The following is a 53,276-nucleotide window of genomic DNA, read 5'->3' as shown; positions in this document are numbered from 1 at the left end:
GGCAACCACGTCTCCCGCATCTTCCGCTGCGATAATGTCGTCAGCGTGCATAACAAACGTGTTTTCCGGGTTTTCCGACACGTTCCGGGCTTCCATGAAGCGATATTTCTCGCCAGTGGTACGCACCAGAAAGCCACACGCTTCGTTCGGGTAGCGTTTGATGGCTGTCAGATAGATTTGCTGCATAATGTCCGACCCAAGCTCAGGGAAAGCTCTATTACCCATAACGCGTTGCTCCAATGAACCCGCCAAAGTGGATTACGCCATTGGCAAAGTAGTTACGGCGTGCGTTGCATGAGTCGTAGCGTTTCGTGCAGTAATCCGCGCCTGACATGGTGGTTTGCTGGTTGTTTTTGTCGAAATATGGGCCTGTGTAGCCGCACTCTGGGCCGCGGTATTTCCACGGGCAGGTGTTTTTGATGATCTGGCGGTACGGCAGCTGCACGCCCATCAGATCGAACACACTCGACAGCTCAAACTCGACAACCTCATGGGTTTCAAGAGTCTTCTGCTCGACGAACCACATCTCATCCGGAAAATGCTGATTTGGATCTGCGGTTGGATTCCCGTCTTTGAAGTTGGCCGCATCGAGAAAACGCGCCAGCGTCATCTTGCGGATGATGCGACAACCAACCAGATCGTCGTTTGCCTGGACTTCAGCGGAGACAGTACCGGCAAAGTTGGAGACCTGGATTTTTGGACGCGGCAAAGTACCCTGACCAGTCTTATCAAAGCCTGACGCTTTGATTGGCCACGGTTCGTAGGACACACCTTGCCAAACGACTGGCTCCATCAGTTCGTTTGTACCAGCGTGGAAAAACAACTTGCCCCCAGAGGTGGTGTTCGACATATCAAGTTCGAACAGCTCAATGTGCGCCGAAGGCGACAAGCTCTGAATATCAGCTTTAATACCCATCGTTTCTTCCTTGAAATAAAGAGGCGCCAACATCCTGTCAGCGCCTACAAATAATAATAAATAAGTGATTACTTATCCAGTGGGTTAAATTATCCTTCATAAATTTGTCGGAAGGTCGCAGTGAGAACGAGATAGCCCTGGTAACGCTTCACAGTATGGCTGTCGCAGACCACAACCATCTTTTTGCCACGAGGGTTCGTCCAGTAGAACGACTCAACGGCCGCGCGTGCCGTCAGAAAGTCATCGACGGCATTAATAACGTCGTAAGAGCGCGTGAATGTCAGGCTCCACTCTTCTTTAATGCGATTGAGACCTTTGGCCTGGCGCTGTTCGTAATCGTCACCGAAATTCAGCACCGTCACGTTAGGCTTCACGGTCTTTTCCGACTCGTAGTCGGGATACCAGTTAAAAGTCAGTCTTTCCATCTCACATCCTTGTGAGACTGCCCCTTACGGGGCAGCCGTGGTTAGTTACGTTGAGAGTTAGGGTTGAGCGAACCGCCTGGCCGCTTCTCCTGAGCGATGGTTTCAAGCGCGATCGCCTTCATGCGCTGAGCTGCCTGACTCCATGCGCCTTCGGAATTGCTGTTCTCCGAGACACTGCCGTCGCTGTTGACGTTGATCTCAATGCTGACAGGTGAGAAAACGCCGCCACCGCCTTTAACACTCTCTGCGTTGAGCGTGACCGGGATGGAACGCCCATCCGGAAGCGGAACGTAGGCTTCGTTCATATCCCCTTCACCAAACAGCGCCAGCTGTGGAGAGTCAGCGATGCCACCTTTCTGGTACGCACGCAGCGGAACCACGCCGTCTTTCCCGAAAATGCCGCCTTTGGCGAACTTCGGAATTGCCGGGATGCCGCCAGTACCATTAGATGCCGATCCGGTGAGATTGTTGAACCCGGAGTTAGAGCCGGAGGAACCAGATCCGATGTTGTCGAAGCCACCACCAGCCCAGGCAGACACCAGCCCGGAGGCAATGGTTGCGCCGAAGCTCAACCACTTATTGCCAGAGCCGGACATGTTTGCGCCCAGCATGGCAAACGCGGCAGAAAGCGCACCAGTGACAGAGCTAAGGTTCTGCATAGAGAAGATGGATGTCTTCACCGCTTTGGTTTCCGCGTCTTTGGCTTCAGTACTGGTAAACAGTCCATTTACCCAGCTGCCGATCGCATTGGTTGCAGATCCAATCGCGCTGGTCGTCTGCTGAGTGGTCTGCCCCAGACCGGAGACTGAGCTGGAGGTCTCTTTCGTCGCCTCGCCCACGCTCTTATCGCCATTGATCGCATTCATCCGGACGCCCTGGTTGGCAACCGCTGACGCGACACCAGAAAGCAGATTACCGCTCTGAGAGCTGCCCGCTGCCGTCGTTCCCATCCCCAGCATGTTCATGAGTGGCAGGGTGATCTGCGTCTTCACAACCATGTTGGTGATATCGCGGAGAATGGATTCTGCCAGGCTGGAGAAGTCCAATTTACCTTTCATGACGAAGTCGGTCAGCGTATCCGTCATGTTGCTGAACAGGTTGCTCCAGCTGTTTTCCAACTGATCGGCCAGATTCTCGTACTCAAGCGCCAGCTTCTGTGTCGCCGTACCCGTCTCTTTGATGAGAGCGGTGTTGCCTGCCGCCACCAGTTGGTTAATCTGCTTGGTGTAGAGCGCCACGATTTTCGGATCAGAAGCCTGGTCACGCAGATCCATCAACGCTTTCAGGTTACGGTTGTAGGTGTCGTTGAAATCAGCCACCTTCTCTTCACGAGACGGCTTGTAACCCGCGCTGATGATGGAATCGGATTCCGGCGCCCAGGTGGAGATCATCTGCTCGACGTTGCGGCGATTGAACATCTCGCGATAGTCGTCGCTCGCGTTCGCCAGGTCAGCCAGGCGTGACTTGGCTTTGTCGATCATCTCCTGAGTGATGAACTCATTAGGTACGGCGTTGGCCAGTTCGGTCAGCGATTTGGTAGTATCGCGGAGAGACTGATCAAACGACACGGTCGCTTTTGAGCTTTCACCCATCTGCCCCATAAGCTGATCGGCTTTATCCAGAGCTTTCTGGTAGCCGGCCGCCAGCTTACGCTGCGCGTTTTCTTCCTTCCTCGCTGCACGTTGAGAGGCATTGGCGGTGCGCTTCCCGGCTTTTTCCGCTGCTGCGGCATCCTGCTCACGCGCTTTGGTCAGCGCGGCGATCGCGGCGGCACGCTCCTCGTCGCTCATTTTCTCCAGAGAGGTGGCGCTGGAGGCTTTCTGCAGGTTCAATTGGGTTTTGAGCTGTTTCGGCCCGATGATCGGCTTGCCTTCGAAGTCCATCATAGGCGTACCGTCTGGCAGTGTGCGCTGGTAGGTCGCGGAGTCCATCTGGTTCCGCATATACTGTGCCAGTGCTTTTTGAGCCGCCTTATCGGTCGTCCCTAACCCCAGAACAGTTCCCTGGTTGGACATTACGCCCTTACCGGTTTTCGCCGCGCTATCACGCTCGAACTCCGCCTGAGTCAGCTCCTGAGCAACAGCTTCAAGATGCTCCTGATACCCGCGAATGCTGCCTTGCAGCTTATGAACCTGCTCTGTGTTCCCCTCTTTCTTCGCTTTCTCCAGCAGGTCGCTGAAATGGGCAATTTGCTTCTCGGTGGCGTTTTTACGAGAAGACAGGTCGTCGACCAGCTTCTGTGCAGGTTCCAGATAAGACTTGTTCACCTTCTCGCGAAGCGGCGCGAGCAACTTGTTCTTCTCGTCGTCCGAAAGTGATTTGTCGTCGTTGATTTTCTGGATCTTGTCCAGAGCCTCCTGACGGGCTTTCACAAACGTCGCAGAGAAGACCTGGTTATCTGCCCGGATTTTCTCAATCTGGGATTCAGCAGCCTCTTTTGCCAGGCGCTTGGCTACCGCGCCATCACCCAACGCCATCGTGCCGGTTGTTCTTTCGTACTCTTCCTGATTTTTCTTCAGGCGAGCCTCAACAACCTCTTTGGACTCCTTCACGGCGACAGGGCCAGCCACTGTGGAGTAGTAGTTCACGCTTTCGCCAGTTTTAAGCGCCTGCTGGTCTCGCTGGATCTGCTTTTCAAGCTCGGCTGCACGCGCTGCCATCTGCGCACGCTTGGCCGCCGTCATCGCCTCCGGGATTTTGCGGATCTCGTCCACGACTTTGGACGTTTCGCTGCGGAGCATGGTCATATACGTGATAAGACCGGCTACAGCCACGGTAGCTACGGTGAACGCTGCACCAATGGGGTTTGCTGCAATGAATGCAGTTAGCCCAGCAAATGCGCCCTGAAGCCCCGTAATCGCGCCACGGATAGCGAAGATAAGCGATGGGATTGGAGCCAGCCCCATACGAGCCGCACGATTAAAGCGGGTGACAGCTGTCGCGCCCAGATTGAACGGAGCCTGGAGAACGGTCGACATCTTGGTAAATGTGTTAACCATTTGCCCGGCAGTGCCAATCACGCCTGCAATCCCGGCACGCATCAGCTTGAACGCCACCATTGCAGCAACGACTTTGCCCAGGCTGATAACCAGTTCCTGGTTTTTAGCCAGCCACTGCGCCAACTCGCGTAAGCCGTCGATCGCCGTGGAGAGTCCGGAACCCAGCGAGTTAGCGAACGAAATGCCCTCTGCGCTGTTCATGATGGAGGCCAGCTCTTTCATCCCCTTTGAGAGAGAATCCAGATAGCCCGCCTGACCGACACGATCGGCAAACAGCGTAAAGGAGGTTTGCAGTTGCGCCAGCGCACCAGTGTATGTTTGCATCATGTCTTTGGCGGCGTTTTCGTTCTCTGCACGCAGACCAACGAACATCAGCGATAGCGCCTGTTTCGCTTCCACAGTACCGGTGGAGACTGCTTTGGTCAGTTCCCCCATAGTGATACCGGCAGCGTCTGCCATCGCTTTCATCGCGTTAGGAACGGCTTCACCTAATTGCTGACGCAGTTCTTCCATCGACACGACGCCCTTACCGGACATCTGCTGGACAGCCACGGCAGCACGTTTAAGCAGCTCGCTATCGCCGCCGAAGCGTGCAACGGAGTCCACCAGTGCTTTCAGCGATCCGTCAGTAGGATCGAGACCTGCCGAGCGGAATTTAACGAAGGAATCGGTCAGCGCCTGCATCGCAAACGGGGCGTTTTGCGCCATATCCACGATGTACTGCATATCCTCTGCGGCTGCTTTGCCAGGGTTGGCCTTGTCCTTGTTCAGCCCGCGCAACATGACGCGCATACGCTCCATTTCGGAGGCAGCTTCGACGATTGGCTTCTGCCAGCCGAACAGGATGTCAGTTACCGTTCTTGCCGCATCTCCAATCTCGCCAAGCAGGAAAATGTTGCCGCGCAGACCAGAGAACACACCACTTTCAGCACCACGCCCGCCGTGGCCATAGGAACCGCTGTGTCGACCGCCATTACCACCGCCCTCACCGTAGCCGCTGGTGCGCACACGTACCGGCTTGCTGATCAGTTGCTGGCGACCAATCACGGCATCCATCTGATCGCGGACTTTCTTCAGCCCCTCGGCAGCCTGGCTAGTTGTGACACCCCAATTACTGAGACGCTTCGTCGTGGTGTTAAGGCGCGTATTCATGCCACTCACGGAGGCAGAGGCTTCTTTTACCTCCGTACCGAAGCGGCTGGCGCTCTTGCCAGCGAACGTTGCCCAATCGGAAAACTCATTGAGTTCAGACTGAACCTTGCGCAGCGATGTGGTGAGTTTATTAACGGATGAGGTGGTTGTGTCGACGCGCTCAATCAGGGTTTTGAGACCTGAGTTGAGGCTGGTAATGTTGCCTCGCGTCTTGCGCGAAGCATCGGACACAAGCTCGAAGCCGGCAGCTACATCCTGTAGTTTGTCTGCCGTGGCATCGAGTTTGGACTCCAGAACGCCGATGATGCGGGAGACCGAACCCAACGAGCGTTCCAGATTGTTAATTTTCTGAGCTGGCTTTGTGGCCTGCTCCCCGAATCTGGTAAGTAGCTTACCCGCCCGGTCGATTGACGCTGTAAACTGCTTGTCTTCCAGCGACAGGATAAACTCTACGTTTTGTGACATTCCCTTGTCATCCTCTGCCAAAAATTTGCATCAGTTGCTCTTTGGCGTCAGGGTCTGCCTTATCCTTGCGTGGATCGTAGACTTTATCGGTTACGACTGGTCTTCCAATCCTGAGTTGCAAACCCTCCATGAACGCCTTCACGCCCTCGCCATCTGCCTGGGCAGCGCGAGCGACTTGCAGGTTGCGGACATCCTCTTCCGCGCGCAGACGGTCGATGTTGCGACTGAGCATCCAGAACATCGTTAGAGGGACGCCCAGCAGCTCTAATGGCGACACGGCGTAGTGAGCAACTACACGACTGAAATAGAATCCGAGATCTATCGATACGGTCTTTACCCCGGATTCATCGCGGGAAATTACTTTGCCCCTTCACCAGCCGCTTTTTCGTTCTCTTCATCAATCACTTCCATAGCGAAGGTGAAGATCTGCTGGAGCTGCGGAACAGTCAGTTTTTCCAGTACAGCGTCCGGCACGGATGGGATGACCTTGCGAACCAGGTCGGCGTAAGCAGTTACCTGCTCAACAGGCGACATGTTCTGGAGGTCTTTGCCTTCCATCTGCTTGATGGAGACGAACAGGCCAACAGTCATTTCAACGATTGGGTATTCCTGACCGCCGAACTTGATGCTTTTCTTCGGAGGCAGAATGGAGTCGAGATCGAGTAATTTGGTCATTGGTTAAAGTCCTTTTAAAAGAGAGGCTCTTCCTGAGCCTCTGCTTAGTTAGATCGCGATTATTGGGCAGAATTAACCGTTACTGCTTTGGTCGCTTTCTTGCCGCCGCTATTGCTGGTAAAGGAGATATTTGCCGAACCTTCAGCTACTCCGCGAACCAGACCAGTCTGGTCAACGGTGGCTTTCTCCTGATTGTCTGATTCCCACACACCGGTTTTGTCGCCGGCATCTGCAGGGGTGATCTGGGCAGTCAGTTGCACGGTCTCACCGGCTTTAACTTCCGGAGATTCCGGAGAGATAGAGACGGTTTTAACCGGCTTTGGGCCGCTCATTTTCCCCAGCACGCCGTCGTCATCCGGGTAAGCGGTGAACTGAACGGAGAACACGCGAACATCATCAGACTGGTAGGTCATGGTGAAGTTACCTGCGGTCGCAGCTTTCGGGATAGTCAGAACGTAGTCGGTGGTATCCTGCGGGGTCAGAACCAGCTCTTTGGCTACGTCGATCAGGTTGACGCCCTGTGCGGAAGTGATGGTCACAGCGTTATCGTCTTCGCTCAGGGTAGAACCCGGCATCAGATCGACCATATTCTGCAACACAGACTCGGCCAGCGGCGCAGTGATAGTAATGTTACGACCCTGCACCAGCTCGGAGATGGTGGTCTGCCCCAGCTGGTCTACGGTGACTTTCAGAGTTTCGGTCGCAACTTCAACCTGAACACCGCCTTTGGTGTAACCCAGATCAACGCCACCAAACGACACTTTGCAGGCGCCAAGTTTGATGTTTTTTACATGGGTATTGGACATTGTTGGAAAACTCCTTTTTCCGTTAAATCAGCACCTTCATGGCGCTAATGGTAAGTATATACTTACTTATTTTATTAATTCAACAAATAGCCCGCAAATTCAATCGGGATACCCGCTTCAATCAACGAACCTTCGTTTTTGGGATAAGTAATCGGCATCGACATTGGCCGAACCAACCGGAAGTAAACGCCCTCTGACACGGTTTCTTCGACCGGGAACATGTCCATGATCTTATTGGCTTTCGCCACCGCCTTTGTGATCGTCGCATTACGCACGATGACGGTGAAAGAGTCGTGATAGAAGCCTTTTAACTCATGGTCAATGGTGATCCCCGTATTGGGAGTAACCAACAGAACACCGGACTTCACATTGGCTGGCATGTAGTGACAGAAAATGTCAGTGCCGACTGTACCGATCTTCGCCTTCTGCATCAGGCTCGCAAATGCTTCAATAAACACATCAACCTCTCGTAAAACCTGCTTTCCTTGCCGCTTCTGCTATCGTCTGAGTGAACTGCTTCTCACTGATCTGCACGGCTCTCTCAAGGAACAAAGGCCCAACTCGTGGCTTCACACCAGCGACTGGCGGGTTGGTGACGCTCTTCATGCGGGAGAGATAGCCGAGACGATACTTGCCCAACTCCATGTACTCCGCATAATCGCCAACCTCAACGCCCGGATGCCCTTCGCGTGGTTTGGCTCCAGATACCGATAACTCAATACGCAGCCCGGTATAGCCTTCTTTGACCACTCTCGCGAAGATCGCGCTTTCGAGTGAGCCAGTCTCCAGCGGGGCCATTGCCCGCGCCAGACGCTCAACCAGACGCGCCAGCTTCTCCATGTCACGGATGAGATAACGCTTAAAGGCTTTCTGGCTGTTATTGAGCCTGTCGCCAGCACGCTTAAACTGATGCGCGTCGTACTTCAGACCCATATGTTTGCCCCTACTTCCAGATGCCCAGGGCGCCCACGCAGTCCCCAGCGACGATGCACGCTGGATACCTTCAGCTTTTGCCCCTCCAGAATGAGAACGTCATCAAGCTGCACTGCGGCCTCAAGTGGGATCACCAGAACAGCATCGAACAATTCCAGATTCGCTTTACCGCGACTGCCGGAGCTGTCCGCACGTACCGATGACTTCTCGTTACTTTGCTCAAACTTAACGACGCCGACGTTCGTCTTCCTGACGAACTGCAATTGCGCTTCACCGTAGACATTCTTCGAACCCAGACGGTAAATCGCTATCTCGGCTTGCCATGAAATGTTCATGCACTCTCCCTGTGGTTGGCAGCCGCACTCATTACCAGGCGAAGGCGCGATTGCTCGTCTTGAGCCTTTCGACCAGAAGTAAACAATGCGACTGGCGTTACGCACGGCGAACAATCATGCGGTTATTGATGTAACTGACCAGCAGTCGCCAGGTACTGCGAGCCACATGCACATTTGCCGCTTTGCCGGTGCGGTACATATTGGTCGTTTCACCAATGGACTCAGACAGAATGCCGTCCTCGCGGGCTGCCGCTACGTCATTACCGTTAGCGATTTCGCAGGCTTCATTAACCACGGCCAGCATTAATGCCTGTTTGAAGTAGTCCGGGAACTCGTCGAATTTCTCCGGCGTCATCTGCTCCCAATCGATCAGATCGTGACGATATGCCCCGTCAGCGCCCCACGGAATGTCATAGACGTTCAGCATGTTTTGCGGGCGATCGTACCGGTCGAAGTCGATACGCAGGACTTTGCGGATTGAGAACGGCAACGTTTTGACGCGTCTGGTGGCCTCAATGAGACGTTTGCGCATCAGCCCTTCACCATCAGCTAACAGTGTGTCGCCGTTAAGCATATCGATAGCTTGCATCTGGGCGTCTGCGACCGTTGCGAATGACTGGCCTGGAATTGACAGCTCGAAGCTATTCAGCAGAACGTACATCTTGCGCTCTTCATGCGTCAGCCCGGATGCCACCGCTTTGACAATGACGTGTCGCAGATCGCGTTCTTTATCTGAAAGCAGGTTGTGTTCGGCCGACACGACAACCGGAATGGACATCTGCCCCTCAGTAATATCGAGAGGTTCGTTATCGACGATGATCGCACCAGCGCCATCTCTGACGGTATACGTGGCCGACTCAATATCCAGAACGTTAAATGCGAACGACAGGGAAACAGCTTCCCCGCTACGGTACGTGTCGATCTGCGCCATTACTCACCGCCCTGTGCTTTCAGGATGCCTTCGATCATTTCAACGATGCCTTTGGCTTTCACGCCAATCTGGTTGCCAATCTGACGCAGGCCCGCAATACCCTCACAGTCCGCAATCGACTCCAGTTCTTCACGAGTAAAGCGCTGTACCGGTTTGGCTTCCACTTCAGCCGTACCACGTTTCATTGGCACAATATCCGGGGCCGCCGTCTCGACAATGTCGTCCGCAGTCAAATCATTGCGGCTGCTGTACGCGGCAGAAGGAGATACATTTTTGCCCTCAACGGTAGTAGCACGCATGGAGGCACAAATCCGCTGCTGATCGATGAATGGCAGTTCGGCAACCGAGATGCCGTCGACAAACTGGATACCGCAGAGAATGCCCGTGTACCCCAAAAACTGAGGCTCCAATAAACGAATTTTTGCTGGTTTCATTCTTCTTCTCACTTAATGGGCGGCATAGCCGCCCATGTGTTGGTTACGCAGCCGGTGCTGCGGTCACTTCAACGGTCGCAGTCGCTTTGTGGCTACCGTCTTCTGTGGTGACTTCGATAGTGGCAGTGCCTGCAGCCACTCCGGTCACAAGTCCAGTTGCGCTATCAACCGTCGCGAACTCGGCATTTTTTGACGCCCAGGTTACGCGCTTATTGGTTGCGCCAGCCGGTTCGATGTTCGCGGTCAGCTGTACCGTTTTGTTGGCTTCAACGCTGGTGGTGCTCGGATCGACAGAGACGCCAGTAACAGCAACGACAGGCTCAGTGACTTCCACCGTGGCAGTAGCTTTATGGCTGCCATCCTGCGAAACCACTTCAATGGTTGCCGTACCAACGGCTACGCCAGCTACGTTACCGTTCTGGTCAACGGTCGCTTTGTCGCTATTTTTGGAAGTCCAGGTGACTCTTTTATTGGTTGCGTTTGACGGTTGTACATCAACGCGCAACTTGACGGATTTCCCTTTCTCAACGGAGGTAGAGTCTGGCGTTACCGTAACGGACTCCACGCTGACAGGCTTAACGGTCACTTCGACTGACGCAGAAAGCTGAGTCTGCTTATCGGTGGCGGTGATCTTCACTTTGCCCGGAGTCACGCCAGTAACCAGACCCGTACCGCTGACTGTGGCGACCTGGTCATTGGCCGACGTCCAGGTGAATGAATCTGCGCTTTTGCTCATAGTGATACCTGCACTAAGTTGAACGGTTTTGCCCACCAATACGGACGGCGCAGCCGGTGTAATGGTGACAGACTGAGTGAACGGAATTGCCCGGAAGCAAGCCGCAAGATGGTTCTGCTGGCGCTCGCTCAGAGGCTCGTTGGAGATGGAATTGGTGAATCCGGCACGGCACATATGCCCCGTGAAATCCGCAAACGCCTCTTCCGTGATCTTCATCTTTTGTTCTGGCATTTCTCGCTCCTACAAAAAGGGTGGGCGTATAGCCCACCCTTAAACGGTAGATAATTACTTACCTACTATACTGATCAAATTTTTACGTTGGTCAGCGCGGCGATAGCCTTGTCGTGCTTGTTCGCCAGAGAGCAGTACCACTTAACGCGGGTACGGGTTGCGTCTTTGTTCTGAACAGTACCGATGTTCTCAACAACGATACCGGCGTTTTCACCGCCATACAGACCAGTCACACCGTTCTCTTCGGACAGGTGCAGGCAGTAGATGCTTGCTTTGCCCGCGTCAGTCGGGATGAAGTCGTTCACGATGAACGGTACACCGTTGTGGCACAGCATCGGACGGCCGAAGTTTTCCATCATGATTTCGGACGGGCCGAGGCTAACGGTACGCAGCAGAGCGCGATAAGCACGCAGGTGCTCGGAACGCATCATGATGCAGTCTGCGCCCAGATCTTTCACCGCGTCGACCAGCTCGTCGAACATGGAGAAGGTCATGGAAGCGCCTTCGATGTCGATCTTCTGATCGTCGTGCATCAGCTTCGGAATACCGTCGAATGCTTTGGTGTTGGTGCTGGAGTCGCCCAGAATCAGGTTGCGGCGGAATGCGCGAGCCAGACCTTTCACCTTCTGACGAACCTGGATTGCCAGCTGGTTGTTGGTGTCGGACATAGTGGTCGCCAGGAATTTGTCGACGTCTACGTCGCCTGCCAGGATACGCAGCTTCGCAACGTGTTCGGTGAAGGTTGCAGCGCCTTCGGTGATGGTGTCGTTCACATCAATGAAGGTTGCTTCGCTCAGGGTAGCTTCGCGGTTGTAGAGGTATGCCTTAGAATTAATCTTCATGAAAGGCAGAACAGCGAACAGGTCATCGCGATCGATGATGGTCTCGATCACACCCTGCTCAAGTTCGTTGTTAGACAGCTTTTCAGCTTCATCACGCAGTAATGGCATCTTTCATTTCCCTATGATTTAAGATGTTACTTGAGTCCGATTTTCCCCAGACCGGAGGTCAACTTATCCATAGTCGACTTGCTCTTCGGCTGGTTTACTTTGTGGGTCGGTTTGCTATTGGAACCAGCACCCTGCTTGGCTTCGCTGCGCAACAGTGCGTCAGCTTCCGGATCTGCACGCAGAATGCGCTCAATCGCGGATTCGAACGGTAACGGTTTGCCTTCACCGTCAACCAGAACTGCACGTTCTTTCTGACCGGCTGGCTTATCAAAGCCCACAACACTACCGTCTTCACCCACTTCGAAATGAGAGCCGTAGATAACGCGAGCCTTAGCCGGAGTCATCAGAACTTTGTCACGCAAGAAGGCAGAGCCGCTGAAGGAAGCGCCAACAGTCATTTCGACCAGTTGAGCCTTCAGTGCGGCGTTCTCGCTCTCCAGAGCGGAGTAGCGTTCGTCGCGCTGTGCCAGTTCAGCCTGGTGCGCTTCGATCATCTGCTTTTTCACAGCATCGAACTCACCACGGCGTTCCAGTTCAGCCTGCTCCGCCTCCCGACGTGCGGTTTCTGCGGCTTGTTCAGCTTCGAGAAGCTGGCGAGCACGCGCCGGGTCAATATCACCGTACTGAGCCAACTGATCGGCCAATGTGCGCTCTTTCTCTTTGCGCTTCATGTTCTCTTTCAGCAAGTCAGCACCGGCTTTCTTGGACTTACGCAGTTCTGCCAGCAACTCTTCCTGAGTCATACCGGCATACTCGTCGTCGTCACCCTTCGGTTGCTCTTTTTGCTCGCCCTGTTTGCCTGGGTCTTGATTGCCCTGCTCGTTGTCTCCAGCAGGAGCACCGCCACCAGCGCCTCCGCGCTCATGCGCTTCAGCTGCATCCATCAGGCCACGACGGGCCATAAGCATTTGCCACAGATTCATAGAAATTCCTTTTCGTTACTTATCACTCGGTCTCTTGAGTAGATGAGTCCCCATTCCCTCGGGGTTGATCTTGCCCGCTTTCTTGGGCTGTATCTCGATCATAAGTAAGTGCTGACTTATTTTCAAGGGTGTTAAGATCATTTTTTGGAGGAAATTTCAAGAGATCTTTTTGAAATTCCTTTTGCATCGCCTCGGAAATGTTCGGGAAGACCTTCTCGATGAGCATTTCCATCTGATGACGACGAACAGAATCAGGCGCCTGGAGCAGAGACAGTTTCTCAGCAACGGCAAATTCGTCAGTCAGACCGCGAATGTCGAAACTTTCCGGGTACGCGATCAGAGAGTGGTCTTCATCCAGTTCGACACCCATCCATTTCGCTGCCAGCTGCATCATCTGGCGCTCTGCCCTTTCGAGGCGCTCTGCTTTTGTCACCAGCAGACTGTTAACGCGCTGGAAGTCGTACATCTTCGCTGCGCCCGAAGAGTTATCGATACCCTGTGCGTTATCCTGCTTGGTTCGCTCACCTGCCACACCAACGGAATGGTAGATCTCGTTAATCACCGTCTTAATCGTGGTGATGATCATCTGAGCCTGTTTCGGGTCTGGAGACAGGTAGAATGGCTGATTACCGCTCTCAGAGTCGAAGGTGAAGACGCGTTTAGTCCCCATTTCGAGCACTTTGGTGTGGTTTTCATCGCCCGGCAGCAATGACTGAACCGGGATCGCCAGCTGGCTGAATGTCTGATCCTGAATAATCGCGTCAAGGTTCGACAGGTAGTTGGCCACAGCGCGGTCAAGATAGGCGATGTCGTCAATCAACGACGGGCTGAAATACGGAGACTCGCTTTCACCAATGCAATCCACCGGGAACACCGGCACCACGCCAAGATTATGCTCGCCGCTATCCTCCAGAACGACTTTGGCCTGACGACGACCGCTATTTCCGGAACCTTTCTTCACTTCTTCACGGAACAGATACCACTCGTTTTGCGTCCACAGACGGTAACGCTGGTATTCCTGCCCGGTTGACTTGAACGGATCTTCGTCGTCGCGCGCGATTTCAACAATCAGCGCCCACAACATATTGCCGTCTTCATCCCAGGCAACATCAAGCAGCTGCTGTGGCGAAATCCAGTAAGCGTAGGCACGCGCATCATTTTTCTTCTCGTCTGCAACAGACTCAACATCGACGTTCATGGTGCTGTCCACGACAACCCAGATACGGCCATAAATGGATGATTGCAGATCGATAGCCGCCATAAACGCATCGATGGAGGCGTTCTGGCGCGTGGCTCGCTTCCAGAAATTGCGGATCTGCTCCGGCGCTTCATCAGTGTTGCGGTGAATGACCTCTTTGAAGAGGTATTTGTTGATGAGGTTTACCACTTCACGAGTGTGGTTGAAGCGATAAGCGCGTTCCAGGCGCTCTTTGAACTCCTGATCGCCCTCTTTGAAGTAACGGAAGATATTGTCGTTGAACCAGGCACGCCCGCCAGCGTAGGTGCTGGCGAGGAAGTCCCAATGTTCTTTTTTCTTCTCATATTCAGGGTGGCGTCGTGCCACAAGGTCTTTGATTTGCTTGTCAGTCAATTCCATTTGCTTTTCCTTTCCGTTTAGGTAGGTACTTACCTATCTAGATCCACCAAGAATAACACGATTTTTCACCGGATACCTACGATGAACCGGATAACCCAACGCATCCGCACTGTGTTCGATGCCGCCAGTCTTATCCATGTCGCGTGAGCCTGGCTTGTAGATCACCTTCTCCAGCGAGTCGATGAGGTGTTTGCACTTCGGATCGATGTACAACCGGGTTTCGCCCGAGGCACTCATCAACATGCGATTCACTGCGTTAACACGGTCTGCGATCGGCGGGTGCTTCTTCGGATAATCGACTCGAAGGAAACCTTTTTCCTTGAAGATATCGACGTCCGATTCACCGCGTGCGTGCTGGCGATACGCACCTGCCGGGTCAGGGAAGATAGTGACCTGAGACTTCCAGCGCCAGAAACGACGCTCCAGCTCATCACACACTTCAGCCGTGTTGGAAGAGAACAGAACAACCTCGTCCACGGCCCACAACTCACCATTTGGCTGCGGCTGCAGTATGACCGATGACATAGGGTCGATGTTGAAGTCCTGACCAACCCAGATCGGCAGTTTCGGATTGAACTGGAGTGGCTTCACATGCACATTGCGGTCGAACGGGTAGTAAACGCGTCCGGACATGTTTTCGAAGCTGGCCAGGTATTCTTGCGCGAACGATTTAGGGTCCATATCGTTCTTCGCCGCTTCGATTTCCGCGCTGGGAACGAACGGAGAATCAGCCGTAACGAACTGCCAGCTCTTCCACTGCCCTTTGCGTTGCAAATCTTTGTTCTGACCGATAGTCCACAGCTTGTGGAACTCGGAGAAGCCTTTTGGCGTACCGATGATCAGAGCACCACCACGGGTAGAGGACAGTGTCGGACGCAATACCTTGTACCAGGTGTCCGGCTTCATATCCTGAAATTCATCGAGCACCACAAAGTGCAGTGCCACACCACGAAGCGTATCGGGCTTATCCGCACCTTTCAGCGCGATTTCAGAGCCGTTCTTCAGCACGATGGTCATCGTGGTGTCGTTTTTCTTACGAACCCATTTGCGTGGCAGAACTTCCTGCAGGTCATCCCACAAGATCTGGCGAGCCATCTGGTAAGTCGGTGCGACGTACCAGACACGTTGCTTCTTCTCTTTGGCTGCCGCGCGGATGATGGTGGAGATCGACAACCGGGATTTACCCCAGCGTCGACCCGCACACACCACTTTGAAACGATGTGGCGACTGGAAGACTTGCATCTGCCCAGAATGCAGCTGTACGAGACTCAGAGACGACGGGATGGCCATAGTTAGACGCTCCCATCACTTTCATCACCAGACGCGTCAGAATCGCCCTCAGCTTCGCTCAGAGCTTCCTCTTCGAGTGACTCAAGCAGATCGTCATCAATCAGATCCGGCTCATCATCTTCCTTACGCAGCTGCGCCACCTGGGAAGGCGTAAGTTCGCCAAATACCAGGTTCGGGATTTCGTCGTCTTCGTTCTCTGCGCGATCCATACCGAGCGCTTTCGAGGATATTTCGAAGCACTTAGCGAGTGTGCCGCTGGCACGCTGGAGACTCTTCAGGTCATCTTCGATGGTTGCGAGTGGCTTGCCGTCCTTCTTGGCTGTGGCCACCTCATGCATCACCATACGACCGAGTGCGAACGCCCAATCGTCGTAACGAGTCCGGCGCTCTTCGATTTTCTCTGCACGCGCCTTCGCACGCAGCTCTGCGTCGGATTTGAGCGACTCGCGCACCATCTTCCCAACGGAGTCCGCGCCTTTCTCTAATCCACGCTTTTTGAAATGTCTGGAGAGCGTTTCACGACGAATGCCGTACTCTTCCTCCAGCTTGGAGAGTGTGTATTCGCCGGAAGTCCACTTTGCTTCGGCTTCTGCCCACTCAGCTGGCGTCAGGCGAGTTTTGCTCTCGTCTTTTTCTACAGTCATAGATCCCTCTAAAACACTCAGAGCGCATCCTTGCGCTCCTAAACAACTTGTTTAATTCTGTGCCTAACCAATTTGTTTTCTGGGTGTTTAAAACCGGGCTGGGGAGTATTCAGAACCTGCTTCCGTATATATTTAATAAGTCACTTAGTATTTATATATACGGAAGCAGGCTCTCAAACTGGCTCCCAGACCGACTTACATCACCAGTAATTTGGCTCTGGCACGACCTAACGTGGTCAGTCCCAGCGTGCGACGGTGGTAGCCGGAATCACCGCGCTGGCGGCACATTCCTTTCTCCACCAGCCCCTTTTTCACCAGTGCTCGGATAGAGAACTGCATACTCTGTTTGGTCGTTTTGTACGGCAGCACTTCAAGCAGCTCGTCCAGATCGAGCAGATGCCCACGCTCATGGCCTAAATTGATGGTTTTGATGATGTCTTTTTGTTTGTCGGTCAACGTCATGGCAAATCCTTATGCCGGTAATGCAATTTCAAGAGGTTTATTCAAAGGCTGTTTGTCGAATGCCAGCAGTGGCAGCGTGTCAGGCAGCTGACGGCCAAAGTCCGGGTTTCGGTACACGCCATACAGCGGAGACGTGAAGCTCAGGTTGTGAATGTCCTTGAGCAGCTTCACGATGCTGGCCTCGTCCACCAGACTGTCGGCAATGTCCTGAATCGTCGTGCCACGATTACGCCCGGCTTTGGCCAGGGAACTGTTCTTGTGGTAGTCAGCGACCAGATCACGCAGCGCACGACGACGGCGAGACTCACTCATGGCGAACAGCTCTTTGACGATCGCTTCGTTGTCGCCAGGGTCGGAACGGAAATGACGCTGGAAGACGCGCAACGCACTCTCATAGCTCTTCGGACGCTCCGGACGGATGAACTGGAACCCTGCTTTCATGGCGAACGGGTTGTATTTGCTCATCGACGACTGGATCTCGATGATTGGCCGGTCGTGCATCCTGCTAACCAGATTAATCATTCGATAGGAGACGCCGACGCCGCGGTACTGAGTGTCCACAACGGAACGGCTGATCACCGCAAAGTTGTTGTTCACGTACCGGCCCCAATACTGGTTGGCCACTGTGGTATTGGTGGTTGGCTTCAGCTTAGGAAACATGCGATGGCGAGGCGCCAGCAGCAGTTTCGGGTAAGCCATAACCACGACGCCCACCAGCCTGTCGTCCAGTTCGCAGCGATAATACGTTGGCGCAAACGGCTTACCATCCGTCTTGTAGTGCAGCGACTTCAGCGCGTGCCAGTCTTCAACCGTACCTTTGGTAACGGTCATCCGCTCCAGAAAGTCCAGATGACGCGGGAACTCTTCCGGGCGGTAGCGTTTGATGATGATGTCTGTCATGTCGATCACCTGCGCTCGATATTGGCATTGATGAAGTCCAGGCGAAGCGATTCCATCGCCCCAACCATGACGTATGGACGCCCACCGTTATGCCAGCAATCCAGAACACTACCGTCGTTGTTGATCATCAGCAGCGCCAGGCTCTGGCTTTTGCCTTCTCTGGCGTACTGGAGTGCTTCTTCCAGCAGGCGGATGACTTCAACGTTGTTGTTGTCAGCCTCTTTCGATGGCTTCAGCTCTACGATCTTCAAATCAGGCATATTCCACCTTCACGCGTTCTTTGTAGTGCTTGGTGATCTGCATATCCGGGCGCAGCGCGTTCTTCAGGTCTTCGTGGGTCGTCGCCACCATTACCGTCGCACCAACCTTTCGTGCGGCACGCTGGAGGTTCGACGCCACAACCTGAGCGGTTACACGGTCGAGAACAGCGCCAAATTCGTCGGCTGCCCAAACTTTGGCGCCTGACTCGATCAGCTTGGCGATCTTGAGACGGTATTTCTGACCGTCAGACATCTCGGATGGCTTGCGCACAAAGAGATAGGCGTCATTCAATCCGGCCATAGACAGCAGCCCCAGCGCTTCGCTGGTGGTTTTGCCCAGCTGGTCGATGACGTTAACCTCATTGTCGAAGGTAAAGTCATCGATGGAGGCTACAGAAAGCCCTTCATCCTTCATCTGGCGTTGCAGCTCGCGCAGCACAACGGATTTACCGGAACCGGATTGGCCGGTGATGTACACCACATCACCCTGCTTCACTTCCAGCTCCAGATTGTCGTAAAGCGTCCACTCTTTTTCGTCCAGGCCAAGACCGAACGATTCGGCAATCTCCAGCGTGCGCGTGGTTTTGTTCACGCGGGTCTGAAACGATACGTTGATGGTGTATTTGCTCATGCGGCCAGCTCCCCAGAAGAAACTTTCTCCGCATACGCCACGAAAGCGTCTACCCCGCTTTCTCCCGTGATTTCTTCCATGTGGGCAAGCAAATCCCCAACCACAATGGCAGAGCCAGCAGGGAGCGTTTTAAAGCCCAATACGTCGATGACGCGGACTTCTTCAGAGGCTACTTCGCGACTGATCTCGGTGTGCTCTTCTTTCTGGCGTTCTGTCTCTTCGCCCAGATCGAGCACCAGAGAGCCGGTTTCCATCTCTTCGGTCATGCTGCCGACAAGCACGTTCAACTCGCGCTCTTCAAAACCGAAGACCTCGACGTCGCCCAGCACCAGGGATTCCAGCTCCTGCTGCAATTTGATGGCGTCGTAGTCAATACTGGCCAGGCGGTTGTCTTCCAGACGCTTCGCCTTCACTTCTTCTTCGCTCAGATCGTCGCGGACAATGACCGGCACACGCTCCAGACCAGCCAGAAGAGCCGCCTCGCGACGACCGTGGCCAGTAATGATGACGTCATGCTTGTCGACCGTGATCGGCTGGTCAAAACCGCGCTTTTTGATGGCGGCCGCCAGGTCGCGGATCTGCTGTTCGTCATGTTTTTTGGCGTTCATCTCATACGGGATGAGTTCTGCCGGGTTTCGATAGACGATTTCAAAGTTTTTGGTCATTACATACGCTCCTTGTAGTAGTCGACCAGCCACACCAGGGCTTCCCCGGCGTTCTCCATTTCGTTACCGGTATTGATTCCCTGCTCTTTGATGATGGTTTTGATGGTGTCGGCGACGCGATCTGACGCATCAAACGTCACCTTGAAGCGCATCGTCTGGTGTTCAGCGCCGACTCGCTCGGTTTTCTCGCGTTTGTCCTCATCGACCGGCTCGTCATCGCCACGGGAGAGCGCTTCCAGCGCTTCAAGATCGATAACGGACGCTTTGGCGAGTGTTGCCGCCATTTCGTCGTCATACGGGGCGATATCGGACAACCGGTAGTCGATTTCAGACTGGATTTCTTCGATTAAGCGCTGCAAAGCGACCTGATCGTCTTCGCCGTAGCGTTCGTTATCGACGAGAGACATCTGTTTGGCCACCAGGTCGTTAATTTTGCCCACGGAGATGACGGGAACCGTTGAAATGCCCTGCTCCATCGCGGCACGCCAGCGGTGTTCGCCACCGAGGATCTCAAAAATGCCCCCGTCCAGCTCCCGCGCCAGAATTGGCTTAAAAAAGCCCAATTTTTCGATAGAGCCTTTCAGTTTTTCGAAGTTTTGCGCCCCAACGGAGTTGGTATTCCAGGGATTCGGACGCAGGTTCGCGACTTCCACCTGCAGAATCGTAATTTTCACATCCATAATTCTGATACAATCTATTGTATAAGTACTTACTTACTATAATAGCCAATTACCATACAAAAGGCACGAAGGAAAGAGGTTTATGACAGTTCGGATTGTATCGAATGCAGTCAATGCGCTGATTTCTGGCGCTGATGACAACGTGAAGCGGCTCGTTCAGGAGATGTTGAGCTATGAAGTGGAGGCTGGGGACTGGAAAGGAACCAGCACGATGTTCAACTGGAGCAAAAACGCGTTCCCGGCTGGGTTTGCGAAGCCAGTTTCAGCCAACCTTCTGAAAGCTGGCATCAAATGCGTGCATGTGCGCAAGGAAAAAGCCCCCGCGCTGGGCAAGCCGAACCCGGTAGTTAACCCATTCCCGTATAACCCGGACTATGCGTATCAGGATCAGACAGTGGAAACACTGGTGCGCGAAGGGATGATGATTGCCCAGATTGCGACGGGTGGCGGTAAATCGAACGTAGCGTGTAAGGCAGCTGCTCGCATCGGTCGTATGACGCTGTTTTTAACCACGCGCTCGGTTCTGATGTTCCAGATGGCAGAGAACTTCCAGAAATCCATCGACTACCGCGCGGAGAATGGCGAGCCGTGGCTGAAAGGTCAGAAAGTTGGGGTGATTGGATCTGGTGAGTTCCAGGTCTCGCGCCATATCAACGTTGCCACGGTGCAGACCCTGGCCAGTTTTCTCGAAGAGCCGCCGCGCGACGCATCACCGGAGAAAAAACAGTACCACCTGAAGCGCCGGGAACTGGTTAAGCGCTTTCTGTCCAGCGTTTCTCTGCTGATTCTGGAAGAGGCACACGAATCATCAGGTTCAAACTTCTACGATATCGCCCGGTTGTGCATCAATGCCGATTACCGTCTGGCGCTGACAGCTACGCCGTTCATGAAGGACTCGACCGAAGCAAATATGCGTCTCATGGCTGTGGCCGGTCGCATTGAGATAAAGGTCACAGAGAAATATTTGATCGACCGAGGTATTTTAGCGAAACCCTACTTTCTATATCATAAAATCGCGTACACTCCAGACGAGGTGCGGATTAGGGCCGAACTTGCTTCGAAACACCTGAACTTTCGGGTTGGAATGAGTACGGCTTACCAGAAAGCCTATCAGTTAGGCATCGTTTACAATCTGGGCCGCAACGAGGCTATTGTGCGCGAAGCGTTAATGTACAAAAGTCACGGTCTGAACTGTATGACGCTGGTTCGTTTGAAGCGTCATGGTCAGATCTTGATGGAAATGATGAAAGAAAGCGGCCTCAAGGTCGATTTCATCTACGGAGAATCAAACCAGACTACCCGACAAGCAAAGCTCAACAGTCTGGCGGCAGGCAAGATAGATGTTCTGATTGGTTCAACCATTCTGGATGTTGGCGTCGACGTTCCAAGCGTAGGTGCGGTGATTCTGGGTGGTGGCGGCAAAGCCGAAGTTGAGATGCGCCAACGTGTTGGCCGCGGTCTTCGAGCCAAAAAGAATCAGGCTAACGTGTGCTTTATTACCGACTTCATCGACGTGAGCAACAAATACCTCATGTCGCACTCATATGAGCGGAAGCACATTATCGACACTACGCCTGGGTTTGCCGAGGGAGTATTGCCGGTGGGTAGCACATTCGATTTCACTGTTTTGAATAGAGAGTAAGCATGAGCGAGAAACGCGCTATACACTGCCAGGTTCAGTTAACCGAAAAAGCAAACGACAAGCTGGAAACCTTTCAGAATCGACTGCGTGAACGCAACATTAAGCTGTCAAAGGCAGACATCATCAATCTGGTGCTGTCCAACATGACGATGGCTGATTTTGATAAAGCAGCTACGTCATTAGAGGCTTCTGCAAAGGCTCGTGAAAAGGTCATGAAGATTTACGAATCCTCTGGCATGACCAAAGAAGATCTGGCCGATATTCTCAAACGTCTCGATTAAGCATTAAGGGCGTCGCAAGACGCCTTGTTCGTTGAAGTGATAAGGATTTAGTTCAAGCCATGAAACACGTTCTACTTCCACTGATTACCATCCCCGTTTTACTCCTGAGTGCATGTTCATCCCGCCCTGTATCTGTAGCTGATGCAAAACCGGCTCCGCAGGCCAGAGTTTTCAAATACCAGACGTCTGCGCCAACCACGCTGGTGGTTATGAGGGACAAAGGTATGATAGGTGCGGGCTGCGACGCGTCCATCTTCATCAATGGTGAGACGGTTGCGAAACTTGAGACCGGTGAGAAAGCGACGTTCCATCTTGATGCCTGGCAATGGATTGTTGGCGCTTCTCTGGAGGGCGCCGGGCTGTGCGCACTGAACCCTGCTCGTCAGGAACGCGAGACCATCACCAAAGCTGGCGAGACGAAAGTCTTCCGGGTGTTCACCAGCAACGCAGGTGACATCGATATCCTACCAACGACACTGTGACGATATGACGAATATTACTGACATCACCTACGGGATTCCTGCAGAAGTCTGGCCGCGCGATTACACCAACGTGGAGAAGGCGCTGATGTTCTGGCGTAAGTCTCTCATTCCTGTAAGGGTCACGATGGAAGATGGTCAGGTGTTCTGCATGTACGTTCAGGGTCTCATGTCGTCGCGCAACAAAGTCGACCTTTGCCCTGCCCCGTTCGACAAAGAAAATCGTATAAGGCTCCCACTTGAGAGAATCAGCACGATTGAATCAGGTGTGACAGAAGGTATTGCGCACGATTTCACGGGTCGGACAACGGTACACCCAGACTATGTGGACAATCGGCCATCTCGCCGTGATTTCTTCAAAATTTGTCGCCAGGCTCATGAGATGCAGAAGTCTATAAGGGTCTACATGGCGGATGGCCGTGAACTTGAAGGTGTGTCTTCAGGCGTTGACGCTTGTCAGGTCACACTCAGCGTTGGCGATGGTCGGAAGATGGTCGTCATGTTCGATTGGGTTGAACGAATTTTACCGTTTTAAGTTATGAAAGCGATTTTACTATCCTCAATTCTTCTCGCATCGTCCACGGCAGCCTCAGCTATGGACTATAAACCAGTTATTCAGTCACTCATGAACGACGTTTGTTCGTCATCGGACAATGTGTCGGTTTGCATGTACCAGTTCGCAGCCGCTGTCAAAGCGGGAAAGACAATTGGAGAGAGTGTCCAAAACTGTAAGGGGCGTTCGGCTGACCAAAGGGAGATGTTGGAGTGTGATGCCAGCGAGTCATCGGCACACTTCGTCGATGCACTCTTTGACACTAACCGAAAAATTGTCGAGTCTGCTCAATAAATCTATAAGGGTAATAACCGGCTAAGTCCGGTTATTATTTTACGTGTCACTTCCCGTTATATTTATTTCACCCACCACGATTCCAGTTTAAATATATAAGGGTGATTGACCGAATAGGGAATTTATTTAGGCAACACCTTCGAGAAAACGCATTTTATTTCTAAGACTTTGATTTTTATTGAAGAAAAATTTTTTTCGTTCCCGCGTAAAAAACTCTTGATTTTAATTTCTGTATATCGATAATTACTCACATCGAAAGCAAACACGCTAACGATAAACAAATAACAAATTAAGTTATCAATATTACATAAGGATTAATATCATGTCTAACGTTGCTATCTCTAAAAAATCCATCATCGACGCTGCTGTATTTATCGCTAATGAATTGCAAGTTGCAGCCAACAATGCCACTCAGACTTATAACAATCATTATCAGAATGGTACGCACACGAAAGCAGATAAAGCTAACATGCTTGCAGCGTCTACCAAACTAGCATACTTCACCAACAACGTTTTAAACGCTGTTAATGATGAGAAATTAGCTGGTGTCTTTTACTACGCGATTAAAGCAAGCAAACAAGCGCCAGAAGTGTTTTTCCGCGAAGCTATGACCAATAGCTATTCACTCGAAAAATTGGTTTATCTGGTTAAGTCTATCAAGTCTGGTAAATGCGTTTATTCAGTCGCTGATATGTCCGGATCTCGCGTATTCGCATTAATCGAAATGATTAATGATGAATTAGAAACATTCACAAATGGCGCTGTTTTCGATTTGATGAATGAAGCGAAAAAAGCCAACGAAATTAAATTGGACGCTGGCTACACTCAAGCCAACCAGCTGATCAATCTTTGCGAGCGTCTCGGACTGGTCGAGAAGATCAAAGGAATGGGCGCAGCGAAAAACGGATCGCAACAATATCGCTTTATCAAGAATGATTTTTATAACTATCTGGCTGATGCTTTCAAAGCGTAATTAGATGGATATAGCGCCCACTATGGGCGCTAGTTTTAAGGATAAAAATCATGATTAGTTATGACCAGATCCGCGCGGAGTATCGCGCAAAATATAGCGCTTATAAACTTGAATTAATCGACGACTTAAAAGCGCAACGTGACAAATTAAATTTTACGTTTTCTGATTTGCTTAACAGCAAAAGAGACTGTAAACGCAAACGTGAATATTTGCGCTTGTCTGAAATGATCGGAAAACTACAAAACAGCATTTAAGCAATAGCGCCCACTATGGGCGCTTTTTTCGTTTCAAGATCCGCACACCATAACGCGCCAACAATGGCGCGTTTTTTATTGTCTGAAGTCAGCCAAAACAGACCAAAAATAAGCGCCATAAACGCGCCAATTTAACGCGTTTTTATGTGTGGTGGTACATACCCATTACCCACAATAAAAATCACGTTATAGCGCGTTTTACAGCGTTATAGCGCGTGGCTTATTTTGTCGTGTCGTGGGCGTGATCGTCTGGCGATATCTGGCGACGTGATCCGCGCCATCCTTCGGGACGTGTCGGCAATATTGGCGCTATCTGTGGGCACTCGCGTATCATTAGCACGTTGGCGCGACGTGTACGCGCTTCCTGTGGTTTACCCACGGATTCACATAATCACATAGAGAAAGCTATCTGGATGGCTCAGGGGCAGAAACCCCACCAGCGCTACCCCAGCGCCCCTGCGATATTTTCTGGCAGGATTCTGGGCCTCTCCCGCTCAGTTTTCTACATAAAGGCAAACCCCGCCGTTTCCCGAAAATTCTCTGGCCGTTTCCCTACGGTTCCCCGGACAGCTCTCTGGCCGTTTCTGAATTTCCCTGCGGCAGCTGGTGGACGAAAAGAAAAGGGGCGTTTCCAGCCCCTCCCCTCTTACTTGCCAGTCAGGATGTGAATGCGATTCTTTCCGTACACCTCTTTCACGTAGTCCCCACATGAGACACTCCACGAGTCGATTCCCGCTTCGTAGGTGACGTTTTTGCACTTGATGGCATTGTTGGCGATACGCATCCCCTCCCCCACTGCTTCCTGTTCGCTGAAGTCGAACCCGGATTCTGTTTTAACCCATAGCGCGATCTGCGTGGCGAACTCGATGAGTTTTGACTGGCAGAAGCGACCGCTGCGTACCGGGAAGATGAATACGCCAAATCCGGAGGTGGAGACATACGCTTTCTCAAATACGCGCTTATGGCGACGGTTGCAGATAATGTCATTGGTGATCTGCTGTTTCCCTTTCCCGGACAGCTCGATGGTTACATTGTCACGCCAGGCGCCCAGCACGCTTTTCTCGTTATCAGAGAACGTCACAGAAATATGGCCATGCGCAGGGGTGTTAACAGTAGCGATAAAGTTCATGGTGATAATCCTTTAAACAACTTGTTTTCTTGTTGGTTTAATTATCGCTACGCGCATAAGGCGTCCAAGCGTTCTGTTCCGGCTGCTGGTGGCCGGCAGGGAGTCGGAGGGTTGTTCGGTAGCCTGGCGGTAAGAGGTGGGTATTTTTAGCCTGCGGGAAACAGGATGGTCATTTAAGGCCACCAGCATGGGTGGCCTCGTTCTCTTAGTGGAGCAAACCGACGTCGATGGTATCGCCGGAGCCATCCACGCGGATCATCAGCATGGCGAAGGCATTTAATGGGTAGCCTGCGTGCCAATCCGGGAAGCGGTCATCGCGCATGAAGTCGGCAATGTCATAAACGCTGTCCTCAAAGCGGAAGAAGCGGGCATCACATTGTTCGTCCTGTTCAACGTGATCCATTTCCTGCTGTTCTTCCGGCGACAGGTCGAGCCAGGATTCCAGCCATACGTTTTCAGCTTTAGGGGAGATAGTGAAATCGGTCATGTGCATATCCTCCATGCGTAAACATCTTGTTTTCTTGTTGGTGTAATTATCGCAATGTGGATAAGGCATAAAACATTTTGTTATCAGGGATAAGAAAATGGCGCGGGATACGCGCCATTGCAGTAATTAAGCGAATACGCTTTCCGGGATGTGGTTTTCCAGGGGAATGTTAGATGCGATACGCAGACCGTATTGCCCAAGCCAGGTAGAATTCATGTTGAGACCTGAATCGAACACCTCCTCGGCCTGTACCATCATTTTTTCAAACATTTCTTTATTCCCTTCGCGGAAATAGGCAGCCAGTTTTAGCAAGACTGGATCTGACGCATTACTGACGCTCTGGTAGCCTACCGAGTAAACTGCTGTGTCCCCTTCGCCGGTGCGAATTAAGGTGCTGGTGTGTACATCACCTCCGATAGTCTCGCGCAGAACGACGGTTAATTTCGCGACTTTCTCGCCGGAGGCTTTCTCGGAAGCATAATGCAAATCCATCACAAGACTCTCACGTGATACTGTCATTTTTATCTCCCTATAGTTGGTGGTTTTTATATTATTAAAATAGGTAGGTGCTTACAATACAAGCAAGCAAAAAAGCCCCGAAGGATGGACGGGGCTGTCGTAGGGTCGACTAATCGCTTTTGCACATGTCAGGCTGTCGCCAGGAAAGAGGCACGCTGGATTTCTTGCTGGGCGACTTTGTTCGCCTCCAGTAGCGCCTGTTCCAGCTCTCCTTCCGGCCAGATAATCTGTTTTGCCATCCACCCTTTCCCACTCTGGCGACGCACACTCATCACGTAACGCGCGCGGGAGCCATTGTCGAACGAGGCAATTGTCTCTTTAAACAGGCGAATGGCAGTACCGTTGGCGATGATATCGAGCAAAGTCAGTTGGCTCAGAACTGCTGGCTTCTCTTTACGTGGCTGTCCCGCGCTCAGTTTGGTAATCATCGCGTTTCTCATAACTATCTCCGTAAACAACTTGTTTTCTTATTGGTGTAAATAATACAGAGCTGAAAACGGGATAGAACCAATCTATTCAGGGTGTACTCCATGAATAGGTGACTTCACTATCATTGGCGATACATGGAAATGGCACTTCAAAAACCCAGCCTTCTTCATCCAACTTTTTGTACATAAGGAGATCTTGCTTCATCAGGTATTCATTAAAGTGATAGTTGTCTCCGTCAGTCCCTTTCTTGTGCCAGACAATTTCGTCTCCCTTCAACTGAACAAGCGCAACGATATCTTCCTCAACCTCCGGCGCTGGCTGGCGGTCTTCCATATCGCGAATGACGAAACAGATTAAGAAACAGTCCCCGGTGTCAGGGTTGCTGGTGGTGTAGTAGTGCATTTGATTCTCCAGTTTTTAGTTTGGCCTCCAGTCTATTCGTTGTCGCATTTGGACAGGTCAAGTTTTTTAGCCACCGTCCTGGTGGCCTCACTCTTAATCTTCGTCGTCCGGGAACTCTATGTGTACCGCGTCCACCAGCTCCCGCTTTTCATCTTCACTCAGCAGGTGCCAGATATCCTTCCCTTTGGGTGATTCCCCTTCAGCCGGGACGAAAGACCACAACTTGCGGTACAACTCCGGTCCCACAGCATCCAGACACTCAGCCAGGGAATCCACGCTCCACACCTCAACCATCACAGGCATCTTAATCATCTCTTCACCCTCACTTCGTTTCTGACGTTGTGCAGTTCCACGCGACGGACATTGGGTTGTTCTCTAGATGGAAATCAAAAGTCCCTTCTCTGTATCCTTCAGAGATGAGCGTCGCCACGCGACCAGCAACATCCTGAGAGCGGATAACGTCATCGAGGGAGATCTCACATTCGGAGGACTCTTCCTCGCCACAGAGGGTGATGCTGATATTCAGATGCTTGTACATCTGTTTCTCCTTTGTCTAAACACGTTGTTTTCTTGTTGGTGTTATTATCGCAATAAGAAAACGGGGAAAAAGAATTCCTTAAAGGCTGATGTGCTTGTGCCGATTTATTGCTATGTATGTATCTGGCTAACTCAGAGGGAATGTGATGAGCACTAAAGACTACACAGACGGGTACTTCAGCATCGACGCCGAGAGAGGCGAGTTGCTTCATGGCGGCATCACTGTCGGACGCGTCATTTTGGTTAACGGTCAGATTTACACAGAGCTGGACGATACCAGTTCAAACGCACCTGTCGTCTCCGGCCCCTTCGGGACAAGAGAAGAGGCGCTCGATGATTTGTGGGACAACAGGGACGATGCGAATCAGGGCTGTGAGATTTTCGAATAAACGTCCTCGGCGATTTCACCACCAAAACCCGTAACCCTTTACACTAGATCTGGCTTCCCGACATGAGCGTGCGAAGCTGATCTGGTCTCAACGCTCAACTGCGGGGTTCACCAATTCCCGCACTCTTCAGGTGAATGAGGAAAAGGCATACTCCCGCAGTCGTCCCTCGCTCTGTACCGGGATGTACCCGTTTCCCGACCGGCAGCCAGCCTTTTCCCGGTTCGTATAGCGGGATTCCCACCGTTTCCCTGAAAACCTCCAGCCGTTTCCCTGCGGCGACGCTCCCGTTTCTGAAAAGGGACATAGCCTTTTCCCTGGATGGCCCGAAGGCTGACCGAAGGGGTGGAGAGAGACATTACGGGGGATGAAAGCTATGGCTTGAATTTCTACGGAGAAAGTAGCGATACCCCTCTTCCCCTTCCCACTTATACCTCCAGTTAAATCTCTACGTATTTTCTCTCCTATGAACGTGCAAACCTTCCCCCTGATAACGCTCTATACGGCGAGTATTCCTTTGGGTGAAATGGGGTGGTTATTCTCTCTACCGGCGTATGTGTTTTCGTTGTTCTTGAGGTGGTTCTTTTCTGTGTTTTCTTCTGGGGTGTTCTCGTTGTTTTGGGGAGTGTTCTTCTCTGTGTATGGAGTAATGGCAGGTGCGCTTTTCTCTTCGTTTACGTGAAATGGTGGAAGTGTGGGTAATGGCAGTAGGGCGCTTTAGTTGTTCTCCGCATGTGAAGTAATGGCGTTCCCTGCTATTCAGGAATTTGCGCTCTCTTTCGGGGTAATGGTGGGTAAACGAGATTATGACGGTTCCTGTTCTGGTCTGGGTTTGTCCGGGGTTTCGTTCTGGCTGTTCTTCTCCGTATATTGGGTAATGGCGTGTAGGGGTTTGCGTGCGCGAGCTGCGTTCTCGGTTGCCTGGGAAAATTAGGTGGGTGGTCTGTAGCCTGGGGCAAAGAGGTGGGTTTTTCGGTAGCCTGACAGGAAGAGGTGGGTCTTTCCTGGATTGTGGCTAATGGCGTCTCTGGGTTTCCTGTGGGTGTGGTTAAGTTGTTTTCTTATGCCTGAAAACAACTTGTTTAGATACCCAATATAACGCAACGGGAGCGCTTCTGAGTGTGTCTGTTTTTGGGTGGTATCACGAGTCGTTTTTGACGCTTTGGTCGCGGGGAGATGGATTCTGGCACACAGGATTTTGGGTATAAGAGATGGCGTGCGAAAACATCAACTTTTTAGACCAAATCAGGGGAAAGCGTTGACTTTTCGTTGATGTGTTATTTATTTGTTTTTTTATGGGTGTAATTGGCTTAAATGCCTTGTCACGCCTGGGCTGGGATAGGTTGGAGGGGTGGGGAAAGTGGCGATCAACGGACTCTTATAGAAATCCTCAATTTGTGACCGCCAATGTCAATGGATTGATATCCCTGGCTAAATGTCTAATAGACATCCCCATTGAAGTGTTTTTGGGTGGCAAATTTTTGCTGGGTCCAGTCAGGGCGTTCATTCTGGTTTTGACAGTCATACAAACGAACCGATGAGCGCTGCTGATAATCAGCGCCACTTTGAGGGGTCGCATCGACAAAGGTGTAATCAGAAACACGTCCTCGAACGAGATTATGTCGCCCCAAGTGAATCAACGACCAGTTATGGAATTGCTCACGGCTTTCAACCTGACCAAATGGAGAGAATCCCCACGCGTTAAAGAAAGCCTGCAGGTACTCATCGGATTTAGAAGTCGGGATTATTGCAAACAGAATCTGTTCACCTACCCCCTCCAGATATGCTTCTCTGGAAAGTTCGGTGATACTGCTGCCTGAGATAAGCTCACCTTTGCAGACCAACTTCGTATCACGGTGTGCTGGCGATACAGTGCGCGTCAAATCTTCATGACTTTCGGCAGCAACGTTCGAAAACGATAAAACCAGAGCAGTGGCGCAAACCAAGCGATAACCCATCAACTCTCCTTATGTTTTTTATCTGTGTTATTTGTTTGTTTTCTTATATATTTAATTACCAGTACCATCTTGCTGTGCTGAGATTTAGTTCCTGTTGTGCCCTATAGAGCGTGAAAGCAGGATACGTTTCCAGTGGCTTTCGCGCCGGTTGATTTCATGTTTGTCGCTGTTAATATCCATGATCTCCAGAATGGAGAACGTAACCTTTTTAAGCCTGTCCTCGTCGCAGGTACCGAACGCTTCAATCAGTCCGGCGTTGCCACCGTGCCCGGTCGTAAAATAGGTTTTCCACCGTCCCCATATGCCATCTTTGCCATTAGCCTGGCCGACATAAAGTTTCTCTCCATCGACGTCAGTCAGCAGATAGATACCTTTGACAATCTTCAGTGCCGTTCTCCACGACTTTAATTCCTGCTGGATGATGGTGCCCAGACTGACTCTGTCCAGTACCACATTTTTGTAGCCGGGAAACTCGCCAAAAGAAAGACACGTGGGGGCAATTTCGACGATGGGCATCTTCCCGGCCAGCGTCTCACCATTCAAAATATGGGTTCGATGGCGAACGGCGTGGATATACATACGCCCACGATACTCGGCCAGTTCAGGAACAAGGAATAGTTGATAGAGATGGTAATTTTCATTCCGACCGGGGACAGTAATCATTGCTTCCGAAGCACATCCCTCGTTGAGATAGGTGCCAGCGTAGAGCCACCGGTGCTTTTCTTCAGTCTGAATGAGAGAGATAACATAGGTGCGATTGAAGTCTTTGTACTTCTGCAGGCATTGCCAGTCGTCGAAGGTCTCGTTCAGAAACTCCTTTATTGGGTTTTCTTTGTACTCGTTGGTGCTGGCTAAATGAATTTTGCAGTTTTTTGGGGTCAGTTGAGGAAATAGCAATTGAAGATACTGAAACAGTTCCATAGAAGAATAGTGTCCCTGGTTAGATCGGCTCTATCTTCCGGTATCTCATGTGAAGAGCCGATCTGTCCATCATCAGTCAGTGTGTCTAGTTGTTCAGATAGTATTCTGGGACTCTAACGTAGAAATTCTCGTCACCAGTCATTTCGATAGTGATGTTAATGTCATTACCGTTATCCAGTGTAGCCGTTGCTTTGTAGAACTTGTCCGTCACTTTGTCCTGAATTGTTACCTTCATGCATTTAGATGCTTCTGAACCGTTATTTTCTTTCAGAATAGTGGTAACTATAGGGCAAGCAGCTTCTTCAAGCGCTGAATCTGTGTTGAAGCTATACACGAAAAATGATGCAGCAAAGGCAACAATCCATACGATAAACAGCAGTCGGTTACTTCCAAGAACCGTCGCTCGTTTCCAGAGGTACACAGGGGGGATAAAGAACCCCCATAAGAATGATGGTGGCTCATAGCCTGCCTCAGTCAAATTCATGCGATCTGCGACCAGCAATCCAATCCCAACGACAAACGAAATTACCATAACGTAATTGTCGTATTCTTCAGGAGGAAAGCTGACAACAAACGGCAGTATTGCTATAAGCCATGCGTAGAGGTTTTTAACTGATTTTTTTTCTAGATTATCGATTTCCATTACATCCATTCCATTTTGAAATACAAGCGGGTATATGATATCAACTTTCTAGGTACTTATTCCCACCATTGCTAGTAGTTATATCTACCAATCCCATGCTGGCATCCCATCCACCAGCTCCGCATCACAGTCAAATTGTACCGAATCATACCCGGCATCCAGTATGGCCTGTATGTTGGAGATCGCCTCTTGGGAAATGCCGTAATCACGCAATTCTTCCTTCCAGTCATTCCCTCGCATTCCAGCACGAACAATCCAGCCGTACTGTGTACCGTGTAACCAATTCAACCCGCGATCAGTAAGTGGGTCGAAGCAGGCAATGGGTAGCCGTTCTGAATCCGCTGCCGTTACATGAGCGGTACTGATCACAGCCGTCTTATACGATTCGGTGAGTTTCAGCATCATGCCTTCTCCTTTGGAAACAGAGTGTCGGCCGTGTCAGAGATGACATCCCAATTCACGCCGACGCTGGCGTCATGGCACTCTTTGATTTTTCGCAAAACCTGAACGCACTGTTCGTCAGTCAGGTCTGGCCGCACTTCACCTACGTCTTCCTTGTGCCACATCACCATCAGCAGCGGCTCGTCTTCTGGGTAGTTCTCCAGCTTTTCGATAATCTCTTTTGCGGTTCCGAACATGATTAACTTCTTAAACAACTTGTTTTCTTATTGGTGTTATTATCTCAAATAACGAAAGGCAGAAAACAAGATGTTTAAGGGATGACTAGGTGAGTTTGAAGTCGTCTATGTCATCAACAAACTCCATATACCTGGCTTCGACACTCGACAATCTGATCAGATACGCAAGCCCGTAACTTAGTGAAGTGGGTTGCTCCAGCACAAATTCGAACCCATCCTCATGCGTTTTACCAAGCCAGAACCCCCCACCGTATTCTTTTTCACGTTGGAAGAAAACGAACTGTCCGGGTATTAGGTGCTTGAGTGCTTCGCCCCTATAGACGATCTCATATTTGGAATTCTTGCTGCCCATTGCCCACCTCGCAATACTGTATATATAAACAGTAGTATTTATTACGGTACTGGTCAACTTTACGGGTTAATTGAATAACAAGGTGGTGAAAACAATTTGTTTCGGCACTTGAGATTTTACAAATCGCACATACATGGAAAACGGCAATTTTTTAAACCTGATTTGGCCCATGTGAAAGGAGGAAACGATGAAGACCTATGATCGCAACCGTAACGCTATCACTACCGGCAGCCGAGTGATGGTGGCAACGAATGGTGCAACGGGAGTCATCAAGGAAATCTGCGGAGAAGGCAAATCAGAAGAACAACTACGCCGTTGTGACTGCGTGTCTATCGAAGGTGTGGAGGGTTTGTTCTGCCCAATGGATTTAGTTCGCCTTGGGTTCCATTAATTTCACCACTTATAAAACAAATTGTTTAAGGCCACAACTAGTAGCCTTCATTTACTCAGCGATAAGCGATCCAATCATCGCCTGTAGCTCTCGTTCTTTTTCTTTGGCTACGCGGAGTAATTCGGCATTTACATGACGTTGCAGCTTATCCATTACGCGGAACGACGGACGGCGCATGACGCTCTCGTCGATGGCTTTGGTATTCAAGCTAATAAGATGCCCGAAGTGGTTGAAGCCAGCCCCGACGAACACTTCATATAGCTGGGCATCGTGCTCAAACAGAGCGATCCCATTTCGCACCTCAAGCAGCGTTCCTTCATCAATAAGCGTATCCAGCGCCTTATCCCAGACCGGACAAAAGCGATAATTGAAACCTTCCAGTAATGCTGTAAAAAACAGCGAAACGGCACTACCCAACTTCATAGTTACTCTTCCTTACTCCTTACTCTGTTAGCCTGCACTTCCTTAGCCAGCTCGTAGGTAATTTTGCACGGCACAATCATCGCCCAGCCTTTTTCGTGGCTGTTAATCACCTGCTGAACATGGCCGTCTGTAATGGGCAGATCCGGCAACTGTTTAAAAACTTCCATCTGCTCATGGATATGCAAAAACCACCTTGCCAGCTCCATCTGCTCGCCACGGGTGAGGGGATTATCAAGCGGAGACTTAACAAAAGCGGAGACTCGCTCGACAAGCAGGTCATTCATGCCGCGCACCTCTCTGCTTTCTCCTGCAATTCGCGAACGTACTCGACCAAAGAGCCGCCTGGCGGGATCTGGCATTCTTCAACCAACTGGAAGTAGATGTCTGCGGCCGCGCGTGTGTTCGAGCCTTTGGTTAGCTGCTCTTCGCGCAGCGCATCACGTTCGTTAATCAAACGGACGCACTCGCCGTTACGCTGATCCACAACGGCCTCAAGTTCAGCGACGCGTTCGCTTGGCGTCTTACCTTCTTTGCGCTGGATGGTGACGGTAAACTCGCCCATTTCAGGAACGTTGTACCCCAGCTCCAGGTAGTTTCTGGCGCCGCCGCGGACGAACTCACCTGCGAACATGGTGGCGAACATCGCAGAGGCCATTTCTCCTTTGAAAAGCGACTCCAGATCTAACGGAGTGCCAGCAGCCAGAGCCTCTTTTGCTGTGTCCATTGCGTCCATGAACCGGTCAAACTCATTGGCGCGTTTCTCAAGGTCTCTCCACTGCTGGCTCCAACGGCGTGCCAGATGATCGATAAAAATCTGCGCCGATTCATCAAAGTTACCTTCGAACGTCACAAGCGCCTTGTCGATTTTGATGGTTCCGGCAGGCGTTCCTGCGTTCCCCTGTAGCACTAAATTAAATGGCAGCTTCGCCTGATCAACGCTGGCGAATGTAATTCTCGATTTTTCGCTCATGTGTTTACCTCTGATAAAGTGGCTCTATTCTTACATAAATTAGGTAAGTATTTACCTATCATTTTACGCGTTTGAAAACGTATACGCTGACAGTGATTCCGGTGTCTTCAAACTCGTCAGTAAACGACTTCCCTTTGGCATAAACGTAATTATCCAGCGTCATCCAGTTCAGAACTGGCGCATCACCCGGCAGTACTGCCACCAGTCGCCCGCCGACTTTAAGATGCTCCAGCGCGGCCAGCGTATGCTCTCTGTGACGGCCAAGAGAGTAGGGCGGGTTCATGACGATTTTGTCGAACTGATAGCCTGCGTTGTCCTCAGACCACTTCATGAAGTCGCAGCAGACCGTATTTGTGTACCCCTTGCCAAGCAGGATATCAGCGAAGAGAGGTGCGACTTCTATGCAGGTAACGTCTTCCGGATTGACGTCGATACAGGCCAGCAGGTCTCCGCGCCCGGCTTCAGGCTCCAGCAGCTTCTCACCTGGCTTTAGCTCGATGGCTCTGGCAACGTACTCCGCTATCAAACGCGGAGTAGGGTAGAACTGGTGTGATTTTGTATCCGGTCTTAATCCGGTGGCCACAATCGTATTGAGCGTATGGCCGATCTCATACGGGAACTGCCAGTGCTTTTTCTCCTGTACGCCGCCAATGAAGTTCAGTGTGCGCTCAAGCTCTTCCACCTGCGACTTCTGGAGGTTGGAATCAGAGAAGTACCAGACGCCTTTGTCTTTGCTGAATCGCCCGTCGCGCAGCGCGGCACGAACCGGCTCGGAGATCGTCTTCTGGATTAACCCGAACTCTTTTGGTGCCCGTGTTTTGGGTGCAGTCCGGCATGGCGCCGGGATTGCTGCAGGCATACTGTAAGCCAGCACCTCATTCAGCTTCCAGGCCACGTCAGGATGTATTTCAAAGTGAACGTTGCCATTCTTGAACATCTTCACGCGCATCAGGTTTCCGTCGACATTCATCCAGTCACCGGTCTGGCAGTCGTTTGCCCGGTACGCAGCTGATAGCATCTCAGTTGTGCGGTTGATGGTGATGAACTCTTTGTGCGCGAAGAAATGAAGCATGACGCGCAGGTCGTCGATGTAGTCCTCTTTCCGGTAGTTCACGCTGACGCTGTCCCGCCAGAACTCGGAAATGCAGTTGGCGATGATCAGACGCTCACTAAAGCCGTTCGTCTTATTGGTCTTGTGGGCAGGACTCAGCGCCTTAAACAAGCCATACACGCGCTCAGAGAGATATTTGTGCCTGTCATTCAGCAGATTGAGCATCGTGGGGATGACCGTTTCTGCTTTGAACTCCGGCACGCCAACGAACTCCTTAACCTTCATCTGGTAGCCGGTTCTGTCAGTCCTGATGGTTTCCTGCTTGCCCTCGATGAACTGCTCGCGCCACTCGTCGCGGCGGGAAGCTGGCATGATTAGCAGAACGTTTGTCATATCCGTGACCTTCTTCCAGTACTCGGCCCAGATATTCTGTTTCACCCATTCCAGGTCGACTTTGTCCAGCCAGGCTCTGTTAAAGCGTGTGCGCTCGTCATCCGGCCGGTGGTTGAGTCGCAGCAGGCGGTTAATCATGTTGTGGCGTTCGTCGCCATAAACGAAGTCGTGAACCTGATGCATGAATGCGATCTCTTTCTCGCACTCGGCCACAATTTCGTGGATGACGTTCATTTCCTGCCGGTAGTCGATATCAGTGTTTGGGGCGATAGCGTCAATGATGGAAAGGGCTGTATTCATGATTGCACCATTAAACAAATTGTTTTCTTGTTGGTGTTATTTTCCCAAAGTTGAAAAGGCGTAAAAGCAGCATTCACAGGCGTTGCAGCTGATTTAAGGCGTAAAAAAGGGGGCTTTCGCCCCCTGTCGGCAGGTGAGTAATTAGTGGTGTACATGCTGCGTTTTGTGCGGCTGTTTGTTCAGGTCGTGGCGATGGGTCAGCTCGCGCATCATGTCTTCAAGACGGCTCTTGGTGTCGTCAAGCTGGTCGGCCATTGCCCCCAGCAGCTGGCGAACGGCCATCGGATCGTCGCTGTTCAGCTCAGGCATTTTGAACCCAGCCTGGGAAGACATCAGTTTGAAGGCGGCCAGCAACATCGCCAGAGAAGACTTCAGCCCGGCGATTTCACGATCTTTGCTGGCGTTGGTTTCATCTGCCTTGACTGAATCCGGTGAGCACTTCGGCTTGCTTACCATTTCCAGAGTTGCCTGAAGTTTGTCGGCGCGTTCTTTCTCTTCCAGATACGCTTCGCCGAAATGACGCGCCAGCATCACAATTTCAATAGGATCATCAATCATGCTAGAGAACTTGAGAGCGCTGAAAAGGCGGTCGATAGGGGAGGCGTAGTCTTCGTGACCAACCACAAGACCCATGATCTCAACCAGTTCGGCCGCACCAACTTTTTTAATCACGCTTTCAACTTTGGCATTAGTTTTTTTGCATTTTTCGCACATGTGTTTTTTCCTTATGTTTTTAAACAAGTTGTTTTCTAGATGGCGTTATTATGGCGTGACTGAAAAGGTGGGCAAACGCTACGTAAAGGCGGACGCCCACGCTGAAGGTCTTCATTGTTAAAAAAATCCGAGAATGCTACCCACCGGAACAACGAAAATTCCCACGACACGCGCAAGTGTCATTCCGGCATCAAACTGAAGATCGCCACCGTTCACGAGTTTCACCAGATTCATGATCCAGCCACCAAGCAGAAAAATGGCGAAGCCAACAATCATCTCGATGACTTTCTGGAAGCTCCATTTCATGCAATAGCCTCAGTCACAGCAGAAGGAAGATCCGGAGTTGCAGGTCGAGCTGGAATCGTGTCCAGCAGCATCCCATCCAGAGAGACAGGGGGTCGTTCTGGCAGTGGTGTCGTCTGCAGGGTTGTAGTGGAAGTAGTTGTGTCCGGTATCAACAGACTCTGACCGGCTGGTACGGCTACCGCTGCCAGGGTTGCTAAAATTACTCCGTAGGCCATTGGCTTCAGTCGATTTCGTTGAAAATTTTCCATGAGAACTGTCCTTGTGTGCCTGGGATTCACGCAACACACGAGAGGCGACGGAATCACGCACCTTCTCCATGCCTACTGTCGCGCCCAGATTTGCTATGGCGGTAGCTTGCGCATCAATGCGCTTCTCCAGCTCAAACACTCGTTCTTCCAGTTCCGCAAGGCGTGCAGAAACACAACCGCTAAACAGCTCGGCCAGAACCAGGCGAATTGAACGGGGACGTTTATTGAAAGAAGTGAAAGGCGTTTGACGTGCCATTTGGATTCCATTCAGTGTCAGAAAGAGTTGCGGCTGGCCAAGCCAGCCGCCTTTTGGCGTTCCATCCTAGAACAGTACCTAACCGGTACTTCGTCATCCTGACGAACGGTAAGATACCTGATTTAAAATGATAGGTAAATACTTACCTATCATTTTGTGACAAAAATCCAATGTCACGCTTGTGAGGCATATCGGCTGCGGAGTAGGCGGCGATCAGAGCAGGCCGTTCAATAGATCTGCTTTGAGAGAGGATTGGACCAAGCCCTAGATAACGAGAGAGCACGGTGCTAATACCCAAGACGACAACAGACGAGTTCATGGCAACATTTTGGAAGGTATCTTCGTATCATGATGTGGTTAAATAGACACAATTTAACCCAATGGAATTTTAGCCATGCTAACCTTCTGGCACGAATATTCAGATCTCATCTCCGCATTTTTAGCGGCTCTTTTAGGTGGCTGTTTCACGATGAAAGGAGTGACAGCTCAGGTGAAACAGCAGGCAAAACAGCAGGCAACAGCGGCCAGAGAGAAGCGTATAACAACGCTATTGGGTGTCAGAGAGGAAATAGACTCACTGATTAAGTTGTATAAGGCCAGAATTGAAGAGGAAATCAAACAATACGACCGGAACTCACCGTTCGATAACATTTTCCCCATTACTCAAAACTACTTCACTTTCTATGAAGCTAACTCGGCATCTCTACCTGAAGTTCATAGAGAAACACTATCAAAAATTGTGGCTTTTTATACAAGCGCAAGAAGCCTAATTGATTCCTATCGCGGTAATAATGCCCTTATCGAAAGGCTGGACTCCACGCAGGTTGCCAGTGACATTACTGGCAACAAAGAGCATCTTGCACACCTGAAAAGATACACAATCCTAGCCACAGAGTACGGCCGCGGATTAATGATGATTCATGAAGAGGTCATGCTGCGCTATAAACAGGTTATAGAAGCCATCGATGGTGAAATCTCGCAGCTACAATGCAGTTAGTACTACAGCCTGTCCGCTTATGGCGCGTAGCGGACTAGCTCATTGGGCAGAAGGTCCGCTCTGAGCGAAAAGCGGACGCCCGCATAGCGTAAACAGGCGTCTGATATTTTGATATGGATTGATGACTTAACCCCTTCCCCGCTTCGTCAATGACTTTCTCGTCATTATCTTTGGTAAATGATCCTTTTGCCTTTCCGGTAGAATACTCAGCATTATTTCTGAAGAGCGGCAAAGACGAGTGCCTTGCCATGAGTTCACCATAATTTCATCTGCGCCCGTGCGGCGAACCAGATCCCTGAGCCCGTCACGGACGACCTCCGGTTTGCCCCATACGGATTCACGCAGCTGATAATATTTTGCGGTCAGTTCATCAGCGGTATCACTAGTCATTGCCCGTGAGCGGGTCATGGGGGCCATAACGACGCGGTTTACCAGGTCAGTATCACCGGTCTGAAACGGGGTAAATAATTTTTCCATTTTTATCTCCTTTGCTGGAGGAAATATGATGGTCTCAGCTACGGAATAAAAAAACAGTAGTCTGTTCCGAACTGAGTAGACATAATTTCTACATTTAGTGTTCTCCTGGTATTAAACCGAAATATTTGATTGTAGGCGATGTCTTACGTAGAGATAAAGCCTGCTGCAAAAGTGATGAAGACTCAGTATGTTCTCTTCTAATACAAAGCAGACGCCCATTCTCATGCAGACGCTTTGTTCTTGTCTCGCTAGCAACCAAATCGCTTGCTCCACAACTATGATTGCTTATTAGCGTTTTCATCAAAAAACAAATCAAAATAAATTGATTTTATGAATTCTCTATCGGAGTCTATATGGTCAGCGCGATTTGCATGCTCTAATGTTTCAATTGCCAGAGTGTGCGCGGCATCAGCAAACATCTCAGGCCAACCCGTACTCAGCATAGATAGCCCTTTGAGCACTCTTATCTGAATCTCTCTCATACTGGCACCATCGCGTGCGACAGGTGAGAAAAAGTCTTCCAGGAGATCGTTGTTCTGAAGTGGCGCAACGTGTACTGAAGGATAGGTCACTTCAATTTCATGAGACTTATTCTGCGCGTAAGCAGAAAGTATACGAACACCTCTGCCAATGACATCGATTGCGGTTCCAGGATCGTTCACTGCGGGTGAAAGGGCTCTGCAGGCTATTTCGGCCATGACGCTAAGACAAAATCGGGGATCCTGAGCAAATGAACGCACATCCGAGACAATGATCGTCTCAAGTAAATCGGCGCAGATTGATGACTCCTGGCCCTGACTCAGGTACAAAGCTGGCATGGACGGATGAATGAAACTGCCTGGTTGCGCCACAAGGTATACATGACGAGGATCATTGGCCAGCAGCTTGCTGAGTTTCTCCATATCAATATATTCAACATAGCCAATCTTCTTCGGATAAACTGCAACCGTTCCTTTCGGCTGTTCATAGCTCTCAAGCCATGGATATCCGCCGAGACAGGGATTTCTGGCTCTCGCAATAAATGTTTCGATGGCCGCCTGTTCTACTTTTGCTGTTGTCTCACCGACCCTCCCCAGAGAGGTCAAATGCTGTATCCAACGAAGCAATGTGATGAGGATGAGGGCAATGACAACGAGTGTGACAATGAATAAAATGACTCTTCCCCTTTCTCCGTAGGCTCCCATATTGAGGGCAATAATTCCTACCAGACTGAAGAGAAAGGAACCAATGAAGGTGGCCAGTACATTTTGTGTGGTTACGTCTTCCACAACTAAACGCGTTGCTCTGGGAGTAACATTAGTAGTGGCTGAACCGTAGGCTGTGACCATGATACTCAGCGAAAATGTGGTCACTGCCAGCATACTCGATGCCAGTATGTTCAGAATGTTATCAACTGCTTCCGCACCAACCTTCACTGAAACCGACTCAGGAATCATTGATTTAAAAAGAATAGATAAAAGAGCCGTTATTATCGCGACAATTGCGAATAACGTAGCTCTGAACCAGAGTTTCTTAAATGTTTGCTTCAGAATCCATTGCCAGCGTGAAATCATTCTGCATTCCCTCGTATTGCGGTCGGGATAAATAATTGCCGCCCCCTAGGACGGCATTTTGCTATCAACGAACCAGGTGCAGGAAGTGCAGGTGTTTTTCGTACTGGTCCAGTATGTCATTAATCAACTGTTCCTGATTCCAGCCCATCACATCATAATTTTGACCGCCTTCTTTGAGATAAACCTCAGCGCGATAATATCGATGTTGGTCAGTCTGCTGCTCATCATTATCCATTGCGGCGAGCGCGAAGGTGGGTGAGCTATACCCGCGAAGCCTCACTTCATATATAAAATTCAGCTCGTTGCCCAAATCCACTTCAAGACGAATACGATCGTCGGCTGCGTCACTAATGTGGCTTATCGTCCCCTGCTTGTTCAGTTCTTCCTGAACCAGCGTCATGGCAGGCTGGATAATGTCGTCCATAAAACGTTTCACAAGAGATCGTTTCGGCAGATACGCGATATTGCGTAACCTTCTCTGCCAGGGAATTGGGTTACGTGCAGCCGTAGGAGCAATAGTCGCCATGCTCAGGCTTTCACGCTTAGTCAAATCTCGACGCAGGGCTTTTAACAGCCCGTATATGGATATCAGCAAGATCACGGAGAAGGGTAATGCACTTGCTATTGTCACCGTTTGCAGCGCGCTCAGCCCTCCCGCAAGGAGAAGCGCAATTGCAACAACTCCCATGAGCGATGCCCAGAAGATTCGCTGCCAGACGGGTGTGTTTGCCACCCCACCTGATGCCAGAGTATCTACAACCATTGCCCCCGAGTCAGCAGATGTGACAAAGAAGACGATGACCATAGCCATTGCAATAAATGACAGCACGGAGGAGAACGGGAAATGCTCCAGGAAATTGAACAAGGCCAGCGAGACATCCTGTTGGACGGTATTGGCGAGATCGGTCGCCCCCTGGTTCATAATGAGATAGATTGCGCTGTTACCAAACACCGTCATCCACATGAGCGTAAAGCCGGCCGGAACAAACAGCACGCCGGTGACAAATTCGCGAATGGTTCGGCCGCGTGAGACCCGTGCGATAAACATCCCCACAAATGGCGACCATGAAAGCCACCATCCCCAGTACAGTAATGTCCAGCCCCCCAGCCAGTTGCTCGACTTAGGTTCATATGCGTAAAGATTGAACGTTTTACTCACCAGTTCCGAAAGATAACCGCCGGTATTTTCCACAAATGACTTCAGCAGAAGCACAGTTGGCCCCAGACACAGGACCAGCGCCAGGAGCAACAACGCGAGGCCCAAATTGAGCTCAGACAGGATACGTATTCCCTTGTCTAGGCCGGTCACCACAGAAATCGTCGCTAACCCCGTGATGGCCACGATCAGAATGACCTGCACCGTTTCATTAATGGGCACCCCGAATAGGTGGTTCAAACCGGCATTCACCTGCAAAACACCGTAACCCAGCGATGTTGCAACGCCAAAGACCGTACCTATAACGGCAAAAATATCAACCGCATGGCCTATAGGTCCGTATATGCGATCGCCAATAATGGGATAGAGTGCAGAACGCAGCGTTAAAGGTAGACCGTGGCGGTAACTGAAAAAGGCCAGAATCAGCGCTACAATGGCATAGATTGCCCAGGCATGCAGACCCCAGTGGAAGAAGGTCAGCCGCATTGCTTCCTTCGCTGCCGCAACAGTCTCTGGGGCGCCAACGGGAGGTGAGAGATAATGCATCACCGGTTCAGCAACGCCAAAGAACATCAGGCCGATCCCCATCCCTGCCGAAAAAAGCATCGCAAACCAGGAGTGATAGCTGAAATCAGGTTGCGCATGGTCCGGACCCAGCTTGATATCACCGTAGCGTGAGAGTCCCAGAAACGTGACACTCAATAAAATCAGGGCCACAGCAAGGATGTAGAACCAGCTTGCATTCGTGAAGATTTGTTGCTGAAGTAGTTTGAAATTTTTGTCAGCAACATCCGGGAATGCAGCGGCAAAAGCGACAAGAAGAAAAATTAACAAAGCAGATGTAAAGAATACAGCTTTGTTAATCTGGCTGTGACACTTCTTTGGGATTGTTTCATTTTCACTCATAATCATTTATTCCATTGATTTAAATCCGTATTGGATAATGCTTACCACCTCTTACAGAGTAGCAAAATTCAACTGACTATGCGGCGTGAATCGAGCACATGGTGTGATGAGTGCCGATACAAATCATCCTATAATCGAAGGAGTTCTTTGTTAATCAGCCTGCCACTTCTTGGGTATTTAATTTGCATATTCTGTACCAGAGCTGGGATATACGTTAAGTGAAGTATATTAGACACGAATTACCAGCTTCTGCTTTTGGCACATTGAAGACATTACGATGGGCGATTTTTCCCCTCACGCGTGTGCGTAAATATTAAAATTTTTTCTAGAAAAGAAAAACTTACTTCCCAGAACAGGTTTTAATAAAACCTGAACTGAACGAACGAAGTGAGTGAAGTTCACCTCGAACGAAGTGAGAGGTTGTCTTTTCAGGTAATACTCTCCCAGGGAGGTGAGTACAAAATTCCCTCACCAACCTGGTCGTTACATAACCTGAAAAGTTATGACCTAAGTCTACTGCCAGCTTAGGCTTGGGAAGTTATGGATGACAGCACCCCAGAACCGAGATCTTCCCACACTTTATGAAGGGGAGTACTGGATTCAACCTCTCGAAACACTCCAGACTCGACAATCATAAAGTGACCCTTCTCTCTGCCCACTTTGGTTCCCCCTTCCCCAACCCCTAAACGGTGCTGGTTCTACGCTGGTAGTGAGCTTTTTTAAACCTGACGCCAGTGACGCTATCCCCCACCCATCAGGTCGAGCTGCCGGAATCAATCCGGAAAGCGGGTAGATTTTATCACTGGCGATCTGCGTTTTAAATGGTAAGTACTTACCGATTATTTCGATTGATTATTTTCTCGACCATGAAGCTGGACGTTCAGGGCAAACACCTCATTGATGAGTTCCCCTAACAGCTGCTCGACCAGCTCTTTGTGCTCACCTGAGTGAAGGCACTTGAGCGACCATTCGTAGAGACTGAAAGCCTTATCGCGATCTTTCATCATGTCGCGTACTTTGGTCAGAAAATCGCTCTCAACGAGCGCTACGACGTTCGTCGGGTATACCATGATAGTTTTCCTTACTGTGGTTCATAAAATCGATTCTAGAGCGTCTGGAGAGGGGTTCCAGTGGGTTCTGGAGGTGTAAAACGGTCTGGGAGTTGTTTGGAAATCACGTCTTAAAAAGCCTGCGTCTGTATATATTAATAATTAGTACTTAGTTATTTATATATACGGAAGCAGGTTCTCAAACTAACTCCCAGGCTGGTGTTTACGCTGCCTTTTTACGTGGTCTCTTCTTCCTGACAACATTGGCAGGATCATAACCACCCAGCTTTTTCATCACCGCCAGCGGTATCTTGCTGATGGTGTGCCCAGCTTCCTGACAGTAGCCACGGAAGATAAGCAACATGCTGCCACCAGGGTTGATGTTCACCTCCACCAGCCCAAGTTCAACATCCGGCTCAACGAACGCCACGCGGCCGCCAGACAAGATGACGGTTTCGTTGGCGCATTCAGCCGCACGCTCGTACCACTGCGTATCGAGGGATTGTGGTATCAGCATGACCGTCGTCACTCCATGCGCCTGTTCGCGAATGGCTGCGTCTATCCAGGGGGTGATTTTGGAGTAGGGCGGGTTAAGGAACGCCACAGTGCCAGGTTCTCCCCAACTGCACTTGAGCGCATCACGCTCAACACCGATAAAGTTCGGCAGGAGAGCATTATCTTTGTTGCAGGCGACGTCCACATCGAACTTTACGCCTATGTAACGTTGGATGGCGACAAACAACCACTGCGGTGTGCGCCAAAGGTCGCGAAGAGAGGCATCACGCTCTCGCTTTTTGATTTTTTCGGCTGCGATCATTACTCTGCCCTGATAGGTAAATACTTACCTATTTTTTCATTTAATCCAACGGATAGCAAACAAAGAAGAACGCGCCAGATTCGCAAACGGGAAGCTCTCTGGCGCGTTTTATCGATGCTGGGTATGCAATTAGCTTACCCAGCATCCTAAATCTCTCAGGGGGCTTTAGATCGGGTTGGGGAACATCATCCAATGGAATACTCCGCTATGAATTTTTTGACGATCGGCGACTCTTTATTAAGGGTTAGATTTCCACCTTCCCTGGTGGCAATGCCAGTGGCCGGAAACACAGCCATCATCTGGCCAGCCTGAGTCGAAGCCGTGTTGAGTGGGTATGGTTTCTCCGGGTTGCTCATTAGCGCCAGTTTAATGCTATTGCTGGTCGCCGTGTTCGCGTCAAGGATATGGCGCATTGCGATTACCGTGTAGACGCTGATTTCAGGGCCACCACTAAACCAGTTCAGCAGGTTTAAGATCTTGTCTTTCGCTTTGACTGGCGCCCCTTCAAATGCGGCAGTAAAGCTCTCACGTTCCAGACCGGCTGTCGCATAGAACGATTCGTCCTTACCTTCCAGCGTGAAGCGAGGTTTGGCCGGAGCACGCTCTGATTTTGCCTTCTGGCGTTTTGGCTGCTCTTCTTCAGGTTTAGTCTCTGACGCCACTGAAGGTAAAGGAGTTGGATCTGTATCGGTAGTCTCAGTACTTTGAGCGTCAAGTTCAGGCGTTGGCTCGTTCACTATCTCCGCAATAAGATCACGCTCTGGTTCCTCAATCTTCACTGATTCGTGCTCAATCTCAAGCGCTTCCAGAACGCTACTCAGATCTCCGGTAGAGCTGGCATTCATGACTTCATCCGCCACCGCCTCGACTGGTTTTGAGATTGCATCATCCAGACCAGAGAGAAGATCGTCGATCTCGTCGACACCGCTCATTTTCGCAGCTTTCTGAACTGGTTCGTCGAGAGATTGCAGCATTGCAGTCAGTTCATCCAGGTCATCGTTTTTAACAGTGTTGGTAACTGCACTCATTTTTAACTCCTTATGTTTTCGTTGGTGCGTTTCCGCGTTTTGGTTGAGCGTATTCTGGCAAAACCTATCAGGCAAAAAACAAATAAATTCAGGTCATTACAGGAGATTTAGCTCACGCTTTTGAAGATTTTTTTCATACAAATCTCATATGTTTTTCCAAATGTAAAAGCAGCAGCTATGATAAGAGGCTTCTGCTAAAGGAGTGATTAATGTGAACATTGATGTAAATGCCATTTTGAACGATGCAGTCAAAGATATGCCCGTTGCTAACATCATCGTGATAGGAAAGACTGGTGTAGGGAAAAGCTCTCTCATTAATAGTGTATTTCGTGGAGACTTTGCGAGAACTGGAGTAGGGCGCCCTGTAACAGAAAATATAAAAGTAATTAAGAAAGAAGGCGTCCCATTACAAATCATTGATACTCAGGGACTTGAAGTTGCGGATTATGATAAAACAAGATTAAAAATTGAAAACTATATAAATGAAAATAACAATAGTGAAAAATCAGAGAATTATGTCCATCTCGCTTGGCTATGTATTAATGACACTGGTCAACGTTATGAAAACGCTGAATTAGATATTGCTAAGTTCCTGATAAATAAAGGAATACCAGTCATAGTGGTACTAACAAAAACAAACAATTTCACAAATAATGAATTTGCGAAAGAGGTTGAGGGTGCATTTAAAAACTATAGCCATTCCGTATGTCTGACTCGTGCGATTGAAGAAACGATTTATGATGAAGATGAACCAGATGAGATCATAGGGAAAAGAAAGGTTAGAGGCATAGATGATTTAATCCAAACATCGTATGAGGTTATTCCAGAAGCACAAAAAAAGGCATTTTCCAATGCTCTTTCAATTAAAAATAAGAAAGCATTGGATATAAAAAAAGAACAAGCCAGTAAAGAAGTTATTGCCGCAACAGCCCTCGCAGCTGCGGCCGCAGCAACCCCAGTCCCATTTTCAGATGCATTTACCTTAGTGCCAATTCAAGTCGCAATGATTGCAAAAATCAGTTACACCTTTGGAATGGATGTATCTAAAGCGGCATTAACAACAATGGTAACGTCTTTAATAGGTGCTGGTGGTGCAGTTTTTGTAGGACGAACAATTGTCACAGGGCTATTAAAGATGATATCTGGTGTAGGAAGCCTCGTTGGAGGGGCAATATCTGCAACAACGGCAAGTGCAATCACAAAAGTTCTAGGCGATACATACGTTCTGGTTCTGTACAAGCTCGCAACAGAGTCTAAAACCGGAGAAATTGATTTTGAAATGGCAGCCAAGTTACTGAAGGCAAAAGTTTCATTCTAAAAAGTTAAACGGTGCAATTTATTGCACCGTTCATTAAATTAAAAATCGAAAAAACCATATTTTTCCCGAGCTTTGAAAAAACATTGCATCATCAGCTCAGTATCGTAGAGAGCACTGTGGGCTTTCTCCAAGTCGTATGTGAACCCTAATGAGAACGCCAGTTCTTCTAGGCGTGGACGCTTCCCATCTTCGGTAGCCCACAACCCATCTAACATAGAGTCTACGAGGGGGATATCTGGCAATTTCACCCCATAACTGCCGAACTCGTGGCGAATGAACGGAAGGTCAAAAGCCTCTCCGTTATGGGCGACTAACGCGCTACATGCGCCCATGTACGCAGCAATCTTGCCTGCGTGGTCAGCCAGTAGCGGTTCCGTCGCCAGATCTTCCAGTGAAATGCCATGCACCGCCTGCGCCTTCGGATCGATACTGCGACGCGGGTTGAAGCGCATCTCAAGGCTGTCGATGTGCTTCTGGGTTTCCAGTTCATAACGGGTTATCGCGATTTCGATAATTTTGTGGCCGGATGTGAAGTCCAGCCCTGTGGACTCAATATCGACGCCACCGACAATCGTGGTCATTGGTACTCCTTACAGCTTCTTCGCGCCTTTCAGCAGTGCGCCACGCACAAACTGAGCAGCCTTTTTCAGTGCGTCCTCGCCACTTTCGCAGACGACCGGCTCGTGCCATTCGCCCGTTGATGTGTTGAGGATCTGGATTTGATTGGTCTCCAGGCAAACGGATACGAACAGAACCGTACCGCCTGAGAGTTTGAGGTGCATAGGAAACAGAGGGCGCTTGGTGCCGCCATTGAACTGCGACATCGCCACATTGATGGCTTCGCCAACCTCTTCCCCAACAAGCCCTTGAACGGACTCAAACACTGCGCGGATAGCCAGACGTGCTTCACGTTCACTCATCAAAGAGCGGGATTGTTCGTCAGCAATGCGGATCAGTGCTTCAATCGCTTTACGATCTAATTCATCCGAGAGGGGAAGTTCGTCTATCATTCTGTTTTTCCTCGATTCATTTCGCGTGTCTTATTGTCACACTGCCCAACAGGGGAGCAACATTCAGTGGAAGGTCACTCGTCCTGTTATACGGCGCTCGATGTTTTCAGCGGCTCTGTCCAGCACTCGCAATACCGATCTGGCTCGCGCTTCAACCGTGCGGCACTTTTCAGAGATAACGAACACCTGCAGATCGCCGGTTTGGGGAAGCGTGTTGATTTTTGTCAGCTCACCGCACATAAGTGCATCGATGCGAGCAACATAGAGACGGTCAAGCGATCCTCGCTGGGGACGCGCGAGATCTTTGCTGGAAAGCTCAACGCCCGGGCGAAGACCCGCGATAGCATTGAAGTTGGAAATGGCCGCTTTGTGGCAAAACTGCTCAATGTCGAGAGCCAGCTCGATGCAGCGGTCTTCGTTGGTCTGGCCGACCAGGTCAAGCGTATAAGCCATGACATCGGCTGGCGTGCGGTCGATAACAAAACCTTCAACGCCGCGGGTGATCATCTCGATGTGTCTGGCAATCTCCATCTGAACCTGAAGACGTTCGTAAAGAGGGAAACGCTCGCCAACCTTCACCCCCAGACTGCTCATCAGCTTGCCAACGCCGGCATCCACATACGGAATGCCATAATGCGCATCGATGTACCTTGCCAGGGTTGTTTTTCCACTGCCCTGTGCGCCAGTGATTCCAATCCGGTAATCCATTACGACCTTCTGTATACGATCTGCAAAAAGCCAGGCTCATCCTCATTTGCACGTTGGGTATAAGCCGTTTCGACTGGTACGAACCCTAAAGAACGCATCATTGGCGCCGGGAAGAACGCATCCGCGCCCGGCACATCCACGCCAATATGCGACAGCCAAATCTCTTCTACGTGTGGCATAAAGAGCGAGTAAACCTGCCCGCCACCAATCACCCAGACCGGATCTGGTAGTCTCAAAACGTCATCGATGCCAGCGGGGTAGAACCCATTGGGGGTATAGCCACGAGAGCGCGTCAAAACGAGGTTATGGCGCTCTGGCAGCGGGCGCTTGAGACTTTCCATCGTCTTACGTCCCATCACGACAGTGGCGTTTTTGGTGAGTTGTTTGAACAGTTTCAGATCGGTCGGGCAACGCCAGGGAAGTTCGTTGCCAATGCCGATTTCATAGTTGCGGCCGACAGCTGCAATCATCTTCATTGGCTTACCTCATAGATGGTTGGTCGCTGGTGAGAATCTGCCAGCGCAGAACGCAGACGCGGATCATGAACCAGTGCGGCGATAAGTAAGTCGCCTTTGTGCTCTGCCAGCGTGCGCTTGATATGGGTTTCAAAACTGACACCGCGCGGAACCAGGTGGAGCCAGTCATAATCAATGCCGAAGTCCTTCAGCCAGCGTTTGGTTGGGCCTTCAAGCGCTTCCTGACGACTACTGATAAGCACCACTTCAGCACCGGAGCGAGCAAAACCACGCAACATGCGGCTGGTGGGAAAGATGAGTTCATCACCGGCAATGAGAGCGCCTGCATCCGCATCAGACACTGCTTTGCGATGGCTGGCTCTCGCCAGCACACCTTCAATTTCACACAACACATACATCCCTCTGGCCATATCACACCGCCACTGGAACCTTGATCCACGGAAGAGGGCTGTAGCCGCACACCTGCACACCTTCCCATTTGAAGTCGTCCAGTTCGGCCCATTCATGCGGGAAGATGACAACAGGGTCGGACTCTTTGGGCGGCTCGCGCTTCATCAGTTCCTCAACGCCTTCCATGTGGTTGTCGTAGAGATGAACGTCAAAGCCAAAATGCACGAATGCGCCAGCCATGTGGCCGGTGATCTTCGCTAGGAAGTGGGAGAGAATGCCGTAACCGGCGATGTTGAACGGCATACCAACAAAGGTATCGACGCTGCGCTGCACCAGGCATGAGTTCAGGATTCGTTTCGGGATGCCCAGCTCGTCCAGCAGGTTCTCTGTAACGCCGCCATCTCTTTCCAGAAGACACAGCATCTGGGTGTAAATGGACTCGTGGCCGTGGCGGTTGTGCTGGATGCCAATGTCGGTGGCCATCGTCAGTCGGGTCTCAAAGTCCAGCTCACGACTCCACAGTGAGAACACGAAATGGCATGGCGGCAGCTTCATATCTTCCAGCTCGCCAACATTCCAGGCATTCAGCAGGATGCGACGATCTGTCGGGTTGGTGCGAAGCGTGTGAACGATACGCTGTAGCTGGTCGATTTCACGGGACAACACAACGCGATCTTCGCTTACGCCCAGATACCCCTCGACCTTGTACCCGCGCTCACGGAACGTGTCGATTTTGCTCAAATACTCGCTATGGCTCACGATGCGGGTGTCTTCCCACCGACGCCATTGCTTGCCATAGACCGGGCCTAAATCGCCATTTTCATCAGCCCAGGCATCCCAGATTTTGACGCCATTGTCTTTCAGGAACTGGATGTTGCCCGTTCCTTTGAGATACCACTCCAGCTCAACCAGTAACGGCTTCAGATTGACGGCTTTTCCGGAGATAAGTGGAACAGAGCCGCCCGTCAGCATGTAGAAGGAAGGGACATAAGAAACACTTTTTGTGCCGGTTCCGGTGCGATCGCCCGCGTGAACGCCAGTGTTGAGCACTGTTTCAACCACTTTGGCATACGAACCACTGGCAAACTGACCGTTCGTAAAGTCTCGATTCAGTAGGATAGACAAAATCAACCTCACACAAGATAGGTAAGTACATACATATTATTTTATACAAGTTTATCTATCAGAAGTGTGTAAGGCTAGGAGGAGAGTAAAAAAAATGGTGGCTCTTAGGCCACCATTGCAATGAGCAATTAAGAACTTGGACAATAAAAACACGCCCAGGCAATATATAATGATAAGTGGATACTTACAATTATTTTTTTACCATCTCGTAAAGAGATGAGGATTTCGCCTTCTCAACAAAGCGAGTCAGATCCACATCGCTGTAGGTTGGGGATTTGAGGATCTTGCCATCAGAAATTCTGAATCCAATCATCATGTCAGTCCCTTCAGCATGGCGGAAGCCCAGGTCTTCCTTGTCGTATTTGCAATTCTCTACCGCCACACGACGCTCTTCGGCGTCAGCCGGCCACAGCTTGGTCATGTTGGAACGGTGGATTTCTGCCACCAGCTCAACAATATCGATACCGAGAAAATCAGCCAGGCGGTAGGTCATCATGCAGGCAACGTAGATTTTGTTCATCACGCGGCGCAGCTCCTGCACCAATTCGGAATCGCTTATCGGCTTCGCTTCGAGTTTGTCAGCCAGCGCATTCAGCATTAATGCAGCTTCTTTTGCTTCTTCAAACGGGATGGCCATATCGTCAAAGACCGTGTTGCCCGGAACCATGATGGTGTGGATGAAGCGATCAACACTCTGCTCTTGGGTGTAGTAACTCATGCCCGTAGAGATGCCGCCTTTGATGGCCACCATTGTGCCGACGCCCACGTAAAGGAAGTCCGCCATCGCGTCCAGCAGCGCCGTCATATCCCCATTTTTGGCTGCCGGGATGCCCTCGGTAACAGCTTCTTCGTGGATCAGCTTGGCACGCAGACGCAGTAATGCCGGATCTGGAATGGCACGGCGTGGGTGCTGAAACAGTGTGTGGAACTGGTCAACCATCAAGTAGATGCTTTCCGTTGCCTTGCCAAAACCAGGATTCAACTCGTAAGGCTCTGGCTTAAATCCCACGAGTTTGTCTGCGGCAAGTTTCAGATGATCGGTCAGTTTCGTAAATTTCATGTCTTCTTTCTTTCCTTTGGACTTCATTTGATGCGTCAATTGTGACCCAGCAGCGCCAGGTCACAAAGTGGTTAAAATCGGCTTAAAGGTCTGCGAACTGGCTCAGGCCGGTGCGATCGACGGCGGAGTCAATCTGGCCGACGAGGTAGTTGCTTTGTTCAGCTTCCTGCGGAGCGATCTGCAGTGTGTCTGACAGCAGCCATTTGTTCATCCATACCAGTGGATCGTCTTTGATTTCCGGGAACAGCGGTCGCAGCCCAAGACGACGCATTGCCAGGTTGGTGCGGTATTTCACATAGCTTTTGAGGATGTCGGCATTCAAGCCAATCATTGAGCCGTCTTTAAACAGATAGTCAGCCCAGCGCATTTCCTGCCCGGCCACGTCCATCATGGTCTGATAGATGAAGCTCTCTTCTTCTGCGGCAATCATCTTCCACATCAGACCTTCACGACCGGTACGCATAAAGCGGATCATGCGTTCAGTACCTTCGCAATGCAGAGCCTCGTCGCGCGCGATGAAGCGCATGATCTTTGTGTTGCCCTCCAGCAGCTTCCGCTCACCAAAGGCGAACGTACACGCAAAGCTCACGTAGAAGCGAATCGCCTCCAGTGCATTCACCGACACCAGTGTTCGGAACAGCTGGCGCTGGAGAGGGTAGGGCTTGCCATCAAACTCGCTGACATACAGCCGTTCAAATTCGTCTTCGCCAAGATGCTGGCGAGCGCAGGTCATTTCGTACAGTCTGTCATATTCGCTTGAGATGCTTACAGCCCGGCTGATGATCTCTTCGTCCGTGACGATGCCGTCGAAAACGATGCTCGGGTCATCCACCATACCGCGGATAATGTGGGTATAGCTGCGGCTGTGAATCGTCTCAGAGAACGACCAGGTCTCAACCCATGTCTCCAGCTCAGGAATGGAGATCAGCGGCAGTAGTGTTGCGTTTGGACTGCGACCCTGAACGGAATCCAACAGCGTCTGGTAACGCAGGTTGCTCAGAAAAATATGGCGTTCGTGCTCTTGCAGCTTGGTATTGAAGTCGATGCGGTCAGTGGTAATGTCGACTTCTTCAGGGCGCCAGAAGAACGAGAGTTGTTTCTCAATCAGCTTTTCGAAGTCACGGTACTTTTGCTGATCGTAGCGTGCTACGTTGACAGACTGGCCGAGGAACATAGGTTCCTTCGTTGCGTCGTTAGCGCCCAAACGGAAAGTAGAATAAGTCATGTATTTCCCTCT

The 53,276-nt window shown here is 50.7% G+C and carries 69 protein-coding genes and 1 pseudogene (1 of these 70 running past the window's edge); 11 read left to right on the top strand and 59 right to left on the bottom strand.

Annotated elements, in window-relative coordinates; translation table 11 throughout:
- From O6D90_RS25460 to O6D90_RS25345, 24 genes are all read right to left on the bottom strand, one after another.
- Positions 1-225, bottom strand: partial view of a C40 family peptidase gene (locus O6D90_RS25460; protein WP_048665914.1) — the 5' end (the start) only. 573 nt of this gene lie to the left of the window's left edge; 225 of the gene's 798 nt are visible here — the first part of the coding sequence; the start codon lies at positions 223-225; the stop codon falls past the left edge of the window.
- Complete coding sequence (locus tag O6D90_RS25455) at positions 218-916, bottom strand: phage minor tail protein L (protein ID WP_044790581.1); 699 nt, start codon at positions 914-916, stop codon at positions 218-220. The genes O6D90_RS25460 and O6D90_RS25455 overlap by 8 nt, the downstream gene beginning before the upstream one ends.
- A gap of 89 nt (positions 917-1,005) precedes the next feature.
- Positions 1,006-1,341 (bottom strand): phage tail protein, encoded by a 336-nt coding sequence (locus O6D90_RS25450; RefSeq protein ID WP_000440566.1) that lies wholly within the window; start codon positions 1,339-1,341, stop codon positions 1,006-1,008.
- A gap of 41 nt (positions 1,342-1,382) precedes the next feature.
- A complete protein-coding gene (locus tag O6D90_RS25445) occupies positions 1,383-5,957 on the bottom strand; it encodes a tape measure protein (protein ID WP_270956683.1) in 4,575 nt (1,524 codons plus the stop codon).
- Between the two features lie 7 nt (positions 5,958-5,964).
- A complete protein-coding gene (locus tag O6D90_RS25440) occupies positions 5,965-6,189 on the bottom strand; it encodes a hypothetical protein (RefSeq protein ID WP_000952684.1) in 225 nt (74 codons plus the stop codon).
- 125 nt (positions 6,190-6,314) lie between these two features.
- On the bottom strand, positions 6,315-6,632 hold the full coding sequence (locus O6D90_RS25435) for a hypothetical protein (protein WP_000163862.1): 318 nt from the start codon (positions 6,630-6,632) through the stop codon (positions 6,315-6,317).
- Between the two features lie 59 nt (positions 6,633-6,691).
- The gene (locus O6D90_RS25430; protein ID WP_023180876.1) at positions 6,692-7,438 is read right to left on the bottom strand and encodes an Ig-like domain-containing protein; all 747 of its coding nucleotides are present in this window, start codon (positions 7,436-7,438) and stop codon (positions 6,692-6,694) included.
- A 74-nt stretch (positions 7,439-7,512) separates the two neighbouring features.
- Entirely contained in the window at positions 7,513-7,896 is a 384-nt protein-coding gene (locus O6D90_RS25425) for a minor capsid protein (RefSeq protein ID WP_000469441.1), read from the bottom strand.
- Position 7,897: 1 nt separating this feature from the next.
- The gene (locus tag O6D90_RS25420; RefSeq protein ID WP_000523626.1) at positions 7,898-8,371 is read right to left on the bottom strand and encodes a hypothetical protein; all 474 of its coding nucleotides are present in this window, start codon (positions 8,369-8,371) and stop codon (positions 7,898-7,900) included.
- Entirely contained in the window at positions 8,362-8,706 is a 345-nt protein-coding gene (locus O6D90_RS25415) for a hypothetical protein (RefSeq protein ID WP_001027662.1), read from the bottom strand. Before O6D90_RS25415 ends, O6D90_RS25420 begins: the two co-directional genes overlap by 10 nt.
- A 97-nt stretch (positions 8,707-8,803) precedes the next feature.
- Positions 8,804-9,637, bottom strand: coding sequence for a hypothetical protein (locus O6D90_RS25410; RefSeq protein WP_000057119.1), 834 nt, complete (start codon positions 9,635-9,637; stop codon positions 8,804-8,806).
- Positions 9,637-10,071 carry a hypothetical protein gene (locus tag O6D90_RS25405; protein WP_000801184.1) on the bottom strand — a complete coding sequence of 145 codons (435 nt, stop codon included), beginning with the start codon at positions 10,069-10,071 and terminating at the stop codon, positions 9,637-9,639. The genes O6D90_RS25410 and O6D90_RS25405 overlap by 1 nt, the downstream gene beginning before the upstream one ends.
- A 43-nt stretch (positions 10,072-10,114) precedes the next feature.
- Positions 10,115-11,038: an Ig-like domain-containing protein gene (locus tag O6D90_RS25400; RefSeq protein ID WP_001115046.1), complete on the bottom strand. Its 924-nt coding sequence runs from the start codon at positions 11,036-11,038 to the stop codon at positions 10,115-10,117.
- A gap of 74 nt (positions 11,039-11,112) precedes the next feature.
- Positions 11,113-11,988, bottom strand: coding sequence for a major capsid protein (locus O6D90_RS25395; protein WP_001130336.1), 876 nt, complete (start codon positions 11,986-11,988; stop codon positions 11,113-11,115).
- A 26-nt stretch (positions 11,989-12,014) separates the two neighbouring features.
- Positions 12,015-12,911 carry a DUF6651 domain-containing protein gene (locus tag O6D90_RS25390; protein WP_023180877.1) on the bottom strand — a complete coding sequence of 299 codons (897 nt, stop codon included), beginning with the start codon at positions 12,909-12,911 and terminating at the stop codon, positions 12,015-12,017.
- 22 nt (positions 12,912-12,933) lie between these two features.
- Positions 12,934-14,508 carry a phage portal protein gene (locus tag O6D90_RS25385; RefSeq protein WP_270956682.1) on the bottom strand — a complete coding sequence of 525 codons (1,575 nt, stop codon included), beginning with the start codon at positions 14,506-14,508 and terminating at the stop codon, positions 12,934-12,936.
- A gap of 33 nt (positions 14,509-14,541) precedes the next feature.
- Entirely contained in the window at positions 14,542-15,798 is a 1,257-nt protein-coding gene (locus O6D90_RS25380; protein ID WP_002211787.1) for a phage terminase large subunit, read from the bottom strand.
- A gap of 2 nt (positions 15,799-15,800) precedes the next feature.
- Complete coding sequence (locus O6D90_RS25375) at positions 15,801-16,442, bottom strand: hypothetical protein (RefSeq protein ID WP_023180879.1); 642 nt, start codon at positions 16,440-16,442, stop codon at positions 15,801-15,803.
- Between the two features lie 195 nt (positions 16,443-16,637).
- Positions 16,638-16,904, bottom strand: a complete 267-nt coding sequence (locus tag O6D90_RS25370) for a hypothetical protein (protein WP_000176291.1) — start codon at positions 16,902-16,904, stop codon at positions 16,638-16,640.
- 9 nt (positions 16,905-16,913) lie between these two features.
- Positions 16,914-17,804, bottom strand: a complete 891-nt coding sequence (locus tag O6D90_RS25365) for a hypothetical protein (protein WP_002211789.1) — start codon at positions 17,802-17,804, stop codon at positions 16,914-16,916.
- 5 nt (positions 17,805-17,809) lie between these two features.
- Positions 17,810-18,064: a hypothetical protein gene (locus O6D90_RS25360; protein ID WP_001113021.1), complete on the bottom strand. Its 255-nt coding sequence runs from the start codon at positions 18,062-18,064 to the stop codon at positions 17,810-17,812.
- Complete coding sequence (locus tag O6D90_RS25355; protein WP_006812519.1) at positions 18,057-18,695, bottom strand: ATP-binding cassette domain-containing protein; 639 nt, start codon at positions 18,693-18,695, stop codon at positions 18,057-18,059. The genes O6D90_RS25360 and O6D90_RS25355 overlap by 8 nt, the downstream gene beginning before the upstream one ends.
- Positions 18,692-19,360 (bottom strand): ParB/Srx family N-terminal domain-containing protein, encoded by a 669-nt coding sequence (locus tag O6D90_RS25350; protein WP_000164561.1) that lies wholly within the window; start codon positions 19,358-19,360, stop codon positions 18,692-18,694. The genes O6D90_RS25355 and O6D90_RS25350 overlap by 4 nt, the downstream gene beginning before the upstream one ends.
- Positions 19,360-20,040 (bottom strand): ParB/RepB/Spo0J family partition protein, encoded by a 681-nt coding sequence (locus O6D90_RS25345; protein ID WP_000382661.1) that lies wholly within the window; start codon positions 20,038-20,040, stop codon positions 19,360-19,362. The genes O6D90_RS25350 and O6D90_RS25345 overlap by 1 nt, the downstream gene beginning before the upstream one ends.
- An 82-nt stretch (positions 20,041-20,122) precedes the next feature.
- Between O6D90_RS25345 and O6D90_RS25340 the strand changes: the two genes are divergently transcribed.
- The 6 genes from O6D90_RS25340 to O6D90_RS25315 all read left to right on the top strand — a co-directional run bounded on the left by O6D90_RS25340 (position 20,123) and on the right by O6D90_RS25315 (position 24,516).
- Positions 20,123-21,682: a DEAD/DEAH box helicase gene (locus O6D90_RS25340; protein ID WP_048665928.1), complete on the top strand. Its 1,560-nt coding sequence runs from the start codon at positions 20,123-20,125 to the stop codon at positions 21,680-21,682.
- Between the two features lie 2 nt (positions 21,683-21,684).
- Entirely contained in the window at positions 21,685-21,963 is a 279-nt protein-coding gene (locus O6D90_RS25335) for a hypothetical protein (RefSeq protein WP_001291547.1), read from the top strand.
- Positions 21,964-22,022: 59 nt separating this feature from the next.
- The gene (locus tag O6D90_RS25330) at positions 22,023-22,445 is read left to right on the top strand and encodes a hypothetical protein (protein ID WP_271143325.1); all 423 of its coding nucleotides are present in this window, start codon (positions 22,023-22,025) and stop codon (positions 22,443-22,445) included.
- A 4-nt stretch (positions 22,446-22,449) separates the two neighbouring features.
- The gene (locus O6D90_RS25325; protein WP_000182009.1) at positions 22,450-22,977 is read left to right on the top strand and encodes a transcriptional regulator; all 528 of its coding nucleotides are present in this window, start codon (positions 22,450-22,452) and stop codon (positions 22,975-22,977) included.
- 634 nt (positions 22,978-23,611) lie between these two features.
- Positions 23,612-24,262, top strand: coding sequence for a hypothetical protein (locus O6D90_RS25320; protein ID WP_270956680.1), 651 nt, complete (start codon positions 23,612-23,614; stop codon positions 24,260-24,262).
- Between the two features lie 50 nt (positions 24,263-24,312).
- Entirely contained in the window at positions 24,313-24,516 is a 204-nt protein-coding gene (locus tag O6D90_RS25315) for a hypothetical protein (protein WP_270956679.1), read from the top strand.
- Here O6D90_RS25315 and O6D90_RS25310 read toward each other — a convergent pair.
- From O6D90_RS25310 to O6D90_RS25275, 8 genes are all read right to left on the bottom strand, one after another.
- The gene (locus tag O6D90_RS25310; RefSeq protein WP_270956678.1) at positions 24,513-24,635 is read right to left on the bottom strand and encodes a hypothetical protein; all 123 of its coding nucleotides are present in this window, start codon (positions 24,633-24,635) and stop codon (positions 24,513-24,515) included. The two genes, O6D90_RS25315 and O6D90_RS25310, sit on opposite strands and share 4 nt — an antisense overlap.
- A gap of 527 nt (positions 24,636-25,162) precedes the next feature.
- Positions 25,163-25,645 (bottom strand): hypothetical protein, encoded by a 483-nt coding sequence (locus tag O6D90_RS25305; protein WP_270956677.1) that lies wholly within the window; start codon positions 25,643-25,645, stop codon positions 25,163-25,165.
- A gap of 205 nt (positions 25,646-25,850) precedes the next feature.
- On the bottom strand, positions 25,851-26,132 hold the full coding sequence (locus O6D90_RS25300) for a hypothetical protein (protein WP_023180884.1): 282 nt from the start codon (positions 26,130-26,132) through the stop codon (positions 25,851-25,853).
- Between the two features lie 126 nt (positions 26,133-26,258).
- Positions 26,259-26,651 carry a hypothetical protein gene (locus O6D90_RS25295; RefSeq protein ID WP_000218787.1) on the bottom strand — a complete coding sequence of 131 codons (393 nt, stop codon included), beginning with the start codon at positions 26,649-26,651 and terminating at the stop codon, positions 26,259-26,261.
- Between the two features lie 128 nt (positions 26,652-26,779).
- A complete protein-coding gene (locus O6D90_RS25290; RefSeq protein ID WP_270956676.1) occupies positions 26,780-27,091 on the bottom strand; it encodes a hypothetical protein in 312 nt (103 codons plus the stop codon).
- Positions 27,092-27,167: 76 nt separating this feature from the next.
- Entirely contained in the window at positions 27,168-27,482 is a 315-nt protein-coding gene (locus O6D90_RS25285; protein WP_000559556.1) for a hypothetical protein, read from the bottom strand.
- 93 nt (positions 27,483-27,575) lie between these two features.
- Complete coding sequence (locus O6D90_RS25280; RefSeq protein WP_162269381.1) at positions 27,576-27,791, bottom strand: hypothetical protein; 216 nt, start codon at positions 27,789-27,791, stop codon at positions 27,576-27,578.
- A gap of 13 nt (positions 27,792-27,804) precedes the next feature.
- The gene (locus O6D90_RS25275) at positions 27,805-28,020 is read right to left on the bottom strand and encodes a hypothetical protein (RefSeq protein ID WP_270956675.1); all 216 of its coding nucleotides are present in this window, start codon (positions 28,018-28,020) and stop codon (positions 27,805-27,807) included.
- Between O6D90_RS25275 and O6D90_RS26430 the strand changes: the two genes are divergently transcribed.
- Both O6D90_RS26430 and O6D90_RS25270 read left to right on the top strand, forming a co-directional pair.
- Positions 28,009-28,176 (top strand): hypothetical protein, encoded by a 168-nt coding sequence (locus tag O6D90_RS26430; protein ID WP_395225526.1) that lies wholly within the window; start codon positions 28,009-28,011, stop codon positions 28,174-28,176. The two genes, O6D90_RS25275 and O6D90_RS26430, sit on opposite strands and share 12 nt — an antisense overlap.
- Complete coding sequence (locus O6D90_RS25270) at positions 28,166-28,408, top strand: hypothetical protein (protein ID WP_270956674.1); 243 nt, start codon at positions 28,166-28,168, stop codon at positions 28,406-28,408. The genes O6D90_RS26430 and O6D90_RS25270 overlap by 11 nt, the downstream gene beginning before the upstream one ends.
- 1,436 nt (positions 28,409-29,844) lie before the next feature.
- On the opposite strand, the gene O6D90_RS25265 is transcribed toward O6D90_RS25270, so the two are convergent.
- From O6D90_RS25265 to O6D90_RS25240, 6 genes are all read right to left on the bottom strand, one after another.
- Positions 29,845-30,363, bottom strand: coding sequence for a hypothetical protein (locus tag O6D90_RS25265; protein ID WP_060453919.1), 519 nt, complete (start codon positions 30,361-30,363; stop codon positions 29,845-29,847).
- Positions 30,364-30,447: 84 nt separating this feature from the next.
- Entirely contained in the window at positions 30,448-31,284 is an 837-nt protein-coding gene (locus O6D90_RS25260) for a GIY-YIG nuclease family protein (protein ID WP_060453918.1), read from the bottom strand.
- Positions 31,285-31,369: 85 nt separating this feature from the next.
- A complete protein-coding gene (locus O6D90_RS25255) occupies positions 31,370-31,927 on the bottom strand; it encodes a hypothetical protein (RefSeq protein WP_060453917.1) in 558 nt (185 codons plus the stop codon).
- 84 nt (positions 31,928-32,011) lie between these two features.
- A complete protein-coding gene (locus tag O6D90_RS25250; protein ID WP_065316653.1) occupies positions 32,012-32,332 on the bottom strand; it encodes a hypothetical protein in 321 nt (106 codons plus the stop codon).
- Positions 32,329-32,565, bottom strand: a complete 237-nt coding sequence (locus O6D90_RS25245) for a DUF1380 domain-containing protein (RefSeq protein ID WP_060453916.1) — start codon at positions 32,563-32,565, stop codon at positions 32,329-32,331. The genes O6D90_RS25250 and O6D90_RS25245 overlap by 4 nt, the downstream gene beginning before the upstream one ends.
- Before the next feature lie 85 nt (positions 32,566-32,650).
- Entirely contained in the window at positions 32,651-32,917 is a 267-nt protein-coding gene (locus O6D90_RS25240) for a hypothetical protein (RefSeq protein WP_060453915.1), read from the bottom strand.
- A gap of 187 nt (positions 32,918-33,104) precedes the next feature.
- Here O6D90_RS25240 and ydfZ point away from each other — a divergent pair, with 187 nt between their 5' ends.
- Positions 33,105-33,308, top strand: a complete 204-nt coding sequence (gene ydfZ / locus O6D90_RS25235) for a putative selenium delivery protein YdfZ (RefSeq protein ID WP_060453914.1) — start codon at positions 33,105-33,107, stop codon at positions 33,306-33,308.
- A gap of 51 nt (positions 33,309-33,359) precedes the next feature.
- On the opposite strand, the gene O6D90_RS25230 is transcribed toward ydfZ, so the two are convergent.
- From O6D90_RS25230 to O6D90_RS25200, 7 genes are all read right to left on the bottom strand, one after another.
- Positions 33,360-33,731: a hypothetical protein gene (locus tag O6D90_RS25230; RefSeq protein WP_060453913.1), complete on the bottom strand. Its 372-nt coding sequence runs from the start codon at positions 33,729-33,731 to the stop codon at positions 33,360-33,362.
- 2 nt (positions 33,732-33,733) lie between these two features.
- Complete coding sequence (locus O6D90_RS25225; RefSeq protein ID WP_060453912.1) at positions 33,734-34,015, bottom strand: hypothetical protein; 282 nt, start codon at positions 34,013-34,015, stop codon at positions 33,734-33,736.
- A complete protein-coding gene (locus tag O6D90_RS25220) occupies positions 34,012-34,701 on the bottom strand; it encodes a hypothetical protein (protein WP_270956672.1) in 690 nt (229 codons plus the stop codon). Before O6D90_RS25220 ends, O6D90_RS25225 begins: the two co-directional genes overlap by 4 nt.
- A 58-nt stretch (positions 34,702-34,759) precedes the next feature.
- Positions 34,760-36,445: a DUF4942 domain-containing protein gene (locus tag O6D90_RS25215; RefSeq protein ID WP_060455570.1), complete on the bottom strand. Its 1,686-nt coding sequence runs from the start codon at positions 36,443-36,445 to the stop codon at positions 34,760-34,762.
- Positions 36,446-36,586: 141 nt separating this feature from the next.
- A complete protein-coding gene (locus O6D90_RS25210; RefSeq protein ID WP_270956671.1) occupies positions 36,587-37,159 on the bottom strand; it encodes a hypothetical protein in 573 nt (190 codons plus the stop codon).
- A 117-nt stretch (positions 37,160-37,276) separates the two neighbouring features.
- Complete coding sequence (locus O6D90_RS25205) at positions 37,277-37,465, bottom strand: hypothetical protein (RefSeq protein ID WP_047055012.1); 189 nt, start codon at positions 37,463-37,465, stop codon at positions 37,277-37,279.
- 9 nt (positions 37,466-37,474) lie between these two features.
- Positions 37,475-37,969, bottom strand: coding sequence for a hypothetical protein (locus tag O6D90_RS25200; protein WP_047055014.1), 495 nt, complete (start codon positions 37,967-37,969; stop codon positions 37,475-37,477).
- Positions 37,970-38,363: 394 nt separating this feature from the next.
- On the opposite strand from O6D90_RS25200, the gene O6D90_RS25195 reads away from it, so the two are divergent.
- On the top strand, positions 38,364-38,966 hold the full coding sequence (locus tag O6D90_RS25195) for a hypothetical protein (protein ID WP_052768126.1): 603 nt from the start codon (positions 38,364-38,366) through the stop codon (positions 38,964-38,966).
- 333 nt (positions 38,967-39,299) lie between these two features.
- On the opposite strand, the pseudogene O6D90_RS26270 reads toward O6D90_RS25195, so the two are convergent.
- From O6D90_RS26270 to O6D90_RS25165, 6 genes and pseudogenes are all read right to left on the bottom strand, one after another.
- A pseudogene (locus O6D90_RS26270) lies at positions 39,300-39,443 on the bottom strand (morphinone reductase); the annotation flags it as partial.
- Positions 39,444-39,718: 275 nt separating this feature from the next.
- Entirely contained in the window at positions 39,719-40,996 is a 1,278-nt protein-coding gene (locus tag O6D90_RS25185; RefSeq protein WP_003036928.1) for a DUF2254 domain-containing protein, read from the bottom strand.
- A gap of 64 nt (positions 40,997-41,060) precedes the next feature.
- Positions 41,061-43,058, bottom strand: coding sequence for a BCCT family transporter (locus tag O6D90_RS25180; protein WP_032939120.1), 1,998 nt, complete (start codon positions 43,056-43,058; stop codon positions 41,061-41,063).
- A gap of 839 nt (positions 43,059-43,897) precedes the next feature.
- Positions 43,898-44,128 carry a hypothetical protein gene (locus tag O6D90_RS25175; protein WP_058671987.1) on the bottom strand — a complete coding sequence of 77 codons (231 nt, stop codon included), beginning with the start codon at positions 44,126-44,128 and terminating at the stop codon, positions 43,898-43,900.
- A 202-nt stretch (positions 44,129-44,330) separates the two neighbouring features.
- Positions 44,331-44,924 (bottom strand): phage N-6-adenine-methyltransferase, encoded by a 594-nt coding sequence (locus tag O6D90_RS25170; protein WP_270956670.1) that lies wholly within the window; start codon positions 44,922-44,924, stop codon positions 44,331-44,333.
- 185 nt (positions 44,925-45,109) lie between these two features.
- Positions 45,110-45,952: a hypothetical protein gene (locus O6D90_RS25165; RefSeq protein WP_270956669.1), complete on the bottom strand. Its 843-nt coding sequence runs from the start codon at positions 45,950-45,952 to the stop codon at positions 45,110-45,112.
- A gap of 211 nt (positions 45,953-46,163) precedes the next feature.
- On the opposite strand from O6D90_RS25165, the gene O6D90_RS25160 reads away from it, so the two are divergent.
- A complete protein-coding gene (locus O6D90_RS25160; RefSeq protein WP_270956668.1) occupies positions 46,164-47,270 on the top strand; it encodes a YcjF family protein in 1,107 nt (368 codons plus the stop codon).
- A 38-nt stretch (positions 47,271-47,308) separates the two neighbouring features.
- Here O6D90_RS25160 and O6D90_RS25155 read toward each other — a convergent pair whose 3' ends face one another.
- The 8 genes from O6D90_RS25155 to nrdB form a co-directional block, all read right to left on the bottom strand.
- Positions 47,309-47,851 carry a 3'-5' exonuclease gene (locus O6D90_RS25155; protein ID WP_270956667.1) on the bottom strand — a complete coding sequence of 181 codons (543 nt, stop codon included), beginning with the start codon at positions 47,849-47,851 and terminating at the stop codon, positions 47,309-47,311.
- Positions 47,852-47,860: 9 nt separating this feature from the next.
- Entirely contained in the window at positions 47,861-48,280 is a 420-nt protein-coding gene (locus O6D90_RS25150) for a hypothetical protein (protein WP_060570064.1), read from the bottom strand.
- Between the two features lie 63 nt (positions 48,281-48,343).
- The gene (locus O6D90_RS25145; RefSeq protein WP_047722246.1) at positions 48,344-48,988 is read right to left on the bottom strand and encodes an AAA family ATPase; all 645 of its coding nucleotides are present in this window, start codon (positions 48,986-48,988) and stop codon (positions 48,344-48,346) included.
- The gene (gene dfrA51 / locus O6D90_RS25140; protein ID WP_060570063.1) at positions 48,988-49,464 is read right to left on the bottom strand and encodes a trimethoprim-resistant dihydrofolate reductase DfrA51; all 477 of its coding nucleotides are present in this window, start codon (positions 49,462-49,464) and stop codon (positions 48,988-48,990) included. The genes O6D90_RS25145 and dfrA51 overlap by 1 nt, the downstream gene beginning before the upstream one ends.
- The gene (locus tag O6D90_RS25135) at positions 49,461-49,856 is read right to left on the bottom strand and encodes a hypothetical protein (protein ID WP_192841979.1); all 396 of its coding nucleotides are present in this window, start codon (positions 49,854-49,856) and stop codon (positions 49,461-49,463) included. The genes dfrA51 and O6D90_RS25135 overlap by 4 nt, the downstream gene beginning before the upstream one ends.
- 19 nt (positions 49,857-49,875) lie before the next feature.
- On the bottom strand, positions 49,876-50,979 hold the full coding sequence (locus tag O6D90_RS25130) for a thymidylate synthase (protein WP_047722243.1): 1,104 nt from the start codon (positions 50,977-50,979) through the stop codon (positions 49,876-49,878).
- Positions 50,980-51,169: 190 nt separating this feature from the next.
- Complete coding sequence (locus O6D90_RS25125; RefSeq protein ID WP_047722242.1) at positions 51,170-52,039, bottom strand: phosphoribosyl-ATP pyrophosphohydrolase family protein; 870 nt, start codon at positions 52,037-52,039, stop codon at positions 51,170-51,172.
- Positions 52,040-52,121: 82 nt separating this feature from the next.
- Complete coding sequence (nrdB, locus tag O6D90_RS25120) at positions 52,122-53,264, bottom strand: class Ia ribonucleoside-diphosphate reductase subunit beta (RefSeq protein WP_040110278.1); 1,143 nt, start codon at positions 53,262-53,264, stop codon at positions 52,122-52,124.
- Positions 53,265-53,276: the final 12 nt, after the last annotated feature.

It is taken from the genome of Citrobacter sp. 21OH12SH02A-Citro (assembly GCF_027919895.1).
In the GTDB taxonomy this organism is placed as follows: Bacteria; Pseudomonadota; Gammaproteobacteria; order Enterobacterales; family Enterobacteriaceae; genus Citrobacter; species Citrobacter braakii.
The sequence above is the reverse complement of the archived record's forward strand: the minus strand, read 5'-3'. Positions and strand labels throughout refer to the sequence as shown.

Excerpts from the sequence above, each read along its gene's own strand:
- O6D90_RS25155 (WP_270956667.1), bottom strand. The coding sequence starts at position 47,851 with ATGACCACGATTGTCGGTGGCGTCGATATTGAGTCCACAGGGCTGGAC.
- O6D90_RS25350 (WP_000164561.1), bottom strand. The coding sequence starts at position 19,360 with ATGACCAAAAACTTTGAAATCGTCTATCGAAACCCGGCAGAACTCATC.
- O6D90_RS25170 (WP_270956670.1), bottom strand. The coding sequence starts at position 44,924 with ATGATCGCAGCCGAAAAAATCAAAAAGCGAGAGCGTGATGCCTCTCTT.
- O6D90_RS25330 (WP_271143325.1), top strand. The coding sequence starts at position 22,023 with ATGAAACACGTTCTACTTCCACTGATTACCATCCCCGTTTTACTCCTG.
- O6D90_RS25315 (WP_270956679.1), top strand. The coding sequence starts at position 24,313 with ATGATTAGTTATGACCAGATCCGCGCGGAGTATCGCGCAAAATATAGC.
- O6D90_RS25200 (WP_047055014.1), bottom strand. The coding sequence starts at position 37,969 with ATGGCACGTCAAACGCCTTTCACTTCTTTCAATAAACGTCCCCGTTCA.
- O6D90_RS25180 (WP_032939120.1), bottom strand. The coding sequence starts at position 43,058 with ATGAGTGAAAATGAAACAATCCCAAAGAAGTGTCACAGCCAGATTAAC.
- O6D90_RS25345 (WP_000382661.1), bottom strand. The coding sequence starts at position 20,040 with ATGGATGTGAAAATTACGATTCTGCAGGTGGAAGTCGCGAACCTGCGT.
- O6D90_RS25400 (WP_001115046.1), bottom strand. The coding sequence starts at position 11,038 with ATGCCAGAACAAAAGATGAAGATCACGGAAGAGGCGTTTGCGGATTTC.
- O6D90_RS25430 (WP_023180876.1), bottom strand. The coding sequence starts at position 7,438 with ATGTCCAATACCCATGTAAAAAACATCAAACTTGGCGCCTGCAAAGTG.
- O6D90_RS25265 (WP_060453919.1), bottom strand. The coding sequence starts at position 30,363 with ATGGGTTATCGCTTGGTTTGCGCCACTGCTCTGGTTTTATCGTTTTCG.
- O6D90_RS25385 (WP_270956682.1), bottom strand. The coding sequence starts at position 14,508 with ATGGAATTGACTGACAAGCAAATCAAAGACCTTGTGGCACGACGCCAC.
- O6D90_RS25410 (WP_000057119.1), bottom strand. The coding sequence starts at position 9,637 with ATGGCGCAGATCGACACGTACCGTAGCGGGGAAGCTGTTTCCCTGTCG.
- O6D90_RS25335 (WP_001291547.1), top strand. The coding sequence starts at position 21,685 with ATGAGCGAGAAACGCGCTATACACTGCCAGGTTCAGTTAACCGAAAAA.
- O6D90_RS25320 (WP_270956680.1), top strand. The coding sequence starts at position 23,612 with ATGTCTAACGTTGCTATCTCTAAAAAATCCATCATCGACGCTGCTGTA.
- O6D90_RS25255 (WP_060453917.1), bottom strand. The coding sequence starts at position 31,927 with ATGGAAATCGATAATCTAGAAAAAAAATCAGTTAAAAACCTCTACGCA.
- O6D90_RS25450 (WP_000440566.1), bottom strand. The coding sequence starts at position 1,341 with ATGGAAAGACTGACTTTTAACTGGTATCCCGACTACGAGTCGGAAAAG.
- O6D90_RS25185 (WP_003036928.1), bottom strand. The coding sequence starts at position 40,996 with ATGATTTCACGCTGGCAATGGATTCTGAAGCAAACATTTAAGAAACTC.
- O6D90_RS25380 (WP_002211787.1), bottom strand. The coding sequence starts at position 15,798 with ATGGCCATCCCGTCGTCTCTGAGTCTCGTACAGCTGCATTCTGGGCAG.
- O6D90_RS25440 (WP_000952684.1), bottom strand. The coding sequence starts at position 6,189 with ATGCTCAGTCGCAACATCGACCGTCTGCGCGCGGAAGAGGATGTCCGC.
- O6D90_RS25150 (WP_060570064.1), bottom strand. The coding sequence starts at position 48,280 with ATGATAGACGAACTTCCCCTCTCGGATGAATTAGATCGTAAAGCGATT.
- O6D90_RS25275 (WP_270956675.1), bottom strand. The coding sequence starts at position 28,020 with ATGTACAAGCATCTGAATATCAGCATCACCCTCTGTGGCGAGGAAGAG.
- O6D90_RS25360 (WP_001113021.1), bottom strand. The coding sequence starts at position 18,064 with ATGCCTGATTTGAAGATCGTAGAGCTGAAGCCATCGAAAGAGGCTGAC.
- O6D90_RS25270 (WP_270956674.1), top strand. The coding sequence starts at position 28,166 with ATGAGCACTAAAGACTACACAGACGGGTACTTCAGCATCGACGCCGAG.
- O6D90_RS25260 (WP_060453918.1), bottom strand. The coding sequence starts at position 31,284 with ATGGAACTGTTTCAGTATCTTCAATTGCTATTTCCTCAACTGACCCCA.
- O6D90_RS25285 (WP_000559556.1), bottom strand. The coding sequence starts at position 27,482 with ATGCACTACTACACCACCAGCAACCCTGACACCGGGGACTGTTTCTTA.
- O6D90_RS25125 (WP_047722242.1), bottom strand. The coding sequence starts at position 52,039 with ATGAAATTTACGAAACTGACCGATCATCTGAAACTTGCCGCAGACAAA.
- O6D90_RS25420 (WP_000523626.1), bottom strand. The coding sequence starts at position 8,371 with ATGGGTCTGAAGTACGACGCGCATCAGTTTAAGCGTGCTGGCGACAGG.
- O6D90_RS25310 (WP_270956678.1), bottom strand. The coding sequence starts at position 24,635 with ATGGCGCTTATTTTTGGTCTGTTTTGGCTGACTTCAGACAATAAAAAA.
- O6D90_RS25165 (WP_270956669.1), bottom strand. The coding sequence starts at position 45,952 with ATGAGTGCAGTTACCAACACTGTTAAAAACGATGACCTGGATGAACTG.
- O6D90_RS25370 (WP_000176291.1), bottom strand. The coding sequence starts at position 16,904 with ATGACGTTGACCGACAAACAAAAAGACATCATCAAAACCATCAATTTA.
- O6D90_RS25395 (WP_001130336.1), bottom strand. The coding sequence starts at position 11,988 with ATGCCATTACTGCGTGATGAAGCTGAAAAGCTGTCTAACAACGAACTT.
- O6D90_RS25375 (WP_023180879.1), bottom strand. The coding sequence starts at position 16,442 with ATGACTGTAGAAAAAGACGAGAGCAAAACTCGCCTGACGCCAGCTGAG.
- O6D90_RS25445 (WP_270956683.1), bottom strand. The coding sequence starts at position 5,957 with ATGTCACAAAACGTAGAGTTTATCCTGTCGCTGGAAGACAAGCAGTTT.
- ydfZ (WP_060453914.1), top strand. The coding sequence starts at position 33,105 with ATGAAGACCTATGATCGCAACCGTAACGCTATCACTACCGGCAGCCGA.
- O6D90_RS25415 (WP_001027662.1), bottom strand. The coding sequence starts at position 8,706 with ATGAACATTTCATGGCAAGCCGAGATAGCGATTTACCGTCTGGGTTCG.
- O6D90_RS25305 (WP_270956677.1), bottom strand. The coding sequence starts at position 25,645 with ATGAACTTTATCGCTACTGTTAACACCCCTGCGCATGGCCATATTTCT.
- O6D90_RS25365 (WP_002211789.1), bottom strand. The coding sequence starts at position 17,804 with ATGACAGACATCATCATCAAACGCTACCGCCCGGAAGAGTTCCCGCGT.
- dfrA51 (WP_060570063.1), bottom strand. The coding sequence starts at position 49,464 with ATGAAGATGATTGCAGCTGTCGGCCGCAACTATGAAATCGGCATTGGC.
- O6D90_RS25225 (WP_060453912.1), bottom strand. The coding sequence starts at position 34,015 with ATGAATGACCTGCTTGTCGAGCGAGTCTCCGCTTTTGTTAAGTCTCCG.
- O6D90_RS25405 (WP_000801184.1), bottom strand. The coding sequence starts at position 10,071 with ATGAAACCAGCAAAAATTCGTTTATTGGAGCCTCAGTTTTTGGGGTAC.
- O6D90_RS25220 (WP_270956672.1), bottom strand. The coding sequence starts at position 34,701 with ATGAGCGAAAAATCGAGAATTACATTCGCCAGCGTTGATCAGGCGAAG.
- O6D90_RS25355 (WP_006812519.1), bottom strand. The coding sequence starts at position 18,695 with ATGAGCAAATACACCATCAACGTATCGTTTCAGACCCGCGTGAACAAA.
- O6D90_RS25295 (WP_000218787.1), bottom strand. The coding sequence starts at position 26,651 with ATGACAGTATCACGTGAGAGTCTTGTGATGGATTTGCATTATGCTTCC.
- O6D90_RS25245 (WP_060453916.1), bottom strand. The coding sequence starts at position 32,565 with ATGTTCGGAACCGCAAAAGAGATTATCGAAAAGCTGGAGAACTACCCA.
- O6D90_RS25250 (WP_065316653.1), bottom strand. The coding sequence starts at position 32,332 with ATGATGCTGAAACTCACCGAATCGTATAAGACGGCTGTGATCAGTACC.
- nrdB (WP_040110278.1), bottom strand. The coding sequence starts at position 53,264 with ATGACTTATTCTACTTTCCGTTTGGGCGCTAACGACGCAACGAAGGAA.
- O6D90_RS25210 (WP_270956671.1), bottom strand. The coding sequence starts at position 37,159 with ATGTGCGAAAAATGCAAAAAAACTAATGCCAAAGTTGAAAGCGTGATT.
- O6D90_RS25205 (WP_047055012.1), bottom strand. The coding sequence starts at position 37,465 with ATGAAATGGAGCTTCCAGAAAGTCATCGAGATGATTGTTGGCTTCGCC.
- O6D90_RS25340 (WP_048665928.1), top strand. The coding sequence starts at position 20,123 with ATGACAGTTCGGATTGTATCGAATGCAGTCAATGCGCTGATTTCTGGC.
- O6D90_RS25230 (WP_060453913.1), bottom strand. The coding sequence starts at position 33,731 with ATGAAGTTGGGTAGTGCCGTTTCGCTGTTTTTTACAGCATTACTGGAA.
- O6D90_RS25175 (WP_058671987.1), bottom strand. The coding sequence starts at position 44,128 with ATGGTATACCCGACGAACGTCGTAGCGCTCGTTGAGAGCGATTTTCTG.
- O6D90_RS26430 (WP_395225526.1), top strand. The coding sequence starts at position 28,009 with ATGCTTGTACATCTGTTTCTCCTTTGTCTAAACACGTTGTTTTCTTGT.
- O6D90_RS25290 (WP_270956676.1), bottom strand. The coding sequence starts at position 27,091 with ATGAGAAACGCGATGATTACCAAACTGAGCGCGGGACAGCCACGTAAA.
- O6D90_RS25145 (WP_047722246.1), bottom strand. The coding sequence starts at position 48,988 with ATGGATTACCGGATTGGAATCACTGGCGCACAGGGCAGTGGAAAAACA.
- O6D90_RS25300 (WP_023180884.1), bottom strand. The coding sequence starts at position 26,132 with ATGACCGATTTCACTATCTCCCCTAAAGCTGAAAACGTATGGCTGGAA.
- O6D90_RS25325 (WP_000182009.1), top strand. The coding sequence starts at position 22,450 with ATGACGAATATTACTGACATCACCTACGGGATTCCTGCAGAAGTCTGG.
- O6D90_RS25195 (WP_052768126.1), top strand. The coding sequence starts at position 38,364 with ATGCTAACCTTCTGGCACGAATATTCAGATCTCATCTCCGCATTTTTA.
- O6D90_RS25455 (WP_044790581.1), bottom strand. The coding sequence starts at position 916 with ATGGGTATTAAAGCTGATATTCAGAGCTTGTCGCCTTCGGCGCACATT.
- O6D90_RS25215 (WP_060455570.1), bottom strand. The coding sequence starts at position 36,445 with ATGAATACAGCCCTTTCCATCATTGACGCTATCGCCCCAAACACTGAT.
- O6D90_RS25240 (WP_060453915.1), bottom strand. The coding sequence starts at position 32,917 with ATGGGCAGCAAGAATTCCAAATATGAGATCGTCTATAGGGGCGAAGCA.
- O6D90_RS25435 (WP_000163862.1), bottom strand. The coding sequence starts at position 6,632 with ATGACCAAATTACTCGATCTCGACTCCATTCTGCCTCCGAAGAAAAGC.
- O6D90_RS25390 (WP_023180877.1), bottom strand. The coding sequence starts at position 12,911 with ATGAATCTGTGGCAAATGCTTATGGCCCGTCGTGGCCTGATGGATGCA.